The organism is Desulfosporosinus shakirovi, assembly GCF_020595055.1.
In the GTDB taxonomy this organism is placed as follows: domain Bacteria; phylum Bacillota; class Desulfitobacteriia; order Desulfitobacteriales; family Desulfitobacteriaceae; genus Desulfosporosinus; species Desulfosporosinus shakirovi.
Map to the genome: position 1 here is coordinate 1 of NZ_JAJDOO010000027.1, position 57671 is coordinate 57671.

The following is a 57671-nucleotide window of genomic DNA, read 5'->3' on the forward strand; positions in this document are numbered from 1 at the left end:
GTTAACTCACTATACTTCTCTCGGAGGTCCATGACAACTATTCTAACTCAGGGGGAGAGCCACCGATACGCTGAGTGAGACAGTGGCTCAGTACTAAGCGTATGGGCGGTGCTACCGCACCGAAATATTCATTCATATAAGAAGCACAATTTATTTTACATTTTCGCTAAAAACATTATGACCCCTCTAGAAAGTAATACTACCACTGAAATAATTGTCATTACGCGATTCTTTATTTTAAAGTAAAGTATTAAAGCCGAAATCGCAACAAATAGTAAAAGCACATCTACCCAACTTATACTTCCGCTCAATACAACGGAAAAATTCGTCATGAATTCACTATAAAGAATCAATACAACCCAAAAGAGACTTTGCAAAGCAAGTAGAACAATAATTAAGTTTAATAAAACCAATAGTTTTTTCTCCATATTCACTCACCTTCTAAAAACTTAAAGTAAATATAAGCACACTCTTGAATGCAAGAACAAGCGTCGCGAAAAAGAATCCTATTTTTTTCACGCTAACCTCCATTCCGCCGCTATCGCTGGCAGCACAAATAGTAATGAAAAATGGTTCGTGGCTTTCACCACTTGGCAATAATTGGTGTGAGGAGAAGATATACTACAAAGCACGGTGAGGTGAGTCATAGACTGTCTGACTGCCATTTACAATATGTTTGTTACTGGTGAAGTGTGGAATCCGTCCTTTGGTCCCCAAATCGCTTGGATATTTTTTCTTAGTACAAGTAGAACTGCCGTTTCAGCCAGTGCTGACTCTTTTCGCTGAAAGTTCCTTCTTGACGGGACAAATAGCCTCAATCCTTACAGGATTTATTCTTCCTCCCCACGGAGGAATTCCTCTTTTCCACTCAATACTTCAATCATAATCAATGCTCCTAGTCTAAATCCGCAGACAAACGATTCAGTAGCTTCCATTGAACTTGATTGAGAACGTAAATCCAATAGGGTTTCCAGCTGATTATACTCATCTTCAGAAAGCTTCTTTTTCCAGATTGCACGAATTTCTGATATTCTTTTATTTAATGGACGGTATTTGGGGTCTTTTGAAACAATCAGTTCACTGGGATATAAGTTGCCGTTATACAATTCTTCCAGAATAGATTTCATATTCCGCCTTCCCTCTTTCTATAATACTTCTGCAGTCACCTCAAGACAATTATAGTTTAGTAAATTGTCCACTATTGATTTTTAGCGATAATATCGCTAAGATTCTCTCGAGTGGCGAGGTGAGGTGGATGTACCCACCGGAATCTTAATCAAACTGGCCGAATTCCATAATACAAGTACAGATTATCTCTTGAACAGAACAAACAGAAAAAAGCCCTATCCGAAAGCGTAAATTAGTCAAAAAGAGCCTTCCATACTGAAGGCCCCTTTCTCAGGACAGCTCTGAGTTCTGAACCATATTACGCAAGAACTTCATAAGATCCTCCGAAAGATCTCCCCGACGCAGTGCGTATTCGATAATAGTTGCTTCCACAAAACCTAACTTATCCCCTACGTCATACCTTCGACCTTCGAATTCATAGGCATGGACATCCTGATACCGTCCCAGTTCCCGAGTAGTTTGGCTTTTTTGGGATTTTTGGTTATAATAAAGATGGAGGTGTCTCAAATGCAAACAACACAAGGAATCCGGAGATATCATAGTCGTCGTCCATTAACGGTTGATTTAACAATTAATTCAATTGTAGTTAACGGTAAAAAAACAAAATATTCCCAACGCGCAGGACAAGTTTTACGGACTAGATATTTAAAGAAGTTGGCTTATTCAAACAACCTTGAACAACTGAGAAAAAACCTCGAAGCGTTGATAGAAATTGATTGTAAAGAAGCTCAATTACCAACCCTTACTTTTCAATCCATTCAAGAGACATTACGTTTTGTTGGTTTTGAGAATAAAGAAATGTGGAACACAGGTAAGGTGGCTAAAAAGCTTGGAATATCAAACCAAACAGTGGTCAACTGGATACGCGCTGGTAGACTCAAAGGATTAAAATTGCCCTCTGGTCAATATAGAGTATACGCGGATCAATTTAGGACAACTGATGCTCAGGATGCTGAATTCGATGCATTTTTTGATGAGATGACTGAACGTCATAAAGATGTTTTGCCACTGAGCGATGATTGTCTGGAGGATCTATAAAATGGAACGGGTTCTTTTGGATACGAATATTCTCTGTGGGGCAATTCTGGGCAACGGTGTAAATAGAAAGTTACTACAACTTGCTAGAACTCAAACGTCTTTTAAACCAGTGATTAGTGAAGTTGTGATTGTTGAGTTCATAGCAAAGTGCAGATCTGGCCTAACTAAGAAGAAAATCGTAATTCCGGAAGATATAATTGATCGTTTTTTTACGTTTTGACCCCAATGCTTGAGCATGAAAATATTGAGCGTGTAGCGATTGGCCGGGAAATCTATGTTGATTATCTAACTTATTACAAGGCTTCGATTCAAGAATTCTTTTATGATATGTTTATAAAGAAAAAGGGTTGGGTTAGACCTGATTTGCTGGCAGCCATTACAGAAACAGGTAAGAAGATAGAGAATACGGATCCAGGAGATATCCACGTAATGTTTGCGGCAGTTGAGCATAACTGTGATCTTTTAGCCAACGTACAATGTAGATGATTTCCCCAATGTGTTTTGCGGCGTAGAGGTAGTACGACCGGATCGGTATTATGATTATCTCATAAGTATCGCCAATGACGAGTAATAAACTAAAATTGAAAAGGATGAATATTTCGGCGTTGCAGCTCCACCAGTAGGCCCTGTACTATACCACTATCTCGCTCAGAATGAGCCACCCTGTTGCTGGTTGAACCTGCCGCTGGAATTATCGCTTTGCGAATTTTACGCATCTACTCTTTCTCCTTTTAACAACTCTTAGACTGATTTTGGCACATATGTATATGTGTATTTTATTACAAGTACCATCGCCTTTTCTTTAAGCTCACTACTATAGGTTTTAATCCACTGCAGCATGAGGTGATTTAAACTCTACCTACATTATTACGGCTCGGAGAGACTCACTCACTCATTCATACAATTTCAACGCGACAGAATTGGTTTGAGCACTAATCAATTTACTTTACCTTATAATACTCCACATACCAATCCGCAAACCTCTGGAGCCCTTCTTCTATACTCGTACTAGGCTTAAACTCAAAATCCCTCTCCAAAGGTGAACTGTCACTATAGGTCGCCTTTACATCGCCCGGCTGCATAGGCAGGAACTCTTTCTTGGCGATAATCTCTCTCCCAACTGCCTTACTCAGTGCTTTTTCCAAGGCAGCAATATAATCCATCAATTGCTCTGGTTGATTGTTTCCAATATTGTACACTGCATATTGTATACCATTTAGGATGCTGTCCTTATCAACTTTCTTCGCCGGTGGATTACACAAGATCCGGGCCACGGATTCAACGATATCGTCGATATAGGTAAAATCTCTATAGCAGTCTCCAAAGTTAAACACGTTGATCGTCTCGCCCTTAAAGATCTTCTGAGTAAAACCAAAATAGGCCATGTCTGGCCTTCCCATCGGACCATAGACTGTGAAAAATCTTAAGCCTATCGTAGGAATGCCATACAACTGACTATAAGTATGCGCCATCAACTCATTTGACTTCTTGGTAGCAGCATAAAGAGAAACAGGATTGTCCACCTTATCATCGGTTGAGAACGGAACCTTCGTATTTGCGCCGTACACGGAACTAGAGGATGCATAGACTAAGTGATCGACCGGGTTATGACGACAGGCCTCTAAAATATTATAGAACCCGATAATATTACTCTCAATATAGGAATCTGGATTCTCAATACTGTAGCGAACACCAGCCTGCGCAGCCAAATTCATGATAATATTTGGCTTGTACTCCTCAAAGACCTTTGTGACCGCTTCCTTGTCAGCGATGTCCCCTTTGATGAAGGTATAGCGCTCATAGCCTCCTAGCAGCTTCAGTCTGCTAACCTTTAGATTCACATCATAGTAGTCGTTCATGTTATCGATTCCAACCACCCGACATCCTTGCTCCAACAGCTTCTTAGACAAGAAAAAACCAATGAATCCTGCGCCGCCAGTAATTAAATAAAGTTTACTCGGGTCTAATTCCTTATATCCTTCAATCATATTAATTAGTCTCCTTTTATTTGAGGTGTCTTAATATTAAAGTGGAAAGCTCGCAGCGGTAATTAATTCTGACCGTGGTTATGCCCTCCACTCATCATATACTATTGGGCGACAGTTACTTCCTACCTATAGAGTAATATTCCACGCCGCTTTCTCTCATCTCGTTCACATCATAGATATTCCGTCCATCATAAACAAGTGGGGTTCGCATCAGTTTCTTATAATCTTCCGGCATAACCGCTTTTATTTCTCCCCATTCGGTAAAAATAAAGCAGACGTTAGCGTTTTCAAGTGCTGCTTCAGCGCTCCTTACATAATATATATTCCCTTTGCCATACTCTCCTTCTCGCTCTGAACTTATCTGAGGGAATCTCCTCCTAAAGTTTTCGCTGCCGACCGGATCATAGGCATAAATCTCTGCACCTTGAGCTAATAATAAAGGTATATTATCTAGCGACGGAGCTTCTCTTAAATCATCGGTTCCAGGCTTAAAGGTTAACCCAAGCACGGCTACTTTTAGACCATTAAAGGTTATAAGCCTCTGACAGGCCTTCTTATATAAAAGGACTTTTTGATCGTCATTCACATCAATAGCAGCCTTAACGGTCCTTAGCTCATACCCATGCAGGGTCGCCAGGTAATTCAAGGCTTTCGTATCTTTCGGGAAGCAGCTGCCGCCATAACCGATACCGGCATTTAAAAATCGGCTGCCAATGCGGCTGTCATACCCCATCCCTCTAGCGACATCTTCAATATCCGCGCCAACCAGTTCACAAAGGTTAGCGATATCATTCATATAAGATATTTTCAGCGCAAGAAAATCGTTGGCAGCATATTTAATCATTTCCGCAGACCGTCTTGACACGGATACAATCGGTAATCCGAACGGCTCATAGATGGCCATCAGCGTATCCTCAGCTTTTATGCTATTGGTACCAATAATAATTCTTGCCGCTTCTAGCGTATCTCGCACTGCTGTGCCTTGAGCTAAAAACTCAGGATTCGAGGCGACTTGTACATTGACATCATTCACTAAAAAGTCCTGAATAAATTGCTCCACCTTGTCATTGGTGCCTACAGGGACTGTGGATTTTACCACAACAAGGCAGTCCTTTTCTACTGTTTCAGCGATCTGTTTTGCTACTGTTGCTATGTAAGACAAGTTGGCAGAGCCGTCAGGCTGTTCCGGAGTTCCAACGCCGATAAAGATTACGTCAGCGTTCTTGTAGGCTGATTTGTAGTCGGTAGTGTAAGTTAATCTATCTTTATTAAGATACATTAATTCCTCTAAATCTTGTTCGTAGATTGGGGAAATGCCTTGTTGCATCATTGTAACTTTATTCACATCAATATCCCCACAAGTAACATAATGTCCTCTGTGGGCCATGCATACGCCTGAGACTAAGCCAACATAGCCTGTCCCTGCTACTGCTATCTTAAGTGGGTGGGGTAGAGTCTTGGGGGTTTGGGTTTGTGGTGATAGTGTTTTAAATGTTATATTGTCCATAGCTGTTCTCCTTTTAGGATTGATTTAGTTTCGGGGAACACATAAAGTGGTTTAAGACATTCCGAGAGGTACCTGATCCCGAGTGAAGAGGCGATCGAACGTGAGACTCTTCACCAAGTAAAATTTGCTATACGCATGAGCCATTAAATTCATTGGACTTTCTAGTTGCGGCATATAAGCTATCTGGATGGATTAGATTTCCTAACAATGGTAATAACTATTTTCGCCCTTTAGTCATTTTTGCGGGACAACCAACATATACAGAGTTTTCTTCAACATTTGACAAGACTAAAGAGTGCGCCCCAATTATTGAACCTCTTCCAATTATTACATCTCCAATAATTGTTGAATTACAATATATAATGACATCGTTCATAATTTTGGGATACTTACAAGTGCCTTCATCTTTTCTTCCAATTGTAACATTTTGATATATAGTAACATTTTCCCCGATTGTACATTCTTCACCTATTACTATTCCCTGTGGATGCGGTAAGAAAAGACCTTTTCCTATGTTAATTTTACAGCTTATAGTACAATTATATTTTTTATAAATTCCGAATTCACACCACTGTCTAAGAAATTTTAATTTCCTTACAGCAAAATAATGACCTAACCTAATCAATACACATATTTTAGCGGCGGGTGAAGAAGGCCATAATAAGGCCTTTCCCATATATTTTAATTTTATTTTAAAGCTGTCCGTATCGGTATAATAATCCTGCATTAAATATTCTATTATCTTTAACATGCTATTCTCCTACTACACTTCTTCTGAATCATTTTAATAATGTTCATTATCTCGTTCTTGTTTCTAAGCATTACAAATATACAATTTGCAATCAGTAAAATGAACATAATAATCTGATTGCGTATTAAACTAAGTGTAATAACATAAACTGAAGGAATAATAATTGGTATCCATTTAATATTAAGTCCTGTCAATTTATATGCAAAAAAGGCTCTTGCAAGCATCATCACCAGTCCACCGGTTAATTGCCCAAAAATAATTCCATACAATCCAATGTAATTAAGCAGAATCAACGAACCCGAAACACTAACTACGGCCCCTAATATTGTTGTAGTAAAAATATAATTTGTTTTATCTGTCACTTGAAAAGCAGATCCAAAATTTGTGGCTACATTCGTAAAAACAGCATACAAAAGAAATAATGGGATAAGATAAACGGAAGTATAATAATCTGTATTTACTAAAAACAATTCAAATATTATTTGAATTAAAGGTATGGCTACTATAACTACCGAAAAGTAAAACTTGAATAGTTGCTGGATAATATATGTAAATTTTTTTGTATATTTATTTAAATCATCTGTATCATATGCCTCCTCAATTAATGCCATAGCAATGATAGATCCAAAGGTAGTAACTAACACTGCAAATTTATTTGCAAAAGAATATAATCCATTTGCAGAAGTTCCTAGAAAATTTGTTACAATTACTTTGCTCAATCCTGAAATTAACCAGAGCGAAATTATATTTAGCATCATTGGTGCCGAAAACTTTAGCATTTCTCTCAATAATCCGAAATCAAAATATTTGATACTAAAATAACCGCATAATTGTATTTTTATTTCAATTATCAATACAATGCACAATTGTGATATTGTATACGATAAATACAATCCAATTAGACCCATCTTCATCCAAACAACAAAAATTAGTACCAGAAGTAAACATATAATCGAACCAACAATACCAGAAATTACATAAATTATACTGTTTTGAACAGCTCTCGCTGAATATTGCCAGATCTGGGCTAACGCATAGGTAACTATCATAAAGACAATTAATCCAAAATAATTTACATTAAAATGACCAAGATTATAGAGACTAAATGTAAATCCTAAAGCCAAAATTAAAGTCGTAAACACATACAGCAACAATGTTGTAAAAACATTTCTGTGATTTATTTCTTTTTTAGAAATTGAAAATTTTAGAATAGCATCCCATATATCCAAGAATATAATTGGTGCCAAAATATTCATGATTGTTTGGGCGTAATCAAAACTTCCTAAATCGGATGGTGTGATGAAAAATGCATAAATAGGAATTAATAAAACCATTACAACTTTTGATGAAAAATTCCCCACAAAATACAATATTATCTTTTTAACTATAGTATTTGTTTTTATAGTTTCCACTTAGATCACCGTTTTCCAAAAATATTAACATAACAGTATAAACATGAATACAACAATACCGGGATCGAATAATTTGCAATTCCACCTGAAACTGATAATGCAAACACAACCGATAAATAAACGGGATATGACTTTAATTTGCTTTTGCAAAGATATAAATAGAGTACTTTACCAACAATCCCCATAATAAACATTCCTATAAAAATTCCAGCATAATTAAAGTTAATATATAACTCTCCAATTATAGTAGGTGTTACACCACCGCCGCGAAACGACATACCCAGCATCTCTTTTATCCATAAGGTAAAATCTAAATCAGGTCCAGGCATCAACATCTCGAAATTTATCAAATAAGTATATCCATGTTGAAATGGTATTTGAGATGGGAATTTACCAAATATATATGACAAGTTATAATTTCCATTTAAAAAAACAGAGTTAAGAGCATTTGTAATAGTTGTTATATTTTCGTCATCAGATAAACCAGTTCTCAACATCCCCAAAATTGCAGTACTTATAAGTACAATAATTCCATATTTAATAATTAATTCGGGCTGAACTTTTTCTGCAATAATCCTATAAATAACCATTTGAATTATTATAATAAATATAGGGCTTCGGCCACCCAAAGTTAATAATATAATGGATGATATTAATGTAAGTGCCCAAAACCAATACTTAACTTTCATTTTCTGGTGTAATTCTTCATAAAGCATTGGTATTGTTATCATAAGCATCCTAATTAGATAAAGGTAAGCGCCATTTCCTTGCTGTGACGAAATCCTATTGGATTCAAAATCATCAGACAATAACACGCCAATGTTTTCACGCAAATAAATCAACCATATTAAGAAAGAAATACCAATCAGAATTAATAATATATCTTTCTTTTTCATTACTGGAAGGTAAAGATGAGCATATTTTATTTTATTAAAAAAACAATTAGGGGCCATTGAATATCCACCTATAAAACAGGCGTAAGCACTTGATGTAACTAATAAATAATTAAAATTATACTCATAGGATAATGGTACTAATATAATTGGACCTAATGCAATAAATACAATATACGCACAAGCGAATATTACTGCTGGATTTATGAAATTAAATTTCGTTTTATAAAACAAGAATAATGTCGATCCCAATATTACCCAATAATACATAGTCAATCCGTATGTATTACTCATAGTAATGTTTCCATAAAAATTGTAAATACTATATAATAATAATGTAAATATACTAGTTATTATATAAGCTAAATTTTTCTTTTTTATAGTCATTATTACCTTCATCCCTCAAAACAATTAACTTCTAGAGAACCCTAAATTAAATAAATAAAAATATGCATTTAGAGCACCATACCAAACATATAATCTGAAGTATCGTATCTATTCCATAATGCTGAAACTAATTCGATTAATACATATTTTCTATTTTATGAAAATTTTATCATTTCTGAGCCTCAGGAATAAAACAGTTCTCACTCAGGCTGTACTTACCACCTTTAAGGAACTTATGCTTGATTACCCACAATCCAGGAAACCAAATGTATTTATGCATAGCAGGTGAAGCACTACCAATCATCCAGCAGTTTCTATCACACTTCTTTGTACATTCTCTGACTTGGTTGGCCTGATCGGAATTCCATAATTCATCCCAAGTATGCTCATGCAAGTTACCCATAACTGCTTTCTTCGCCATACCATTACAAGGAATAACATCGCAGAACGGATCAATAAAGAACGCACTGCTGGACATATCACAAGGTAGCAGTCTCTTATTACCATATATGTAATTGATTAGTCCATGATTGAAGTATGCTCTAAACCATTTCTTTGGAGAATTACTCTTAAGAAGTTCATTAATTAACTTCTCCAAATTCCGGGCTACATGGTACTTATTATTAATTTTGTTGTCAGTCTTTCTAAAGTAGAAGGAATTATGAAGCGTAGCTGTTGCGAACTCCATACCAAGTTCATTGGAAAGCTCATACAACGGAACAAGGTCTTCACAGTTCATATCCTGAACTGTCATACCAAAGCCGACATCTGGATGGCCCATTTCTACCAATATTATTAATGTATTGTATCCTCGATTGAAGCCATCCGGGATACCACGAATTGCGTCATTGGTCTTCTGCAGACCTTCAATACTGATACGAATACCAATCTTCGGAAACCTCTTGCAGAGGTCTATGATTCTATCAGTGAAATAACCATTTGTAGAAACCACAATTCGGTCTGATTTCTTGTAAAGTTCCTCTATAATTTCAGGAATGTCTTTACGGATGAAAGGCTCTCCGCCCGTAATATTTGTAAATGCCATTTCCGGCAATTTTTTAATATCCTCTAATGTGATTTCTTCACTGGGTTTAGAAGGATCTCTAAAACAGTCACACATATTACATCTAGCATTGCATCTATATGTAACAATTACTGTTCCCCAAAGTGTTCTTCTGGTCATAACGATTTCCTTTCTTTTCAAACAAATTTTATTCTATTTTTTACCGGCTTAATTTCTCACCAAGCTGCAGGTTCTTATTTCAATTTCTTGCTTTTCTTCATGCACTTCTTAGCTGTCAGTTCATTAAATATTTTCATCAAATCATTGAAATGCGTTTCTGGCGCAAATCTATCCAATAATCTGCTATAACTGTTAACGCCCATTTGAATGATCAGGTTATCATCATCCATTTTTTTCACAAGTTCAACAATATGGTTTGCGTTTTTAGGTTCAAACAAATACCCATTAAATCCGTTAACCACCAATTCAGGAAGACTTCCAATATCACTTGCAAGCACTGGCTTAGAGTATTGAAATGATTCAAGTGCTGTATTCGGAAGGTTATCATACCAAATCGAAGGAATGAATGTAAACCGTGCATTTTTAATAATGCCTTCCATCTCAGTTCCAGACTTAAATCCCACAAATTTAATGTTGGTTAAGCCTTTCTGGTTCACATATTCTTTCAGTCTCATGCCTTCCTCGGTTGTATCATCTCCCATTACAATCAACCGATATTCCTTCGGAAGTTTTTCATAGGCTCTTACTAAAGTATCCACACCTTTTTCCTCGGTAATTCTACCAAAATACAAGCCGTACTCGCCGATGATAGGGTCTCCAATCTCGCTCTTACTAATTGTAAATGTGGGTATGCAATTGATCTTCTTCTCATCAAAACCGTTTGCACCCAATTTCTTCTTTAAAAAGTTTGACGGAGTGATAAATGTATCAATGTTATCATATATCTTAATCAGTTTGTGAACCTTCATTGAGAAAACTCTGATTACTGATGCAAATAAGGAACCCTTGACACATCTGTTTTTCAAACATGAAATAAAGCCTTTTGTCAGACACTCTTCACAAATTTTCTGCTGATACATGAAATCAAATCTAGGACACAGAAGAAAATAATCAGACAAACGAAGAACAACCGGAAGTCCCATTTCCTTTGCGCCTCTTACAACACTTGGTGACAGTTTATTAACATAGTGGAGTATATACACCAAATCTGGCTTTGTAGTTACAATGATTTTCTTAATAGCTTTTTTAACTTCAAAAGAGTACACACTGCGACTTATCATTTGTATGATAACTTTTGGTGTCTTTTTGCATTCTTCAAAATATGTCGCATCCCTGCTGCCAATCGGCTCAACAAAATACTTTGAGAATTCGGTTTCTACATTTTTATTAGAATGGATGGAGAAAGGAACCACTTCATGCCCTTCTTCTTCCAGTTTCTTTTTTATATTAAACATATACTTTTCTGGACCGCCAGAAATGAAGTACCTGTAGTTTACTAGTAGTATTTTCATCACTTTACTCCTTATGATTTTATCTACTAAATATCACAAGCTCTAAAGCTAAGACCCAAAAAGATTATGAATTTAAATGAGCATATTAACTTTATAAAAATTGTGGTAGCAGGAGCAGGATACGACCACGCAGAGCAGATGACAGAATAATTACTTTAAGTGATTCGATTATCTCTTCTTCCTTTTCCTATAGAGCTCTACTGTTTTCTCCACAACTGCAGCCCAGTTAAACCTTCCACAGATGTACTCGCTAGCTTCCCTGCGGTATCCATTAACAACTGTGGGATTTTGAACTAACCATTCCAGCTTCCTCCTCAAATCCTCCAAAACGCTCTTTTTAAATGAACAAGCCTTATCTTCAACCACTTCTGTGTTCTCGGCAATGTCCGATACCAAACAGCAATTACCATAACTCATGGCTTCTAGTAACGATATAGGCATCCCTTCTATGTCACTGGGAAGAACGTACACATAAGCGTTGCTGTAGAGTTCTTCAAGTACTTCTCCCTGAACAAAATCAGTAAATACCACGCGTTCATCTTCTCTGGCCTTTCGTTTAATATCAGTCATGTACGCGTCTGTGTGGCTGCTTCCCCCGGCAACAACTAATTTTTTTATGGTATTAACCTCTCTAAATGCGTCTATTAAGTAATGAAGTCCTTTCTCCGGCACAATGCGCGCCAAGAATAATATGTACTCATCTTTTTGAATACCAAACTTCTCTCTGATAACTGCATCGCTCTTGATCCCAGGCTTCTCAATTCCATTTGGGATGAACTTAACCTCTCTGCCGTATGTATCCATAAAATACTGCTGGGCATTCTCGGAAAGTACGATCACTTCATCTGCATACTTAGCAGCAATTTTTTCACCAAATTTCAGATACTTAATAGCGAACCCACCCCACTTTGCTCTCTGCCAGTCTAAGCCATGAATCGTTGCAACTGTCCGAATACCAAACAGATGCGGAATCCAGAGCATGGCACAAGGACCCTCTGCATGATAGTGGATGCAATCATATCTGCCAAATAGCGCACTAAATGTTCCTAACATCGAGTAAACGAGCGCATTGAATTTTGCATTATGCAAGGTAGGTACAGTAATAATCCTGATACCCTTATACTCCTTCAGGTTTTTTCCATTGGACTTCCCATCGTAACCTCTACCGCTTACATGATGTCCTTTTCTGTTATAAACATGTACCGTGTGCCCTGCAGCGACTAGCCGGGTGGAGAGTTCTTCAACAGCTATTTCAATGCCACCCTCTCTGGACGGAATCCGTTTGTGGCCAATCATCGCTATCTTCATGACATGCGCCCCTTATATTACTTATCATTTATTTTCATAAATGTTGCAATTCTGACCTTTTCAAAACAGACCTTCTATATTATATAAAGAAGAAATAGTTCTTACTTTAAATTATTTAGATCACTTCACATATCATCTGGCTATTATTTACCTTAGGAGAAAACTAAACACATAGCCACAAGTTTTTACAAAACTATTTTCATAAATTAATTACAGCCTCACAAATCAGTTCATTGTGAAGCCGACCTTATTTTCATTCTTAAGGGATAGTTTCCATGAAATAATTCTTCTCTCAAGGAACCACATCATACTTCATCTGTAGAAACAACTTATAAAGTTAATCATTTTATTTGTTTAAACTTTATGAGCATATATAGCACAGAGTTCGAACCTATAAAGCAAGCCTACCCACTACAAGATAAACTTTCACAATGTTCCCCTAAAATTTGTCTCTTTAGCCACAGCTACTTATTGTATTGACTTGAAATTTAGTTTTCATATTCTTCCGCAATATCTAACAAATATCTGTTCCCGATCCGCCGCTAAAATAATACTTTCATTCCTTTACTCCTCGTATAATTAGCCTCTTCCTGTTATATACACACTGAATAAAAACTCAACTCTGTTTTACTGAGGCAATATTTCGAGACTCTAACTCGCACCCTTCCATATCAACACCACTGGCACCGTCTTCGCCAACATCTCCATATCCATCCACAACGACCACCGCTCAACATACTCAGCATCGATTTCCCCATCCACTCTTCAAAATCCACATCATTGCGTCCGCTAATCTGCCAGATACAGTTAATCCCTAGCCTCACCGCCAACCACTTCTGATGTTTCGGATCATACATATTAACCTGCTAGGCAACGGAGGGCGCGGCCCGACTAGACTCATATCTCCCACCAGCACATTCCACAATTACGGTAACTCGTCCAAACTCGTATTCCTTAAAAACCTTCCGACCGCGGTAACCCGAGGATTTTTCGTAATCTTAAACACCGGCCCACTCATCTGATTAAGGTGAGCTAACTTCGCCTTAAGCTCTTGCGCATTCACAACCATTGATCTAAATTTATACATTTTAAAAATACGCCCATTTAATCCAACCCGTTCTTGACCAAATAAAACCCGACTCTCAGACGAAACTTTAATAACTATCGCAATTGCCAACAAAATCGGACTTATTACTACGAGACCAATACCCGTAAGAACAACACCCATGCCCCTCTTGGCTAATTCCTGCAACAGAAAGTCTCGGACGACCATCATAAGCAACCATTGGGAGTCCACTAAAATCGATCGGTCTACTCCGAGCAACTTTAACACTGTCTCATCAAGGAATCGTTACTATTTTCCCATGTAGTAATTCGAGACAATCCTTAACCCGTTCATCTGATAATGGTGCCGCGATAACCATAAGATCTACTATTTTCATACCTATAACGGTTTCAAGATTAGAATAATCACCTAAGTATGTTATCTCCAGACCATTGCGTTCAGGGGCCAAGTAACGACCACTTTGTAATAAACTAAGGATTTTTATTGTCATAAGTATGCGCTCCAAGAATTAGCACATACACCCACCTAAACTTGATTCGTTTATTAATCCTAACTCGCCCCTCTCCTCCCCAACACCACCGACACCGTCCTAGCCAATATCTCCATATCCAACCACAGCGACCACCGATCCACATACTCAGCATCCATCTCCATCCACTGATCAAAGTCCACTTCATTTCGCCCACTAATCTGCCAAATGCACGTAATCCCCGGCCTCACCGCCAACCTCTTCCGGTGTTTGGGGTCATACAAATTCACTTCACTGGTCAAGGGTGGCCTGGGCCCCACTAAACTCATATCCCCTTTAAAGACATTAAATAACTGCGGAAGTTCATCAATACTTGTCTTTCGAATAAACCTCCCCACCGCTGTCACCCTAGGATCATTAGTAATCTTAAAGACAGGTCCACTCATTTCATTCAAATCAGCCAATCGTTCTTTAAGTTCCTCCGCATTGAAAACCATTGAGCGGAACTTGTACATTTCAAACGGCCTACCGTTTAAACCAACACGTTCCTGTGTGAATATCACGGGTCCCTTGGATGTCACTTTTATCACAAACCCAACCATCAAAAATACAGGGCTGAGAAGAATAAGACCAATGCCTGAGGAAATAACATCCATGACCCGTTTACCCACCTCATGCCAAGGCCGTCTTGGATAGCTGTCATACACAACCATTGATAGTCCCCCAAAATCCATAGGTCTGCTTCGGGAAACCTTCGTGACAATATCGTCAAGAAGGACGGCAACAGTTTTTCCCATGACATCTAGAATTTCAATCGATTCCTGAATACCCTTCTCAGTAATCAGCGCTGTTACAACCGTTAAATCAACAATATTCATACGAATAATGGATTCGAGATTCGAATAATCCCCTAAGTAAGGAATTGTAAGCCCATTTTTAGTGGGGGCAATGTAACCAATGACTTTATAACCCAGCTGTGGGTTATCCCTTACCTTTTGCAGATAAAGTTGGGCTGCGGTGCCTCCCCCCAGAATCAGTACGTAACGAGTATTGCGACCAACCTCTCGCCAGGCTTGTAGAATCAGCCGTGTCACAATATGCATCCCAATGGTTAAACACAAGGCAAAGGCACCAAAATAAAAAAAGAACCGATTGCGTAGCAAATTTGGATTATAGAGATTAATTAATATCATGCTCACTGCAAGTGAGAAAAAATGTGCTTTTAGCATTTGCCGGAGTTCACGCCACGCAGACATGAAACGGCGAGATTGATAAACCTTATAGACATTACTTCCGATGATCCACGTCAGAAGGTAGATTAGAAATATCACCAAGTACTCTGACCATGTTTCACCTGTCACTACATGTTTAATTTGATATAATTTCAAAGCAAATGAGAAGCCTATTGATATCAGAACAATGTCAACCAGCTCTGATATGATTTCAACGATCCCACGCTCCCTTAGCATTGTCCCACTTCCCTTTTCCTTCTTCCCCGTATAATATACTGATTTTAACTCTGATACTTATCCTGAATATTCATTCACTCATAGCCATTAATAGCAGCCTCCGCTAAGTCCGCCACCTGAAAGTAAGATTAATCTCATTGGCAAATCCTCTCTTGTTCTCAGTTAAGATATAGCAAATTCAAGATAATCTTAACAACAACACTCTTAGGTCTGCTTTCAGGACTATAGTCCTACAACCCTAGGCCCATTATCCTAAGAAAGGACTACTTATTTCCCAATTCGTTGTTAATATGGAAATTCCTGCAGACAAAATGCCAATTTTTCCTACAATATTACAATAATTCTATGTATTTCCGATTTATAGATGTCGCTTACTTGCACCAGTCACCTTATTACTCCCTTCAGCGTCTAACATAATCCATAATCTACCTTTCTTTCTCCTTCAACTTATTCGTAAAGAATCTTACTCGAGTTTAATTGATAGGATGCAAAGTTATTTTACAAAAGATGGGTAACATTTCTTCGTTCTTATGTTACAATAATGTAAATTACTTAATATTTATCAAATTTACCATAGTAATTTTTTACAGCAGAAGAGGTAGGACGATGTCTATTCTGAATGTTTTAATCGTTGACGATGACCCAAGTGTCTTAATCCTGTTGGATTCAGCCCTGAGCAAAAATGGTTATCAAGTTCATAAAGCCCCATCCGGTGAGGAAGCTCTGAGAATTTTAGAATCCTTAGACATTGACTTGGTGATCTTGGACGTCGTCTTACCGGGGATAGATGGCCTGACAACTCTTAAGGAAATACGGCATCATCCTATTAACGGAAAGGTTCCCGTGCTTATGCTTACGAGCAAAGATAGCGAAATCGATAATGTCATCGGTCTGGAATTAGGGGCGGATGATTATATCTCTAAACCAATTCGCTATCACGAGCTTATAGCACGCATAAAAGCCGTCCTGCGCAGAACAGACCAGAGTGCGCCCACCTCTTCCTCCAAGATATCATTTCGGAGTCTGGAGATGGACCTTGCTACTCGCAGTGTTACGCTGAACGGCCGAGAGCTTCAACTTTCCTTCAAGGAGTTTGAGCTCTTAGGTTATTTGGCTAAAAAGCCAGGCAGAGTCTTTACTCGCAATGAGATTTTAGATGCCATCTGGTCTGAAGATGTCTTCTGGGAAACCCGCACAGTGGATGTGCATATCCGCAGAATTCGCAAAAAAATTGAAGCGACAGGGCAAAGTTCTTGTCTGATTGAGACCGTTAGAAATGTGGGCTATCGGCTTCCAAGCTCTTTTTAAGGGTCTGAAGTTCCCCTACTAATGCAGAGATTAGGGCCTTAAGTTTATTGTACTGTTCTTGTAACTCTTGCCAATTTCCAGCCTGAGCCTCCCCTTCCAGTCTCTTAGCCCCCTCAAAAACCTTCATTGTGTAAAGACAGGACAAAGCGCTTGCCAATCTGTGAGCGCTTTTTTCTAATGGGTCAGAATCGCAAGCCTCCAGATCCGTCTGAATCTTCTCCAGCAAAGATTGATAATTTATTAGAAAGTCCTCGATAATGGACAGCATGACCGTCTTGCCAAATAGCTCTGCTTCCTGGCGGAAAACCTCGTAATCAATAAGCTCATCCCCCTGCTCTCCTCTGGGTTCGAGTTTATCCCCTCTAAGATGCTCTTGGCTTACTTCCCCTGAATGGCGAATCTTCTGCAGGATGTTCAGTAAATAGTCCTCCCGAATGGGTTTGGCCAGATAATAGTCACTCCCTTGGGCGAGGAGTCTTTCACGGTCTCCGAGAATAGCTGAAGCAGTGAGGGCAACGATAGGGATATGCTTACCCGTATTTTCTTCCAGGTTACGAATGATCTGAGTTGTCTCTACGCCCCCCATGACGGGCATATTCTTATCCAGCATAATACAGTCATAGTCTTCGAGTTTCAGGGCTTGTATTAGTTCGAGGCCATTATTGACAACGGTTACTTCACAGTTGTGATAGGCCAGAACGTGCTTGATATAGGTCTGATTGGCCAGGTTGTCTTCTGCGGCTATGATTTTTAATCCTTTTAAGTCGTCCTTCTTTTGATAATCGAACTTCAAGCTATCCTCTGTGACAGCGATCTCCTGCTGTGTTGCCCTCCCCAGGGGTAAGAGACAACGAAACTTGCTGCCTTGCCCTTCCCGGCTCTGGACTTCAATGTGCCCATCCATCAATTCCACCAAACGTTTGACGATCGTCAGGCCAAGCCCCGTACCGCCGTATTTTTTGGTGATACTGTTATCCCCCTGGGAGAAGCTTTCAAAAATGCTTTGCAGCTTTTCGGGTGATATGCCGATTCCCGTATCTTCTATGATAAATTCAACCTCAACCAGCATTTCATTGACGGCAAGACAAGTAGCGCTGAAATCCACCTTCCCTTGATGGGTAAATTTCAGGGCATTGTTTAAGAGATTATTGAGAATCTGGCTGATTCTTAAAGGATCTCCGCTTAGATATTCCGGAATTTCTGAACAAATCCTCGAAGTTAGGTGTATCCCCTTGCCACCGGCCTGTGATTCATAGCTTTCTAGGATTTGCCTGAGTAAGTCTTTTAGGTTAAAGGCTCTCTCCTCAATCACTAACCGATTGGATTCTATTCTGGAGATGTCCAGGATATCGTTGATAATTCCTAAGAGGGATTCTGCTGAGGATTGAATCATCCTGACATAATCCTCATTGTAGCGATGATTTTTTTTCAGGAGGCTGGTCATTCCCATAATCCCTTGAAGAGGGGTCCTGATCTCATGGCTTACATTAGCCACGAAGCGGGTTTTATTTTCATTGGCTTCTGCCAGCTTGTGATTGCTCTCGGCGAGGGCAATATTTTTTTTCGTCAATTCCTTGGTATGGTCTTCCAGAATGCTTTCCAGGTTCTGATATTGTCTGGCGTTTTCTATGGAGACTGCTATCTGGGAAGATAATAACTGTAAAAGGTGCAAGCGCTGCTTTGTGAAAATTCCCGGTGCCAGGTTATTTTCCAGGTAAAACAGGCCTATTACCTTATTCTTAATGATCACCGGCAGACAGAGAATGGATTTATCTTTCTGCGGGCCGTCTAAAGTGATGGTTTCTCCCGTTCTGACCACATAGCTGATCAACTTCACGGGCAGGTCAAACCTTGCTTGGTTCAGCCCTGTGGACTGCAATAATCTGACAGAGTTATCTTCGGCATTCCCCTCTGCTTCAATGGTTAATCTATCTTCATGATTCATGATTAAGACGACGGTTTGAGCGCCGGAGTTTTGAAGCATGATTTTGATCAGCAGCTTGAGCAGGTCCTCCAAGACTATTTCACTGGAAATCGCTTGCCCGATCTTAATAATGGTGGACAAATCTATATCCGGGATATCCTTGGGCAAGGGCGGATAAGACCCATTCTGAAGCAATTTGGGATAACGGGTCTGCAAATCATCCGCTTTAGCCTGAGCTCCCCACTCCAGATAGCACTCAAGGGCTTGCTGCAGATAGAATTTAGCCGACACCTCTCTCCCTCCGGAGAGATAAAACTCAGCCGCCAGTTCATTAGCCAGGGCTTCCTCTTGGATAAATTGGTGGGTTCTGCCATACTTAATAGCTAAATCGTAGTAGGTTGCGGCAGTATAGTCCTCTCGGTCCAGTCTGGCCTTTTCCGCTTTGAGGAGATAGAGCTTGTTGAGAATATTTTCCGGGGCCGACCGAGATAATTTTTCCAAGGCTCTGATGTTCTGCTTGATTTTTTTCCTGCTTTGATATCGTTTAGAGAAACTTAGTCTCTCATAATTGGCCGCAATCACTAATCCTCCGTAAAATTGAACTAAGGGCAGGCAGAAGGTCCCTAGGACACCGTCCAGATATTCTTCGACATAGGGCAGGTTTTCTAAGGCTCGCAGAGGGTGATGGAAATAGAAAGCCTGAATCAGGCGGTGAAAATAGATGTTGAAGACAATCGTCCGATCATTAGTCCTAGTATAGACCGGAAGCAGGACTCTATCATCAAAATAATCCCCCACTAAGGCACAGGGGTCCGGGGTTCTGCCGGCAAAATTCAAAGCAGTCTGGCGATAGAGTTGACAAAGGCGGAGAGAGGTTTCATGCCCTGTTTTGTGCATGGCATTCTGATGTTCCTGCATTTCTTCCTCGATGAGAGGGAGCTGCCGTCCGGAAAAATACGAATAGACAAAGTATTGCATGATGGAGTGACCGGCAGAAAGCAAATCTCCCGCAGCGAAACCGCTTATGTAGGTCCCGGGGAAATCTTCTAATGTCGCTCTGAGAGGGTCTTTGCTGTGTCTGATGACCATGTTGAACATCATGCGGATCTTGCTGTCAAACCGCTTAACCCCCAGTCTGTTCTGCAACTCCAGGGCTAGTTGTCCGAATTCATACCCTTTGTCTGCTTTTTTCAAGAGCATGTTGATAATGTAGCCATAACCGGAATAGGCCACGATGGTTTCTTCTGTAATCCCATATCTAAGGGAAATGCGCAAGGCTTTGAGGACGATTAAGATAATGGTGTTGTAAGAAGCAGAGTAGCTGCCGATCCCGGTGCTGTTGAGGATGCGCATAATGGTCATGTGCTTTTCATCGGTCATCTTGGGGAGATTTAGTAAGTCTTCCCTTTCCTTGCCCCGTAATGCCCAGAGGGTTTTTAGATATTCGAGGATGACATACCCTAAATGGGGCTTTTTAGGAAAGTGCACTCCTAATAAGTCCAGAATATCTTCTGCAATTGCCATGGCTTTTTCTAATTCGTTTGCCGCAGTATAGGTGGCGATCCTGATTTCTGAGATTCTCGCCAGATCCAGGCTGTCTTGACAGTGAACCATGGTCTCCGCTGCTACTTCTTCCATGCGTTGGAACTGTGTACAAACGTAGGCCATTTCTGCCAGCTCAATATGTAACTCCAACATAAGGGGGTAGTGAGTAATCCAAGCTTCTTCAAGGCATAATTCTTTGCCCAAGCTGAAATAGTCCAGAGCGCGTTCATAGGCTGAGGAGGCTTTAGCTTTTTTACCGGCTTTCAGATTCAGATTGGCGGCTAGGTAACGTTCAGTTGGATCGTCAATTAAGTTAAGGGCGATGTTCAAATGATCGACCAGTTCGAAGAGGCGGTTTTCCTGTTCTTGTTCTGTTAGCTTGGCAATGGACAGCTTGCCGATTCTATAGTGAATGATCGTTTTTGTCTCATCCTCCAGGAGTGAATAGGCGGCTTGCTGGACTCGGTCGTGCAAAAAAAAGTATTGAGCACCGTTATCTAGGATAAGTCCCGACTCGACAGCCTCTCTCAGGGTTCTCTCGATTGTGCTCAAGGGCTTTTCCGTCACCATCTCTAAGGTATAGGCGTCAAAGCTATTCCCGATACAGGCGGACAGTTTCAGGATTTCCACCGTGGGCAAAGGCAGCTTGCTGATCTTTGCCAGCATCAAGTCGACGACATTTTCCGTGACCTTGCAGCTCAAGATGGCCGGGAGATCCCAACCCCAGGCAGGCTGCAGGGTTTCCTGCTTCAGGAGTCCTTCTTCTTTCAGGAGGTATAAGAACTGAATCAGGAAAAAGGGATTTCCTTTCGTCTTTTCCTGACAAACTTGAGCCAGGGGCAGGGATTCCTCCCCCGGACGTTTTAAGGTGTTGGAGATCATTTCGTTGACATGGCCTAACTCCAGCGGCTTGATGTCAAGGACCCGGACCTTTAGGTCAGCATCTTTAAGGCGATGGAAGAGTAACTGAATAGGGTGGGTCGAATCTATCTCATTATCCCGGTAAGCTCCAATGATCATCAAAAATCCGGTCCGGGCCAAGACCAGCTGTTCGATCAGACGCAGGCTGAATAAATCTGCCCATTGCAGGTCGTCCAGAAACAGCACCAGGGGTTTTTCAGGGAGAGCGAAGAGTTGGATAAACTTGAGGAAAAGGTCATTGAACCTATTCTGGGCCTCTGTGGGGGCCAGGTTATCTACCGGTGGCTGAGGCCCGATGATCATGCCTGCTTCAGGGATCAGATCCACGATCAGTTGAGCATTGGGAGAAAGTGCACTAAGGATCTTTTCTTTCCAGTGACCCACTACTGCCTGGTTTTCTGAAAGTATTTCTTTCAGAGTAGCTTGGCAAGCTTGGATAAAGGCTAGGTAGGGGAGGTTGCTTTTGTACTGGTCGAATTTTCCTCCTGAAAAGATGCCCTTATTATCCCCCACATATTCCAAGAACTTGTTGACCACAGAGGTCTTTCCCACCCCGGAATAGCCCGCAAGGAAGATGAGTTCCTGACCGCCGTCCTTTATCCGTCCATAAACCTGCTTCAGAGTCTCCAACTCTGTATCCCGGCCATACAGTTTGTTTGGGATGGATAAACCTCTCTGCTTGTCGAATTGGGCGATTTCGAAGGGTTCGATCTCCTCGGATTGGTTTTCGACGTTGAGACCTTCGAGGCATTTCTCCAGATCCCGTCGCAGAGCAACCGCAGTTTGGTAGCGATCTTCCGGCTTTTTATGCATGAGCTTGTGGGTGATGTCGGACAAGACTGAGGGAATACTTGGGTTTAACCGGCTTAAGGGCAGGACTTCTCTGGCCAAATGGGCGTAAATCAGTTCCAGGGGATCATTGGCATTAAAGGGAGGTTGACCGCTGAGCATATGATAGAAAAGTATGCCCAGGGAATAGAGGTCCGTCCTGGAATCGACCTGCCGATTGATTCTGCCGGTCTGTTCAGGGGATAAGTAACGCAAGTCGGCAGGAGGGCAAGAGACCCCCGGACTGAAGTCTTTCAGTTTAACATAGCTTCTGTCGAAACTGACCATAATGCTGCCGGGACGGATGTTCTTGTAAATGATCTTCTTTCCGTGGAGAAGAGCTAACTCTTCAGAGATCTTGAGGCCGATCTTTAGAATACTCTGGATGTCTAAGGGCTTCCTTCTCATCAAATCTTCCAGCCGGAGGAAATATATTCCTGACAGATCCTTTACCACGTGGGCCGGAATTGTTTCAAGGTCTATCACAACGTTGTCCGTGAGGGTCCACCACCTTACTTAGCGTCAATACGCCTACTTTACTTGATGAGCATAGTCAACTTCATAGTCAGCCTATTAATGATAAAAGCAGTTTCTTGTTACCTTTTTCTGCTTGGTTTAATCAGAAAGATCCTGTCTTGACAAATTCTACCTGAGCCTGTCGTTTTCCTGCCCCGTTGACGAGCTAAAAGTCAAATGCACGAGAAATCCCATTCCGGGAATTCCTCGTGCATTAAAAGAAGCAGCTCCTTCAATATCCATTTAAAGTGGACCCTATGTCAAGGAAGATATGACTCAAAAGTACTGGCTGTTGTATCTTAATCGCTACAATAGCCAGTACTTTTAATTAAAAATCATATTGATTATATTCTGGCATTAACCGTTAAGTTTTAGCGATGTTTATGCCCTTTGTGCCTCTTCTTATGATCGTCAGTTCCATGATAGTAGTAGTAATAATAGTAGTCGCTGGTGTTCATGTCCGCTTTATTGAGAACTGCCCCCAGGATCTTAGCTCCTACTTTGTCTAATTGCTCCTTGGCAAGCTGGGCATACTCTTTGTTTACTTCACCGGCGGCCAAGACTAAGATCACTCCGTCAACTTCCTGGGCAAGAATGGCGGCATCTGTCACCGCAATGATGGGCGGGGTATCGATCAGGATCACATCAAATTCCTCACTGACTTCCTTGATCAAACGCTTCATCCGTTGGGACCCCACGAGTTCAGCCGGATTGGGGGGAATGGGACCCCCTGTAAGGACCTTGACCCCAGGTATTTCGGTTTCTTTGATAAAGTTGTGACTATCTTCTTGATCCTGGACCAAAAAACTTGAAAGTCCCTCAAAATTACCCAGTTGAAACAGTTTATGCTGAGTAGGATTACGCAAATCCGCATCGATAACCAGAACAGACTTGCCGGACTGAGCTATACTCACAGCCAGGTTGGCAACTGTGGTCGATTTCCCTTCTCGCGGCCCTGAACTTGTGATCATAATTTTTTTGGTTTTAGAATCCACACTTGTAAATTGTACATTCGTCCGGAGGGTCCTGTAAGCCTCAGAGATAGGTGATTTCGTTTCTTCGTGCGTGATTAGTGAAAATGCCAAGTAAACCTTCTCCTCTTACCCTTGTTTTCCTGCTTCAAAGCTTGGTATAACTCCTAATACGGGAATCCCTAAAATAGTCTCCACATCACTTGAGGTCTTGATGGTATTATCTAAGTACTCTAACAAAAAGACCAGTCCGAAGGCAGCCATTAAGCCGACAACATAGGCAATCAAGATATTTAATTTTTTATTGGGTTTAACCGGATCAGTGGGGAGGACTGCAGTATCTACGATACTGACACTGTCCACTTTTTTTATCTCAATGACCGCTTTGGCAAACTCACTCGCCATTGAATTGGCGATGTCAGTGGCTAGTTCAGGGTTAGTATTCATGACTTGTATTTCCAGAATTTCCGTGGTCTTTACCGGGCTGATAGTGATAAGTTTGTCCAGCTCTGCCACATTCATTGTCAAATCCAAGTGATTAATGACACTTTCTTCAACGGTACGGCTCTGGGCGATGGTGGCATAGGTTTTCGCAAGCTGTTGATTAGCTTGGAGGACACTATTGTCCAGCATTTGCACGGCTGCTTGGCCTGCCTCCGAAGCTTTCTTTCCCACGATCAACGTAGTGGAGGCCTGATATACGGGTTTTATAATAAAGAAACTAATGACCCCGCTGGTGAGAGCTGCGATGAGGGGCAGTACCAGGACGATGATCCAACGCTTTTTTAGCATTTCCCAATACTGTCGTAATTCTATTTCTTCTTCCATGGCTACCTCCAAATCAATCCAGCAAACTTGTCCGACATACTATATTCGCGATAGTTTTGATTTTTCCTTCAATTACTAAAAAATGATTCTTTTGTAACTTCTTTTAAAATAAACCTTAGACGGTAACCTAGTATTAGGATAACAAGTTAATATCTATTTATCTTGGAAAAATATAATAATTTCGGATAAGTTAAGAAGGATATTACCTACTCCAACGTCGAACCTTGTTGTCTGTAGGAAATCCCGTATGTTTAGGAGGAACTCGCTTTGATGATAAAACTAGCCAAGGGTGAATTACACATAATTTTAGCCGCCTGTATTTTAGCACTTTTGATTATCAGCCTATTCTGGGTCACCAATAGAGGAGGGACACCTGAATATACCTTAAAACCACCCGCACCGATTAACCGCACCCTAACCATGACGGAGACTTCAAACCCTGAGGATTCCGAGAAAACACCTGCGAATCCCCTTATCCTTGAGCAGAGCACCATCACCAACCATGGATTAGCTAAACTTTCCGGTCCCGCCGATGTTAAGGCCCTTGTCTTCGGAGGGGCTGTGGCTGAAAGCCAAGGGGCTACCCATAAGGAGGATTTGGGCTGGCACGCTTTAGTTTCAAAAGCTTTACTTGATAAATACCCGGGTAATTTTCAGTGGCTCTTTAAGACCACTGAAAATGCTACCATAAATGCCATCTCAGCTTATGCTCCTGAGGCGACACAAGACACGGACCTCATCATCCTCTGCTTAGGCAGAAACGATTGGGCCACAGTAACCACGGATGATTTTAAGCATAAGTACGAAGAACTGCTGGTAGAACTTAACGTCCGAAGCCCGGATGCCAACATTTTCTTAGTTGTGGAACCTCCCGTCAAAAACGTGGCTAATAATAATAAGTCTTTCCCTTATCGCCAGGTCATTATTGAGCTTGGGAAAAAACACCAACTTCCTGTTATTGACCAGTGGACAGCCTTTATTAACGATCCGACTCCTCTGGCAGGGCTGTTGGCAGATGGAGTTGATCCTAATGATAAGGGGTATCAGGTTTTTGCGGCTGAAGTAGTAGAGGCGTTTGAGAAATATTTGATGGGGGAGTGTTGAAAACCCTCTTTAATTGAGCTTTACGAGATAATTGTTCTTTTTAAAGAGCCGACCGCCATAGCAGTCGACTCTTTGCTCTTTGCTTTAACCTAATTTCCCAGGGGGAGCTAGATGGGGATAGTTATGAAATTGGCATTATTTAAAATTGATAGTCCAGGTATTATTGTTTTGATCCTTAAAAAGAATTTTCTTATTTCCAAGATTGCTTAATGTTGCATCTGCCCAAGTAGTACCCACTAGGGTTTCGATATCAGCTTTAATTTTGGCTTTGCCTGTAGTGGTAGTTGGGTCATTCCAATCACCGCCGTCAGGCTTTACTGATACTGGAATGACTCCGCCGGAATTGACCAGCAGATTATTTATTCCCATAGTACTTAACTTCGTTGACCCTTTGCCACTCTTTATTGTTGCGGTAATATCCCGGGTACTTTCATTGATTTTCATGGTAACCCACTCATTATTAGGCGGTGTGACAGATGAACTTAATTTGAGCGTTAGACTAACACTGCTTGTTGAATATCCCGATTTTGAGAGTGTACCATTAAATGTAACCGATGACCCAAATAAATCTCTTAAGGTACCTATGCTAACGTCTCCGTTTTTAATTGCCGGAAGAAGGTCTGACATGGTAATTGGATTGCTCACTGAAAATGTTTTGTTGTCAAAAGTAACTGTACTCGTACGCGGGGATACAAGACTGGTCAGCTTAAGGGTACTATCCTCAGGACTGGCTGTGATATCAATAGCACCCACCATTTGAGTACCAGCGAATCCGGTAAGATCGGCGGAGCCACTTGTTCCATTAACTGTGTCGTCTGCAATGCCATCATCTGCACCATCTAAGATAGAGAATTCTACAATTTCTGTCGATGTTGTACTACCCGATCCGCCACTACCGCCACTTCCGCCACTATTTCCACCTGTTGATGGAGTTCCTGGGGGCGTACTGGGAGTTGAGGTCGTATTCTTGCCATTAACTTTCCCACCACCGCTAACTAAAGTACCTGTTGAACCCGATTCTAGTTTGCCGATACTTGAGCTGCTGGGAATAGTAATGTCAACTTTGGCCTTGACCTTCATGCTTTCTACCACGGTATTGGCTGCTAAATCCAGTTTCCCTTGAGATTGTACTTCTACCGCTTTAAAGCTTCCCTCCAAGGTAACTTTTTGATCTGTATTTGCGGTGTTAACAACAACGGAGGGAACTACAGCGTCTTCTGCCGCTTTCAAGGTAACCTGACTTTCTACAACCACCGGCTCTGTGAAAGTTCCTCTTAGCTCAACAAGGGGATCCTGTCCGGGGGCACTGGTAATGGTAACCCTCCCCATGGAGCCGCCATTGGCATCTAAAATTGCGTAGGTCCGGACTACAGTATCCTCAATGGTAGTAGATCCTGTGGCCTCAACCCGAACATTACTGTCACTGTCAACCGTAAGTACGTCGGCAAGGGTATTTTTAATGTGGATACTGTCTGATGCACCGGAGAGGATGACAATGTTAGCAGCGGTTACTCCGTCTAAGGTGGCTGTTCCTTTTTCCCCGGGATCTACAAAGACTGTCCCTTTAACTGTCAGGTTGTTCAGGGTGATATTGTCTCCCTTAACATAGACGCTGTAATTGGCCTTGGCGTTTTGTAAGGTGATGTTATCTCCTGTAAGCAGGACGTTATCTGTCAATACTGCGGGAGTGGTCTTATCCGTCGAACCGACGGTTTCATCCTCTGTTGAATATGACACAGCTGAAGTCAGGGCGTTCATTCCTGCGGAAGGAACAACAAACTCACCGCCTACTGCGACCATATCATTGGTGGATAGGTTTAACTTGACAAAATCCTTGGTGACATTGTCTGGTTGTTGGTTAACTAGCACCAGGGGGGATCCACTTGCAGCGGCAAGAGGTACAACCGCCAGCGCATCCACTAAGGTTTCTCCGTTTGCCACATACACTTTGTCGTTCTTATATTGTCTCCCAAAGTCTTTTAAGATTTGGACGTTTGTATCATACTTTGTAAGCCCTGAGTATCTTTTTACCTTTCCTTTCAACTGCCCTTTGACCGCGTCCGATACGACTGCCGTTCCACCGACGACATAGGAATCTGTGACCTTATCATTAATGCTGTCCAGATAGGTTTTAACAGATACAGGAAGTTGCCCTTGGGTCGTAGTTAAGATGGGCATACCTTGGGCTGCAGCGATAGGCGCAACAGAAAGAGCATCTGCCGGGCTCAACCAACCGGCTGCAATCACAACCTTAGAAATATTGGCACCTTGATTGGCCATTTCCTTGGCTATGTTTACGGAGGTTTCATATTGATCATATCCACCGAGCTGTACCGGGGTAATACCCATAGCGATGATTTCATCAAGAACGGATTGTTTGATGACAGCTGTACCGCTGGTAATGTAGACTTTTTTAGGCTTGAGCCGAAGCAGCTCAGCTTTAGCTGAGGCATTTAAGGTTTGTCCGTTATCTGTTAATAGAATCGGAGCCTTCAATTCAGCTGCTAATGGGCCCGCTGCCAGGGCATCCACAAGGGAATAGCTCATTCCGGCTGAAAGAACAACGCTGTCGCTTGTTCCCGTCCAGCCTTTTTGGGCCATCAGGGCTGCTGTTGCATACTGGTCATATCCACCGATCCTAGTCACTGCATTTAGTACGTCCGGTGTTGCTGCCTGCGCAACAACCGGAGTTAAGGTTGCCGACAAGGCAACTGCAACTGCCATACATCCGTTTAACAACTTTTGTTTTGTTCTTTTCATGATTTGACCTCCTCATTTAATTCCGACTCTGGGTTTATCCTAGGTTTATTGGAGTTAGGATTGGTGCGGAACCGCTCTTATATTAATAATAATAACAATTAAGGTAAAATGTCCCTCACCTGTCAAAAGTTATTTGATTTACTTCGCTATTCCTCAAGATATTCCTGCAAGAAATATCCTTTTATTCATATTATTTTCACTTTTAGATATCCTTGAGGTGTTGTTAAATAAAAAGAAAGAACGGATTCACTTTAAATCCGTTCTTTCTTTATGACTCTAATGGTTATTCAACTGTTTTCAGATTATTACATATTTATAAGATAAAATGTTCCGCCAATAAATGATGCCAATACAACTGCCGCAAGTATAATATAGAAATTCTGCTTCTTGGGATTGAGCTTGTGCCAAGGTAAGCCCATAACTAGGTGCCCCTTTCTGTAAAACGACTCATAATGGTACTTTATTACAGAATACGACAATAATCAAGAACTTTGTTAGAACTGAAGTTCTTTGCTACATGTTATGTCCACAGGATTCACGCTTGAATGGGTTAAAGGTGATAAATTGACCGTTCACTAGAGAGAAATATATAAATCGGGACAACTTCAAACTCATAGCTTACATATTATGTTATAATTGTATTGCATGGGGGGTTCCGTGAAATACAGATAGAGGGTAACCCAAAGACAGGAAAAGCACCAGAACGCATAGAAGCCAAGGTCGAGGTCCTACAATTAGAGACTTCTCATTTGAGAATGATAAAATGAATGAGTCGTTGCAAGAAGTCTAAAAAATCTCCCAGACCCTTAATCAGGATGTGAGAGATTTTTTAGACTTCTATGTATATTGAGTTATACCCTCCCGCTCCCGTCACAGTTCGGACAAGGGGAAGTATAGCGTACCGAAAGGGTCTGACCCACTTTTTTACGAGTCATTTCCACAAGACCCAGCTGAGTAATCCCTAAAACCTGAGACTTCGTTTTATCCTGGGCACAGACTGTCTCCAGCTCATTAATAACTTGTTTCTGTGCCTCTTCGGTTATCATATCGATAAAATCAATAATGATAATTCCCCCCAGGTTTCTCAGCCTCAACTGACGGGCTATCTCACGGGCAGCCTCCAGGTTCGTATGGACTACTGTTTCCTCCAGGGAGTGTGTCCCTACATATTTTCCGGTATTCACATCAATTACGATCAAGGCCTCAGTTTGTTGGATGACTAAATAGCCTCCGCTCTTCAGCCACACTTTAGAACGCAGGGTTTTCCGAATTTCATCATCCACCCCGTACTTTTCAAAGAGGTCCTGTCCTGGGAGAACATAAATCTGCTTAGCGGCCGGGTGTTCAATCTCCCGTAAAGCTTTACGCAGTATTTGACCGACCTCATCATGATCAACGGTGATTTTTTCGACATCGTGATCAATCCAGTCCCGGATTAGGCGGGAAATAAGATCGACATCTTTGTGTACCAGACCGGGCACGGAAACATGCGGGATTTTCGGCACTAAGGATTGCCAAAATGCAACAAGTTTGATGATGTCATCCGCTATCTCGTCCCCATCTATCCCTTCAGCAAGAGTACGCACTATGACTCCCATACCCTCAGGCTTAGATGCAGCCGCCAAATCCCGCAGCCTTGCCCGTTCATTGTTATCTTGAATCTTCCGAGACACCCCAATATAGCTAACCTGGGGCAATAGCACCACATACCTCCCCGGCATGGTTATGTTAACACTGATCCGAGCACCTTTTGTACCCACCGGTTCTTTAGTAACCTGTACTAAAAGCTCTTGGCGAGGTTTAAGGACATTTTCGATTCGCTCCTGAACAACCTGCGAAGCCTTATCCTCCTCATCAAAGCGGGAGGGAACAGCATCTCCTACATACAGAAAGGCGTTCTTGTCCAAACCGATATCTACAAAAGCAGCCTGCATACCGGGAAGGACGTTCTCAACCCGCCCCCGATAAATATTCCCCACCAAATGAGAGGAACCGCCTTCATCCTCGAAAACTTCCATCAGTTCCCCTTGCTCAAAAACGGCTGCCCGTATCTTTTGAGATTGGTTTTGGCCCTTACCTATGGTTTGGCTTTGCAGAACGATTTCTTTACGCGTACGCTCACTTTTCATCGAATACACCTCCCAGCTTCGAAGCCAATGCAATCCCAGAACAACCCTATACCCAATGCAGAATAAATCCCCCGCACCGATTCAGAGGTGCCGCATGCCTAAAGCATGTCCCAAAATTCAGCTTGCAAAGCATCCCAAGCACCCCAAGCACCAGCTAACGCCCCTCCTATCACCCAGATCCGTCCCCAGCCCTGCGGCGCCGCTCAGCTTCGAAGCCAACTCCAAAACTTGCCCCAACTTACCCAGCTTACCCCAGCAGACCCCCAGAGCGAGGGTCGCGAGCACACGGCGAGAAACCTTTGCGAGAGTCGTAGTCAAACTCGGCTTTAATCCGCTTTCATCCAGCAGGGCGGAACACACGGACGTGTTCCGCCGGCCATGCGACACGGTCCCTTCTCGCCGTCCATGGCTACAGGGACACTTGGCCATCCTTGGCCTGCGGATGTCGCTTTGGCCGGGAACCCTGCCCGCTTGGATAGCCGGATTAAAGCCCTAGTTTGGCAGGACGAACGCACGGTTGAACAAGTGTGTTCGTGACCCCTCTCTCTCCCCCACCAAGGCTTCAAATCTCACCAAGCACGCTCATCAAGCCAACTCGATGGGCGAGCTCTTCCCGCCCTCATAGCTTACATGAACCCCCGTCCGGATAACCTGCAACTCACCCAACTCAATCGGCAAATTCTCAAGTTCTCTCAAACTGGCCAGTACTTCCTCCGGACGTACACTTCCTGAGTTCCCCATTTCAACTTCCAGGTCGAAGATAACCTCATCCCCTTGGATTTTAGCTTCCAACAGCTTAATCCAAGGTCGAATGTCCTTATCTGTCGGTCCCTTTTTAGAATAACGGGAATAAGTCACGTGTTCTCTTCCCAGCCAGCCGCTTACTGCTTCCTGCAAACGCTCCTCTTGAATCGGCAGAGCCATGGGCACACGTATCCGATAACTGGCGGCATTGAGCACTGCCATCAGGGATTTTGCTCCCTGATCCAAGGCACGCCCTTGCAGCAGGCGAATTCCGGGAGGTAATTGTTCCTGAACTCTCGCTAATACTTCTCCCAGATCCATCTCCTCTTGAAGCTCAACATCCACGTATTCCCGCTCGCCCTCTGTTCCAACCGCCAGGGCAAAACCAAAGGAAATTTTGGGACGAGGGTTAAACCCTTCTGAATAAGACATATGGATTCCGGCTCGTCGGATCGCACGTTCAAATACCCTCGTCAGGTCAAGGTGTGCGATATACCTTGCATCTTCAATTTTAGTATAGGCGATTCTTAGCCGCATGGCACTCACCCTTTCAACTCAATCTGAACCCCTCTGCTCGGGCAAACTCCGCACCCGGTACAATCCTCATATCGACAGTCAATCGTCTTTGCTTCCTGCAGCGCCCGATGGTGTTCTTCGGCCAAGAACTGTTTCGACACGCCGCTCCCTATATGCTCCCAAGGTAAGATGTCATCATAATCCATGGCTCGATTAGCGTAAAAATGAGGGTCGATTCCTAACTCTTTCAAGCCCTCCATCCACACATCGTATCGGAATTGATCTGACCAACCATCAAAACGACATCCGTGTTTAACTGCCCATTCCAGGAGTGGGGCCAATTTCCGGTCCCCTTTGGCAAAGACGGCTTCTAAATAACTTGTTGTCACATCATGATAGCTATATTTAATGCGGCGATCTCTCAATTTTTCTCTCAGATATCTCTGCTTGAGTTCCACAGAAGAGCCTGCTTCCTGGGGCTCCCATTGAAATGGAGTGTGGCTTTTGGGAACAAAGATACTTGTCGAGATCGTCACAGTGATATTTCGGCGTCCCAGCTTGGTCCCCAGATTAACAACTTTTTTCCCCAGATCAACTATTCCATCGATGTCTTCCTGAGTCTCCGTGGGTAATCCGACCATAAAGTAGAGCTTAATGGTGGACCATCCTTTTTTAAAAGCCGCCTCTGCAGCTTGTAAGAGGTTTTCCTCCTCGACTCCCTTGTTAATCACGTCGCGCAATCGTTGTGAACCGGCTTCCGGGGCAAATGTGATACCTGATTTACGAGCCTTCTGCACAGTTTCTGCTAAATCAACATCAAAAGAGTCTACTCTCAGGGACGGGAGGGATACTCCTACCCCTTCTGCTCCATGCTTCTCGAGGATGTTATGAATCACAGGCTGTATACAGGTGTAATCCCCGGTGGAAAGTGAGGTGAGAGCGATCTGATCATACCCTGTAGCGCGCACCAATTCCTCTGTTTGTTTGAGCAGAGTTTCCTGAGAACGTTCCCGAACAGGTCGGTAAATCATACCTGCCTGGCAAAAACGGCATCCCCGTGAGCAACCGCGCATCACCTCTAGCATCATTCGATCATGCACAATCTCTAAGTAGGGGACAACCGGATTTGTAGGGAAAAACGCTTGATCCAAATCGGCGACGATGGCCTTTTCCACTAACGCCGGAACACCCTCTTCAGCCACAATCTTCTCAATTCGACCGTCCTCTTTATACGTTACATGGTAGAACTCCGGAACGTATACCCCTTGGAGTTGGGCGACTTTCCGTAGAAAGTCCTGCCGGGAAACGGGGTCTTTCTTTTGTTCAGCCACCAGACGAAGCACTTCAGGCAATTGTTCTTCACTCTCTCCGATCAGGAAAAAGTCAATAAATCCAACCAAAGGTTCGGGGTTATAGGCGCAGGGTCCTCCGGCGATAATCCACGGATCCTCGAGTCCCCGGTCCTCCGCCCGCATAGGAATTCCTGCCATATCCAGCATGTTAAGGATATTCGTATAACTCATTTCATACTGAAGGGTGAAACCAACCACATCAAACTTCTTAAGGGGCTGAAATGATTCGAGAGCATAGAGGGGAATTTCCTTTTCTCGCAGCTCTTTTTCCATATCGATCCAAGGAGCAAAAACCCTTTCACAGAGAAATTCAGGAAATGAATTAACCAGGTGGTAGAGGATTCTGGTTCCTAAATGGGACATTCCCACTTCATAGACGTCCGGGAAAGCAAAGACCATCCGGACATCGGTTTTATCCCAATCTTTCTTAATTACGTTCCATTCAGATCCGATATATCGGCTAGGTTTTAAGACTTTAGGTAAAAAGCGTTCCACCTGCCGGCGTATCTCCGCCGCAGTATTATTACTCATGGTGTCAACGAGGCCTCCTTGTATCTATATTGTGAACTTAAATTATATCATATATAAGTTAAATTCCCTATAATTTCAAGGATTATCCTCTAATCTCGTTGGTTAGAGCTTTCCCACTGGAAAACGGATCCCCTCCCGCAGCATTCCTTCTACGATATCCGTCTCCGTAAGAATTTTCTCCATTCCGGCTTTTTCATCGGTAAGGGTAACCATGGTATAACGATCCGGGGTGAATTCTTCTACAATCCGCACCAATGGAGTTTCTCTCTGAACCGTCAGCCATAGACTGCGCATCAACCCTCTTCTCATTAATTCCTCTTTCTTGCGAGTTAATTGCCTAAGAAAGGTAATATGAGCGGCAGAAATCTCTTTGCTCCCTGCAAACCAAAAGAACCCTCCCAATATGAGATAGAAAAGCGGGCCTTCTGTGAATTTTCCGCTAACCCCTAAGACGATTCCATAAAGGGCAAAAACAACGCCCAGCCATCTTCCTGCCCCGGCTAAAAACTTTGTGGTCCGGACGAATCCGAAGCCTTCGACTAAGAGTGCTCGCACTACCCGCCCACCGTCCAAGGGTAAAACCGGGATCAAGTTAAAAGCGGCCAGCCACAGGTTATAGCGAACAAAATCTTCCGCCAGCTCTCCTGTCCACACTCCGTTCCAGCGTAAAGCCTGAGCGCCAAAGAGGAGGACAAGGTTAAACCCAGGACCAGCTAAAGCCATAAGGCTCTCTTCAAGTTTCCGTCCTTCGAAGAGGCCGTCACAATAAGCTGCTCCTCCGAAGGGAAACAGTTCAAGCCCTTCGACTTTAAAGCCGTAGGCTTTAGCCACCAAAAGATGGGCCAATTCATGCCCTACTACTAAGGCAAAGATGAGAAGAGCCTGGGCCGCTAAACCCAGGACTCCATAGAGTAACAATACTACCAGAAATGAGGGATGGATTCGGATGCTCACCCCAAATATTTTGAAAAGCTCCATTTTCTCGCACTCCCCCTTAGAACTGTATCAATAAGCTAAGATCATTCATTCATTCATTCATTTATCTAACCACCACTATACTTCCACCTTAAAGGGGAAAATGAGAGAGGACGGCTCCACTATTGGCCCTGGCCCTATATCCAGTACACACCTTGATATTTGTTCTGTATATGAAGCAGACTCCATCTAAGCGACTTTTCTTAATCCCTCTAATTCTTAGCCTCAGGAGGTACGAGATAAGGGATTGGATTAACGGGTTGATTATTTTTTCTTAGTTCAAAATGAAGCCATGGTTTTTTGAGAGGCGCGGAAAGACCAACAGTTCCTACCACCTGTCCCTTCTCAATGCGCTGACCTTCGTCAACCTTTATTTCGCCGAGATTTCCAAGCACCGTGGTCCACCCATCTCCAAAATCAATTTTAACTATTTTACCCAACTGAGGGTCTACCCCGACGATAGTTACAACCCCGCCGGCAGGCGTAATCACAGGAATTCCCAAGGCACTTCCCACGTCGAGTCCTTGATGGACTGAATCATCACTTCCCACGTCTCCAAATCCGGCCATGACCGGTCCGGAAATGGGAGGTAAGAATTTCCCTTTCATCTTCAGATCCACGGGGACACTTTCACTGGGCACCCCCCCCAAAGACAATGCTTCTTTCGCCATATTATTGAGAGCTGTGTAATAATTCCCTGAATCCATAGCACCCCGATAGATAGAATGGACAGCTAAGGAAACTTGATCTGAACTATTGGCACTAAAAAACACCATTAGGAACATCATGGCAGCTAAGAAGGTTCGCTTCTGGGTACCATTCCAATGGTTCAGGAAGTTTCCCCACTCTTTCTTGACAGGATTTCGATGACGAGTGTATTGGTTATTGCGTGGCGTGGATTTACCCCGCCCCTGTTCTTTGCCAACTTCCTGGATCGCCCGTTCCCATTCCCAATCATCCCAACGTTCAAAAGGATTCATCCGCTCCCCCCCTTTTCGTGGTTCGTGGTTCGATATTCGTAGTTCGTAGTTCGTAGTTCGCGGCTCCTAGTTCCTGGTTCGAACTTTGAATTCGATTCTGCGAATCGAAGAACATAATTGCATTTAGCTTTTAACTTAGGCTGGAGGTTTTAAGTACTATGCGAACTTTGTTCCCTTCGACTCGAAGGTCGAACTTTTGGAAACCTCGAACCTTAAACCCCGAACCTCAATTTTCTATTCTCTATACTCAATATTTGTGCCTAATGCCTCAACTATGGCTCGTACGCCCATTAATAGTCTATGAAATAGGCAAAAAAAATAGAACTGCGTGCAGTTCTATTTCGAGAGCCGAAGTTCGAGGTACGAGGTTGGAATTGTGATTTGGATTCTGCGAATCCAAGAACAGACTTGACCTTAGAATCAACTTAAACCTTAGACCGTGAACGTAGGTTAAAATCAGGCTGAGGCTTTAAATACTGTGCGAACTTTGTTCGCTTCTAATTCGAACCACGAACTACGAATATCGAACCACGATTATGGACCACGATCAAAACATCAGCCTGCGGTGCCTTAAGTTTACACTTAACAACAAGCCGATTGCGGCCATATTTGACCACATGGCACTGCCTCCGGCACTGATGAGAGGAAGGGGAATTCCTGTGACAGGCATGATTCCGGAGGTCATACCGACATTGACGAGAATATGAAAGGTAAACATCGAAACAACACCCGTACCTATCAACATTCCGTACATATCACGAGCTCTTATAGTAATATAGATGCTGCGCAAAAGAAAGATCAAAAAGAGGAACAGTAAAGTGATGGTTCCGATAAAGCCGAACTCTTCTCCGACCACAGAGAAAACGAAGTCTGTGTGGTGCTCCGGCAGAAAGTTCAACTGACCCTGGGTTCCCCCGCGGTATCCCTTTCCCCATAAACCACCTGACCCTATCGCCCAGAGAGATTGAAGAATGTGCCATCCGTCTCCTGACCGATCTGATGCCGGATCCATGAAGATAACCAGACGATTCAACTGATATTCCTGCAGCGGAAGCGGGAGCCCTTGAGCCCATTGTAACCACCCCGGCAAGTCCGTGGAGAAGTGGAGCCAAAGGACTATCCCCACTACTGCGGCTCCCCCCAATAACAAGCCTCCAAATTTCCAGGGGTTAGCTCCGGCAACGAACATCATACCGATAAATATGGCCACAAAAACTAAAGTCGTTCCTAAATCCGGTTGCTTAAAGATCAGGAGCATGGGGCCTAGCATAAATAAAAACGGCGGGATAAAATCCTTGATATCATTCAGCCTGCCCTTGCGCTTCGCTAAAAAATCTGCGAAGGTGAGAATAATAAAAATTTTGGCAAACTCTGAGGGCTGAATCCCTATGCTATCAGTAAAGTAAATCCAGCGGGTGGCACCCTTAGCTGTGTCTCCGAAAAAGATGACGATCAAGAGCAGCACTATATTAAAACCATATATCCACCAGCGAAAATATTGCCATTTCTGATAATCGATGACGGCAATAACCACTGCAATTACAATCCCCGTCACAATCCAGACAGTTTGGGTCTCCACATAGTGAAAAGGATCTGATTTTATCACATTGATTGAAGCTGTACTCAAGATCACGAGACTAGCTGCTAATAACAGAAATGTAAACAGAATGAATAACACGTCCAGATTTCTTAATGCTCGTCTATCCACGTGAAAAATCCCCTTAGGTTATTTGCTGAATCCTTGCTTGCTCATTATATCATATCCAAGGCGATGTTCGAAGTTCGAGATTAGTGGTTCATACATCTCTTATACCCGGAGCACTAAACTAATACTACGAAGTCTTTAGAATTGCCTTATATCCCCATAGTTGAAACTAGGGACCTTATGGCAGCAAGTTGAAAAGGGCATGACAATAACGTGTCATGCCCTTCTAGAAAAAAGGTTATTGCAAAATCCTTATTCTATTCGGCTAACTCTTTGGTTGCATAATCCCGCTTCATTTTCACGACTGGAATGTTGGCAACCAAGGCCACTTCCCGATCATCCTGACAGAGATTAAACTCAAGTGCAGCTTCGTCGATTTCCATGTAGTTTGAGATAACTTTAACTAAATCTTCTCTTAATTTGTTGAGCATGGCAGGCGAGATGCTGGCACGGTCATGCACTAAGACGAGCCGCAGACGTTCTTTTGCCACCGTCTTGCTCGAGGCGCTTTCCCTGCCTAGCATTCGGCTGATAAATTCTAACAAGGACAATTCCTCCTCTCAGTACCGAACGGTCAACCTATGCCAATGAGCCTCTTGAGTCTATCCATAATTCCTACGGGTACATCAAGGTTCATCAGTGGGATGTCTTCCCCCTCGATTCTCTTCGTAATCCGCCGGTAAGCCTCTCCAGCTTTTGATCCCATATCCATGACAGCGGGCTCACCACGGTTCGTAGAAACCACGATGCTCTCGTCTTCCGGAACCACACCAATGAGCTCGATAGCTAAAATATCTAAAATATCCGAGATATCCATCATATCTCCGCGTTTCACCATATCCGGGCGCAGACGGTTAATGATCAATTTCGGATTTCTCAGCTCCGCAGCTTCCAGTAAGCCGATAATTCGGTCTGCGTCGCGGACTGCACTGACTTCAGGAGTACAAACGACAACCGCTCGATCTGCACCGGCAATCGCATTGCGGAATCCTTGCTCAATTCCTGCCGGGCAGTCAATAATTGCATAATCAAATTCTGTTTTAAGCTCCTCAGCCAGTGCTTTCATCTGTTCAGGGTTAACGGCTGTTTTATCCTTTGTTTGTGCAGCGGGAAGCAAAAAGAGATTTGGAAAACGTTTATCTTTGATAAGCGCTTGTTTCAAGCGGCAATTCCCACTCGTTACATCCACCAGATCGTAAACAATACGATTTTCTAAACCCAAGACGACATCAAGGTTACGCAAACCGATATCTGTATCGACAAGAACGACTTTATGACCGTTACTGGCTAATCCTGTGCCGATATTTGCCGATGTGGTCGTCTTGCCTACGCCCCCTTTTCCGGAAGTTACTACGATTACCTCACCCATAGTTAGACCTGCCTTTCCCTATAGACTTATTCTCTCATTAACGGGCCTTGCCGCGCCAACCACTCATTCCGGCCGCTTCAACCATTAATTGATCATCTTTGATCCTAGCTATCTCCGGACCTCGTCCATCCGTTCCATCATCCGGTGCCCTAGTCACCAAATCTGCAATTCGTAATTGAGTAGGTGCCAAATGATAGGCGCTTACTGAGGCCTTCCGATCACCTGTCGCTCCGGCATGGGCAACTCCTCTAAGGGAACCCAGAACGACAATGTTACCGGTCGCTATAATTTCCGCCCCCGGGTTAACATCACCCAGCACAACAACATGCCCCTCATACTGCACACTTTTTCCGGAACGAAGCGTGCGTTCCATAAAGAGACAGTGTCCTTCCGACATCCCTTCCTCCCAGCGTGCATCTGGTACATAGGACCTGGCTTTGGGAAGGTAGACTTCTTCCGAGGTCATCCATCCGGCAAGTTCCAACCCGTTCTGTTTCAAAACGGTTGTCAAACCAGCGTGTTCATCCTCGGAAAACTCTCTTTTCCCAGCATAGCACCGAACGGTTGCTCCCTGGAGGAATTGGTCAGAGTTCTTCATAAGGTTATCGAGTTCATTCATTAGCAATTCAAAGTTCGCAACCGGATCTAAGTATAACACCAATCCGTCGCGGGTGCCCTTTAGTGCCACATGTTCTGTCCGTGTCAACCTGCACAATCCCCCATTGCTTGTCATAAATTCTACCGGTCATAAAGTATATTATTTCGGGTGGCATAAGTGCAACTAAGCAGGCGCCTTCGCAAAACTCGACGCCAAGCTGAGTTTTCTATAAATGCACTCCTATAAATTCTACAAGCCTGTCCAAATTCCCTTTATCCAAATGAAAAAAACGAGGATAAATTTCCTCGTTTTTCAGCCTCCATTCGTGTTCTTCCAACCAAAATATTTCATAAAAGCCGCCTTGGCGACGTAACCTGCTGTTTCTCCGCCGTGTCCTCCAAATTCAACAACCCCTGCGAAGGCAACCTGTGGATTATCATAAGGAGCAAAGGCCACAAAGACCCCGTTGTATATTTCTCCGGAAATCGTATCTTTCGATCCGATCTGGGCGGTTCCTGTTTTCCCTCCGCCTGTAAATTCCGGTACATCTGCGAAGAGCCAGTTGGCGGTTCCTTCTCCGGTCGTTACGCCACCCATCGCCTGTTTAACCTGATCTAAGATTTCAGGAGAAACGGAGACGGTATTGAGAACCTTAGGTTCAAATTGTTGAACCGTCTCCCCTGTACGCGAATCCAAGAGTTTATCCACTACAAAGGGGCGATAATGCTTGCCTCCGTTTACTATGGTTGCCACATAGTTAGCTAATTGCACAGGAGTGTAGGCGTTATACCCTTGCCCGATGGAATTGTTGTAACTGTCATAGGCTTGCCATTCAAGAGGTTCCAACGTTCGCAGTTTATACAAATCATTAATCTTTTTAATTTCAGCGTCTTTCTCTTTTTGCACCAGCTGTCTGTTTGTCTCCTCCGCAGCCTGCTCCAGTTTGGGAGCGTAATCGCTCTCAATCTTCGCCAGTGCTTCATCACGGGACTTAAGGGCATTTTCATGGATATTTGTAAAATAAGTTTTCTTCCATTCGGCTGAAGGGGAAATTCCTTTAGCTTCGCCGGGTAAATCAATCCCGCTTTCAATACCCAGACCGAATTCCCGGGCGACCTGTCCGATGGTTTCCGGATTAGAATCAAAAACTCGGCGACCCATGATTTCAAAGTAAATATTTGAGGATTTAGCCATGGCTCGATAAAGGTTGACAAGCCCGAAGTAATTGCCGCCCCATTCCTCAACCCCTTGTTGTTGAGCACCACGCCCCCCTAAAGAGGAGAGTCTGTCATCAATCTGCTCATAGGGCGTGGTTTGTTTCGATTGCAAAGCAGACATAGCTGTCACCATTTTAAAGGTGGATCCCGGTGGATATAAACCGGTCAAGGCCCGATTTAGGGAAGCTGCTTCTGAGGCGCGTTTAGGATCTTGGGGCCAATACTTATCAGCCATTTGATCGGATATGATGCCGATCAAGTCATTGGGATCCATTGCCGGACGAGAAGTCATGGCTAGGATCTTGCCGGTATTGACATCCATCACGACAGCTGCTCCCGCATGGGCAGCCGGGTTTTGCTTTTGAATATCCAGTATAACCTGATCCAGGGTATCATCCACGGTCTTTTGCAGGTCTGCATCAAGGGTCAGTTGAACCGTCTTTCCCGCTTCCGCTTCTTGGATGATCTGTTTAGAAACAGGACGGGCATTATTATCAACTTCAACTTGTTGAACCCCTTCCTTCCCTCGCAGCCAGAAGTCATAGGATTTTTCAACCCCCATTTTGCCGACCAGGTCCCCCTGTGCGTACTCAAAACCGACCTCCTGAGCATCTGTGTCTTTATTAAACTGAGCAATTTCCGGATCTGAAATCTCTCGAACATACCCTAGGAGCTGACCAAGTAAGGTTGTTTCGGGGTATGAACGAACAGGAATTGCATCCACACTTACGCCGGGAAGCTCCTCCTGGTGTTCTGCAATAACGGCCTGGAGCTCGGGGGAAATCTCATCGAGAATAATGACAGGGCGATAGCGTTCCCATTGGTGATTCTGAATATTGGCGAAAATATCTTCAGCAATTGACTCGACGGTTTGATTGGCATTGGGCCATTCCGGCTGAATGTAAAATGCTAATTGTTTGACAACATCTTTCCACTCATCCCCTTTTGCCTGTTGCAAATCCATCCAATTTAAGTGGACAACGAACTCAGGAATACTCGTTACCAAAAGCTTACCATTTCTGTCCACAATATCTCCCCTTGTAGGAGCCACCTTGACCAGCTTCATGACGTTGCCTTTGGCCATGGCAGAATAATAAGAACCTTGGGCAATCTGTAAGCGCCATAGGTTAAAGCTTAGAATTAAAAAAATAAGCACAACTACGGCGCTCAAGCCCCAGAGCCGATAGGTATAGGGTTTTCGTTCTCTATCATCCATTCAAAAAACTCCCCCCTTTATCGTGGTTCGATATTCGTTGTTCGAGTGTGAATTCGATTCTACGAATCGAAGAATCGGAATAGATGTTCGAGCTCAATCCTAATGTTAACAGGTTGGTGCTTAAGGATAAATTCGAAGCGCAGTTGTGGGAACAAGGGGATGATTCTCTTGCTTCCCCTTTGAAGGCCACTTTGCGTAAGGTCGGGGATGTTTTCGACTTACATTGAACTACCTAACTTGCGTCTAAACTTGCCTGATGAATTAAATCGTTCTGCGAACTTGTTCGCTTCAATTTCGAACCACGAACTACGAATATCAAACCACGATTTGGACTGCAATTTTTAGCGTTCATATTTCGGTCGATAACGCAGCCAGCCGCGAACGAAGGACTGATGAATCAAAGGATAGGTTAGGGGAACCATGATGGCGTTATACAAGGAAACCCCGATTACAAATCGGCCGATATCCCCCAGGGTCCAATGAAGTCCCGCGCCTAAACTCAAAAAAGCAACTAACATTTGTCCCACTGAGGTGACAATGAACACCGTAAAGGTCGTTAAAAGAAAATTTTCTCGATACCAGCGTTCTGCTAACCAATAGCTTAAAAAGGCGACCACCACGAGGGTGAGAGTATACATTCCAATGTAACGCCCCAAATAAAGATCTTCTAAGAAGCCCGCAACCAGACCCCAAATTAAACCTGAACGAAGTCTGTGATGCATGGCTATATAAATGGTTAAAAGCATGAGCAAATCCGGTTTGATCCCTGACCAAGACCAAAAGTGAAAAAGTGTGCCCGGTAAAATCAGGCTTAAGAGAAACATAACCGCAATCAAAACATAACGCACATTATCCACCAACCATTTTAACGATATATACCTCTTCTAAGGAGTCAAAGTCGATGAGTGGTTTAATATAAGCAGTCTTAAGCAAACCGGAAGGGTCTAATTGGATTTCCTTGACTTGCCCGATGGGAACATCTTTGGGGTAAACTCCCCCCAGGCCGGAGGTAAATACTAAGTCTCCTACGTTAATGCTGTCCTCTCTGCGAAAAAGCATTTGTAAATTCCCTTCCGCTGTCAGACGGGAGCCGCGCTGATAGTTCCCTTGCACAATGCCAAAGGTACTGTTGGCAGTGCTCCCACGCACCAACGCACTGACCTGCCCTTCCCCATCGAGGATTAACAAGACTTCAGACGTGGTCGACGTAACGGACACGATTTTTCCTATAAGCCCCAAGTCTCCAATAACTGGGGCATTGGCCACAATCCCATCCTGGCTTCCACGATTTAAGGTTAACGTCCGGTACCAAGTGGTCGGGTTGCGATTAACTACGGAAGCCCCAACCTTTTCAAACTTTTCCAGGGTTGGACTGCGAAACTGACCCTGATCAAGCTCATTATATCGCATCCCAGCCAAGATTTCTGTTTTCAGCTTAATATTATCTCCTGTAAGCCGGTCAACCTTCTTGAGCAGTTCTTCGTTTTGACGGGCTACCTCAGTGAAACTCCAAAACGCCCGGGTATTATTCTTTATCACATTCCCAATCTGAAGAATTGGTTGTTCTAAAGGGCTTAAAACACGTTGCATGACTCCCCCAACAGGGTTAGGAAAATCACTTCCCATTCCCGTAAACCGAATCGCTATCAGCACCCCTAATAAGAGAAAGAAAACGAGAACCGCAATTCCCGTTATATTGACTCGCTTTTTCCTCACCACAAATCCTCCCCGCTCTTTTTAGCTCTTTTGCGAGGCGGCAATTCTACGAAGGATTTCTGCATGTTCCAATACATTTCCTGTCCCTATAGCGACACAGGACAATGGGTCCTCCGCTATGTGCACCGCAATACCTGTTTCCTCTGAAATAAGTCGATCCAGGTTGCGCAGTAACGAGCCGCCACCTGCCATCATAATGCCACGATCCATAATGTCGGATGATAATTCCGGCGGAGTCTTTTCCAAACAGGATTTAACCGCATCCACAATTGCCATTACCGGTTCTTGTAAGGCTTCTTGGATTTCTTCCGAGGTTACATCAATGGTCTTAGGAAGTCCCGTCAATAGGTCCCGTCCACGTACAGTGTACATTCCTTTTTCGGCTTTGTAAGCATATCCAATTTCAAATTTGAGGGTTTCAGCCGTGCGATAACCGATCATTAAATTATAGCGTCGTTTAATATGAGCGATGATGGCATCGTCCATTTCATCTCCCGCTACACGAATTGACCGGCTTGTCACGATTCCGCCTAAGGAAATCACAGCAACTTCTGTTGTCCCTCCGCCAATATCGACGATCATGTTTCCTGTCGGCTCACTGACGGGGAGTCCTGCCCCAATCGCAGCCGCCATGGGCTCTTCTAAAATTATCGGATCTTTTGCACCTGCCGCCATAGCTGCCTCTTTCACTGCCCGTTCTTCAACGGGGGTAACTCCGGAAGGTACGCAGATAACAACCCGCGGGCGAATATATGGGTGTTCTGTCCCTAAAGCTCGGCTGATAAAATATTTGAGCATTTTCTGTGTGACATTGAAATCAGAGATGACTCCATCTTTCAAGGGACGAATTGCTACAATATTACTTGGAGTCCGCCCGATCATTTCCTTAGCTTTATCCCCCACAGCCATAGGGGTTTTTGTAGTGATATCCATTGCCACAACGGAGGGTTCCCGTACAACAATCCCTTTTCCCTTCACATGAACCACAGTATTTGCGGTTCCTAAGTCTATTCCTAAATCCCTGCTAAAATAGTTGAAAAACGCCATGGTTTTGTTAAGCTCCTTCCAAATTTCAGGTTCGATATATTCGTTGCTCGTTATTCTTTATCAATTCCGGGACTCCCGCTTCTTCAAGTGGGCGTTCCTTATTCTACCTCGTTGACGAAAGCCTCCACCGGCGTACATGATTCGTAACAAATACCTGACCGGGCATTCATTAAAAGCCAGAAAGTCTATTCCTGTTCTTCGATTCGCAGAATCGAATTCACATTCGAACCACGAAAATCGAACCACGAACCACGACTACAGGATTCCGCGTTCCTTCAAGCTGATAAAACGATTATCTCCGATAATCACGTGATCTAAAACTTCAATCCCGAGAATCTTCCCTCCATCTGACAGGCGACGAGTTACCTCAATGTCTTCCTGACTGGGGGTTGGATCCCCACTGGGATGGTTGTGCAATAAAATAATGGCGTTAGAATTTCGCCGTATTGCTTCTTTAAAACATTCCCGCGGGTGTACCAGGGATGAATTGAGGGAACCTACTGAGACCGGGCTGATCCCTAAAACATGATTCTTTGTCGATAGAGAGACAACTCGAAAATGCTCACGATCAAGGAAGCGCATTTCTTCCATAACTATATGGGCCACATCCTGAGGAGAGTTGACTACCGGTCTGGACATGGGATCCACGGAAACTGAACGACGCCCTAATTCCAAGGCAGCCTTCACCTCTGCGGATTTGGCCTTACCTAAGCCATGTATTTGGGCTAACTCATGAACAGTCAGCTTTCCTAACCCCGAAAGTCCGCCCACACATACCAAGATGCGTTCCGCTAAAGTCAAGACATTTTCTCCCTTGATACCGGTCCGTAAAAGAATAGCCAAAACTTCGTGATTCGATAAGGCTTCAGGACCTAATTGATAAAGTCGCTCACGGGGCAGAAGTTCCTCCGGTAAATCCTTCAGACGCCGATAATCCATTATCCACCTCACGTGAAGCGATGTTTGTCTGCTCGATCCCCCACGCCCTAAGCTGTTCCGAGAGATATTCCATGGGTAAGCCAATAACGTTTGTCAAGGACCCTTGAATGGATGTGACAAATTTTTTAGCTTCCCCCTGAATCCCATAAGCTCCTGCTTTATCCATCGGTTCTCCGGTAGCAACATATTCCTTTATTTCATCCGCTCCAAGTGGGCGAAAGTTTACAATGGTTTCCACCACATCCGCAACAATTTTCCCCGATCCGGAGATTAATGCTACGCCGGTTAGAACAACGTGAGTACGGCCGCTTAACCTTTGCAGAATTTCCTCTGCTTCCAAGGGTGAAGCTGGTTTCCCTAAAATGATGGAGTCCAGCACTACCATGGTATCCGCTCCCAATACAAGGTCCGATTTGTCTCCGCCAAGCTCTAACCACTCTGCTAAACCCGCTTCAGCCTTGCGTACTGCCAACTGTCTGACCCCTATCTCCGGAGGAATCCCTTCCGCTAATTCTTCTGAAACAGAAGCCTTAACCCTTTCAAAAACGTACCCTCTCTCACGAAGCAATGACGCCCTGCGAGGAGATGAAGAAGCAAGCACGAGCATGTTACACCTTCCTTGACAGCAAATAACCTCCCACAGCTCCCAAAAGGGTTGCGATTGTAATACTTATACGACAACCAAAAGAGAGCGAGAGAAAAAAGAAATCCACATATGTATGAGAGGGTATATCGATGACAGCCGGCCGTAAAAACGGAGCAAGAATACCGTATTTTTCCAAACCAAAACCAACTAAAGTCCCCAGGGCCGCTCCAATCATAATAAGCAAGACGGTTCTTCCTGCCCCTGAGGAATTTCGTCCAACCGCCATAATTCTTTCCCCTTCCGTACACAGCAAGTCTGTAAAAACCAAGATTGACTCCTAAAAAGCCTTCATATAAGTGTAGCATCTTCACCATGACTAAGCAAGTTCGACAGGGTTCTTCTTCACTATATAAAACATGAAAGAAACAGCCCTAATTCAATGAATAGCGGGTTTAATTTTGAGATGCATATCCGATATTGTCAGTGAAATTGCTGTGTATTTACCTAGTTACTCCATATGAAAATCACGGATGTTTTTCATATCCAGAAACTTAATTCAATAATGAGATATCTGGAAGTAAAATTCCAATCTCTCTATATAGTTTTATTTAAACGGTTAGGACGAGTGAATAGGTTGCCATTGAAACTCATGTTATAATTACGGCATGAGTTAATTTATGATTTAATACATATTTTATTAGAATTGTGTAATTCATTGATGCAATTCTTAAGGAAAGGAATTTAATAATATGATTAAAGAAATTAAAATGCGCAGAAGTATAAGGAAATATACTGATGAACCGGTTGAAGATGAAAAAATAATTGAGTTACTGGAGAGTGCAAGGCTGGCTCCTTCCGGTGACAATACACAACCGTGGCATTTTATTGTCGTTAAATCAGAATTGATTAGACATCAGTTAGCTAAAGTATCTAATAACCAAAAATGGATGCTCACAGCGCCGATTTTCATCGTGTGTGTTGCTGATATACGTTCTAGAATAGCTGAAGGCGCGGATCTATTGTTAAATGAAAATAGTCCCCTGGCAGAACTCAAGCAGATAATCAGGGATACCTCAATTTCCATAGGACATATACTGCTTGAAGCTGAAAACTTAGGACTAGGTACTTGTTGGGTTGCATGGTTTATCCAAGAAGAAATCAGACCCGTTTTAAATATTCCTGCTGATAAATATGTCATTGGCATTATCACTCTTGGTTATGCCGATGAAACACCGAAAGCACGACCCCGAAAAAAACTCGAAGACCTCATACATTATGAAAATTGGTAAAAAAGTACAAAGAGTCGTAGTCTTGTAGTCTCCAATTAACCCTGCGTTATGTCACTGATCGTACAAGTCAACGAGGGGCTGATGCACTACGAACTTTGTTCGTTTGCATCAGCCCCTTTTCCTAGTTAACGTTTTTTCAATTCCGAGACTCCCACTTCTTCAAGTAAGGGGTTCCATTTTGGAGTTGAATCCTTAATTCAACAGACAAAATCGCAAGTTTTTAGCACGTTATTAGCCTATGAATCAGCAATTTATTAGCAGGAAAATAGCCACGACTTGGCAGTCAAACTCAAAGTTTAGGTGTCACCCTCTATAAAATTCAATCCCATAGATTCGCAAGCTAACCCAGTTTTTTTGTTATGCCCTCAATTTTCATTTGAGATCGTTCCTGTATTTACAAACAAATGCCTGTTATGCTTTTGGAGGTGTTCCTTCAGCGTTTGATACAACTGCATCGATTTGGACTAAAGCATCTTTAGGTAAAGCTGATACGCCAACTGTTCTTCGTGCAGGAACACCGCTTGGGAAGAACGTTGTGTAAACTTCGTCTACAGCATTAATATCTGCGATATTTTTAAGGAAGATATTTACTTTAACCACATCGTCCATAACGTGGTCGAGACTTTCTACAATTGCCTTGATATTTTTTAAGCACTGTCCAGCCTGCTCTTTTACACCACCAGCTGCCATTTCACCGGTTTTGGGGTTTAGAGGTAATTGAGCTGAAAGATGATTGTAATGAGAAAAAGCTACAGTTTGTGTAGATAGAGAACTTTTTGGTGCATTTTCCGTATTGTTTGCTTCTATGATGAGTCCATGCCTGTCTTCAGCAGCTTGTGGGGGTGTACCATCTCCGTGTGACACCACTGCTTCAATTTGTACCAAAGCATCCATAGGTAAAGCTGAAGCTGCAACTGTTGTCCGTGCAGGGACATAGGCTGCGGCCCTGGCGATAGCCGAGTCTGGGAAAAATGTTGTATAAACTTCGTTTACGGCTTCAATATCCGAGAGGTTTTTGAGGAAGATATTAATTTTAACAATATCGTCAAAAGGAACGTCCATACTTTCTAAAATTGCCTTGATATTCTTTAAGCACTGTCCAGCCTGCTCTTTTACACCACCGGCCACCACTCTACCAGATTTTGGATCGATAGGTAATTGAGCTGAAAGATGATTGTAATGAGAAAAAGCTACAGCTTGCGTGGATAGAGGACATGTTGGCGCATTAGCCGTGTTATTTGTAAGCTTTATGAGGTCGCCTGCTTGTGGTGCGTTTGGAATTGTACCTTCACCGTGTGAAACAAGTGCTTCAATTTGCACTAAAGCATCCATAGGCAAAGCTGCAACTGCGACATTCGTCCGTGTAGGAACATAGCCTGGGAAGAATGTTTTATAAACTTCGTCTACAGCATCAATATCTTTGATATTCTTAACGAACACAGTGATTCTAACAACATCGCTCATAACATGGTCGATGCTGTCTACAATTGCTTTGATATTTTTTAAGCACTGTTCAGCCTGCTCTTTTGCACCACCGGCTACCAACTTGCCGGATTTTGGATCAATGGGTAATTGAGCTGAAAGATGATTGTAATGAGAGAAAGCTACAGTTTGTGAATATGGACCGATACCTTTTGGAGCATTTTCCGTATTTCTAGCTAATACTGCGTTATAGTTGCTCATGATAGTATTCCCCTTTATGATAAATTTTTCAATGGATATATTTGTGTATGTTTTAAGTTACTATCGGCTTGCCAATATCACATACTACAGACCTATCCATCCAAACATGCGCTTACATTACTGATCCTAACTGTATTAGTGTACTTATTTATCAATAAATATGTATAAATGAACTGGTATTATTTTGTTCGAGCAATATAACGGGTTCCGATTGGTGAGTTCAAAACTACGAATCACGGTTATAATCGCTAATCACGGGTATAAAATTCAACATGAATTCTATACAAATTGAGTGCAAAAACTTCAAAGAGAAAGCCCAGGAAAATAATTATCTCTGGGCTTCCTCTTTTGCATTAAGCTCGATTAAATTCGATAGGCATTCCGTGCTCATTCCGTAATCATCCGTCAATGCACTCAATATTTTTTCTACTTCTTTAAACCCTATTATCTTAACTTCATCTGGCATTATTTTCACCGCTCGAAATTTGAACTTGTAAAAGTTAATGTCCTAAATCCTACAAGTGTGCATCAACATAAAGATTAAGCATATTCCATATTATAGCATCTATTTAAAGAGAATGTCTTTAAATTTTAATCCTTAGTTCTATTTTGGCAGACCCGCTCATTGCCGAGCAAGGCGACGCCACTCTGCCTATCTCAACAGCTCTACCCCCGCTATTCCTGGTCTGGTCATCTCATATGGGTTTAAAATCAAATCAAGTTCCTCTTTCGATAGAATCCCTTTTTCTAAGACGATTTCCGAGACCGGCCGCCCATAAAGAATGGCCTCTTTGGCTATGATTGAAGCCACTTCATATCCCACATGGGGGTTAATTGCCGTAACCAGTCCGACACTGTTTTCCACCATTGCCCTGCAACGTTCTACATTTGCGGTAATACCTGCCACACAGCGTTCTCTGAAGACACGGGTCACATTGCGCAAAATGTCCAGGGATTGGAGTAAATTAAAAACAACGACAGGCTCCATAACATTGAGCTCAAGTTGGCCGGCCCCACAGGCTAAACCGATGGTAAAGTCGTTCCCTTGAACCTGAAAAGCTACCTGATTCACCACTTCAGCGATTACCGGATTAACCTTTCCTGGCATGATGGAAGAGCCCGGTTGCATGGGCGGTAAATTCAATTCATTTAACCCGGTTCGTGGACCGGAGGCCATCAGACGCAGGTCATTGGCTATTTTTGAAAGGTTCACCGCTAAAGTTCTTAAAGATCCGGAAACTTCCATGAATGCATCTGTGTTCTGAGTAGCATCCACCAGATCCTCGGCAAGACGCAAAGGCAGACTTGTCCATCCTTGCATCAGCTCTGTCACTTTCTCAATATAGCGAGGATCAGCATTTAACCCGGTGCCAACTGCCGTTGCTCCCATATTTATAACTTCAAGAGATCGAATGGCTTCTTTAATTCTCTTAATATCCCGCCCTAACATGTGCGCATAGGCTGCAAACTCCTGTCCTAAGCGAATAGGAACAGCGTCTTGAAGATGAGTTCTCCCCATTTTAATGACACCGTCAAACTCTTGGGCCTTATCTTCAAAGGATTGGCGCAAACTGTCTAAGACTTGGAGCAAATCATGGGCCACATTTAAGCAAGCAATACGAATTGCCGTGGGAAAAACATCATTGGTACTTTGAGCCATATTTACATGAGTATTGGGGTGAACTTTGAAATACTCACCCTTTTTCCCGCCTAAAATCTCGATGGCCCGATTAGCAATGACTTCATTAGCGTTCATATTCATAGACGTTCCAGCCCCGCCCTGAATCACATCCACCACAAATTGCTCGTGAAACTTTCCATCGATCAATTCCTTAGAAGCTTCAACAATAGCCTTACCAATCCCAGGACTCAAAGCCCCAATATGCATATTCGCTTCAGCCGCCGCACCTTTAACCATGCCAATAGCACGGATCAATTCTCCATGGGGGGGATATCCGGTAATAGGGAAATTCTCCGTGGCACGGAGTGTTTGAATACCATAATACACGTCATCCGGGACATCATGAATTCCAATCAAATCCTTTTCTTGCCGCATATCTCATATCTCCCCTACAATTTTTGTCTTTCCCAGCCCAAGAGGGTCGCGTTCACACGCAGCGACGCCTCTGCGCCAGTCGTAGCCAAACTCGGCTTTAATCCGCTTCCATCCAGCAGGGCGGAACACACGGACGTGTTCCGCCGGCCATGCGACAGGGTCCCTTCTCGCCATCCTGCAAGAAGGCTAATTCGTGCGAAGACAGTGTCTTCGGGCTACAGGGACACTTGGCCATCCATGGCCGGCGGACGTCGCACTGGCCGGGAACCCTGCTCTCATGCATCCGGATTAAAGCCCTAGTTTGGCACGACGAGCGCACGGCCAAGCAAGTGTTGACGCGACCCTCTCACGACCAGCAAGTATAACTCAACTCTCCTTCGACGTTCCAAAGACCCCTGCGACCCGACCTACTTCCCACTCCATATCGTCCAATTAATCGCATCCAGCAACGCCTGAGCACTGGCCCTCAAAATATTCTTAGAAACCCCGATAGTCCCCCACACTTCATTCTCCAGGCGAGTATCTATTATTACACGCACGATAGCTTCCGTTCCGTGGGAACCGTCCAGCACTCTTACCTTATAGTTCACTAACTCGCTTTTGCCTAAGATGGGGAAGAACTTAGCCAAGGCCTGCCGCAAAGCTGTGTCTAAGGCATTGACCGGTCCGTTTCCTTCTGAGGCAATTTGTACAGTTTCCTCACCCACTTTAACCTTGACTACGGCGACAGAATCAAGTTCTCCTCGCAAAGGATCACTCCAAACATGATAATCTAAGACTTCAAACATAGGAGTACTTAACTTACCAAGTGTACGTAAAAGTAATAGATCCAGACTCCCTTCCGCAGCTTCAAATTGGAATCCATTATGCTCTAACTCCTTGATCTCATTCATGGCAATCTCAACTCGCGGATCGTCCTTGCGCATTTCAGGCTCGAAGCGACGCAGACGTTCCAAGATATTAGCTTTCCCCGCTTGGTCAGAAATTAAAATACGTCGTTCGTTTCCGACGTCAGCCGGGTCCATGTGTTCAAAGGTTCGCTGGTTTTTCAATATGGCATCCACGTGCATTCCTGCCTTATGAGCAAAGGCACTTCTCCCCACAAAGGGCTGTTTCTCATCAAAAGGTGCATTCGTAAGCTCCGCAACATAACGTGAGAAGGAAGTGATTTTTAATAAAGCAGCATCAGAAACCACATCATAGTCTCCTTTGATCTGTAATAAGGGAATAAGGGTACTTAAATTAGCATTGCCACACCGTTCTCCAAATCCATTCCAAGTTCCTTGAATTTGAGTCACTCCAGCTTCCACTGCCATCAGCGAATTGGCCACTGCAAGACCTCGGTCATTGTGAACATGAATGCCCAGTTCCTGGGGCGAAAAATCCTTCTTGACTGCTTGAACCCCAAGACTGATTTCCCCCGGCAGACTTCCTCCGTTTGTATCACATAAAACAATGGTCTTCGCCCCACCATCAAGTGCGGCTGAAATACACTTCAATGCATAATCAGGGTTTTCCTTAAAACCGTCAAAGAAATGCTCTGCGTCAAAAAAGACGTCTCGTCCTTGCTGAAGCAAAAAGGAAACTGATTCTCGAATGATGCGGAGGTTTTCCTCCGGTGTTGTCCGTAAAACGTCCCGAACATGTAAATCCCAGGTTTTCCCGAAGATCGCAATGGTCTTGGCCCCTGAAGCCAGAAGTTTAAGCAAAATCTCACTCTTTTCGGGAGACTCCATAACCTTGCACGTACTGCCAAAGGCTACGATACTTGTCAGAGGGGATTGTAGGTTTCCACATTGCTGGAAAAACTCTTCATCCCGCGGGTTAGCACCGGGCCATCCTGCTTCCACATAAAGATTTCCCATATCCTCGATTCGTTTTATATAACTAAGTTTATCTTGGGTGGAAAAATGAATTCCTTCCCCCTGAGCACCATCTCTCAAGGTTGTATCATAAATTGTAATTTTTCTCTTCGTCTGATCTTGATTCATTGTTCTCCCCCTCTATTCTCCGGCACAACCGCGGCTATAAAGAATAATACTCAAAAGCCCCATAACGAGTTCCTAAGAACTTGCCACGGGGCTTTTTTCCCACACGGTGTAGCTGGTATCTTTCCAACCTGTATCGCTCGGTCCAGACCCTTTCAGCGGAACCCTAGATACACTTCTTATTGTGCTATTATACGACAGGTTCACGTTGATATACAACAGTACAATTAATTAATAGCACCTTTGTCCGCAGACATTAAAGGTCAATACTTCAAGGTTTACCGCCAGGTCAACATTACGCAGTTCAATCTCCGGAGGAACATTTAATACCACAGGAGCAAAATTAAGAATGGCAGCCACTCCGGATTTAATTAATTGATCAACGATTTCTTGCGCAAACTCTGAAGGTACAGCTACAATCCCGATTTGGGTACGATTTTGCCTTACGACAGTTTCTAACTGGTCGATAGGCAGAACTTTCACGCCTTCAACAACGGTTCCGACCTTTTTGGGATCTGCGTCGAAAATACTTGTGATGATAAAGCCACGGTCTCTGAACCCTTTATATGTACTCAACGCCAAGCCTAAGTTTCCGACCCCAACCAAGGTTACACTCCAATCTGCACTTAACCCAAGAATCCGCATAATATGTTGGCGGAGATCTTTAACATTATAACCAACGCCTCTTGTTCCAAACTCCCCAAAGTAGGCTAAGTCTTTCCGCACTTGTGCAGGACTAACGCCGACTCCATCAGCAATTTCCCCCGAGGATGTGGTTATAATTCCTTTGCGATCGACGTCAGTTAAATGACGTGAGTAAACTGAAAGCCGAATAATTGTTGCCTCTGGAATTTTTAGCGTTTTCAATAAGTTCCCCCATTTCTCATTGGAATTTTGCCTTAATTGCGTATGTTAATTATAGCACTATCAAGGAAAAACGCAATTTGATTCTTTGGTCTTTTTACCATTAAGTTAAATATATGGATACCCCTTTACCTATTATTTACCAGAAAACTTATTAATAACCCTCTGAGACTCAAAAAATAGCGATAAACCGATAACTTCTTGCTCTTTTGGTTTATTTTCAGTTCGTATTTGATTATATAACTGATGAAGACCTTCTAAGTCTTTAGGCGGATGTTTACCGGCTTGAGTCATCCATAGTTGCTCTTCCTTAGCCAGCAGTTGTTGATTAAACCCTTTTTCAAGGATTGAGTGAACATTTTTTAATAGTTCTGCCGTCAATTGAGCGCCATTTCCAGCCACACGAAAGGACCGTTCAGGCAACTGAATTTGTTTGGGAATCGTCGAAAAACCCTTTTCCTCTAAGAGTTGCCGTAATTCCTTAAGTTCATTTGCAGAATGTCTCAAACCAATTCCCACCATCCAAGGATTAGCGCTTATTACCTCAGCCTTAAATCCCATTACCGTTAGTTGGTCTTTGAGCAACTGGGCATTATGTTCTTGTTGAAAAAGCCCCGCTTGACAGGTCCAAAACCTTATCTCAGGTAAGACTAATATTGTTTCTTGATCGGTTTGGTCAAGAGTTTGGTCCTGCTTTACGCTTACCGTATGTTCACGACTTGATTGACCTATGAGCTCCAAATAAATTTTGCCGATTCCCCAAGTCAATAAAGCCAAGGCCATAATTCCTAAAATCAAGACCAGGCCAACGCGCAACCGATCCACAATCTTCATTTCTATTCCCCTTCCACTGCTGCATAAAGGACAACTTCTCTACGGGAAGATATGTAGCAGATGGCAGAAATAGACCCGTCCTCTACAAAACTTGCCTGGCGATAAGCGCCAGCCATAATGGACAAATTTAACGAAAATATACTTTCTGAAAATGAAACAAAGGTCTCGGTACAACGACCAAAACCTTTAGGTTTAGCTTAGGTTTTTAATTTTCAGAAAGGCATATAGTTAGTAATCTATAAATAATATCTTTATAAAGCTTAATCTCTTAAAGGATCTTTGAAAGTACGTAGTAACAAAGAGCTGCAAGGAGTGAGGTTGTCGGAATTGTTACAACCCAAGCTACAAGCATTTGTTGCGCCACGCCCCAGCGGACTGCAGAAACTCGTTTGGCACTTCCAACCCCCATGATAGAACCGGAAACAACATGAGTGGTAGAAACCGGGAGGTGAAGACCCGGGAGTACTGTAGCTGTCCAAATAACGATTGAGGAAGTTAAATCTGCGGCAAATCCATTGATAGGCTCCAGCTTAAAGATCTTTCCGCCCATGGTACGGATAATTTTCCATCCACCGGCAGCAGTTCCGGCGGCCATTGCTAAAGCACAAGCGAATTTTACCCAAAGTGGGGGGGCAAGTACTGATTGCGACTGCAACCCTGCCGCGATAAGAGCCATGGTGATAATCCCCATGGATTTCTGAGCGTCATTGGACCCATGGTTAAAAGCCAGCAAGCCTGCAGAGACAATCTGCATCTTTTTAAAGCCGTGATTTAGTTTAGACGGTGAAAAATTGCCAAAAAAATAAGCCAGTGACTTCATGATAATAAAACCCAAACCTATCCCAATCAAGGGAGAAATAATTAGAGCCGCTAAGATCTTGCCTAAGCCTTGCCAGTGCAAAACACTAAACCCTACCTTGGCAACAGCTGCTCCGGCCATTCCGCCAATCAAAGCGTGTGACGAGCTGCTTGGAATCCCAAAATACCAGGTAAGCAGGTTCCAGGCAATGGCACTTAACAAAGCTGCAATAACCACTTCTTGTGTCACATACTTCGGAGACACAATATCTTTGACGATGGTTTGGGCAACTCCGGTGCTATAGAGAGCTCCGATAAGATTTAAGGTGGCTGCGAGCATTACCGCACGCTTTGGAGAAAGAGCCCTTGTCGAAACACTCGTAGCAATAGCATTGGCTGTATCGTGAAATCCATTGATGTAGTCAAAAGCTAAGGCTAAAAATACTACGATGACCAACATCATACCAAGACTAGTCATATTTCAAGACCACACTTTTGAGAAGATCGGCAATTGACTCACAGTGATCCAGGGTTGATTCAATATGCTCCAGAATTTCCTTCCATTTGATGATCTCGATAGGGTCTTTTTCATATTCGAAGAGACGGGCTACTTCTTCGCGATAGAGTTTGTCCCCCGCACTTTCTAAGTGATAGATCTCTTCGGCGGCAGCTAAAATATTGGATTTCTTAGAATGCAGGTTTCCTAAGAAAGAGAAGGCTGACTGAATTTGCTCTGCTGCCAATTCTACTAAGTGCACAAGCTCCATGGCACCCAGTGAAGGTTTACCCGTGCGATAGAGAAGCATCCTTTCCACTGTTCCTTCAGCAAAATCGACGATATCATCAAGGACTTGCGCCAACTTATAGATATCTTCCCGATCCAGCGGGGTTATAAAGGTACAATTCAAACGTTCTAAGATTTGAGTAGTGACGTTGTCCGCTTCGTTCTCGAACCGGTGCATTTGAGCAGCATCTTCGACAGAAACACAATCTTGTTGCATAATACCATAAAGTCTTTTAAGTGATTTAGTGATAATTTCAGTACTTTCCGAAAAAAGCGCAAAAAATTTATCCTCTTTAGGAGACAACTTAAACATAAAATACCCCCAGCCTCAAATTCTCAAAGCAACCGGAAATCTGCGCAGTTTAAAAGTCGAAATTTCATTGTTTTTCAACAAAACTGTGTATATCTTTCGACAGTAAGCTCATCCCACGGAGTATTATATCAAATACCAAAACTTTTGTGTTAAGTTTATGTTAAGTTTTTAACAAAGGATTAACCCAGAGTATATTCCCATGACGAGGCCGCTCATCCTCTTAATAGCTAAGCATAAGCGGCTCTAAGACTCCCGCCTGAATTCAGCCCTTCAGATGGAGTTAAAACTCCATCTGAAGTAAGTTTACCCTAATTTAACTTTTTCGATTAACGCTTGACGAGCGTCTGCCAACATGTAGATTGAGCCTGTAACGCAAAGCATGTCGTTTTCCCCCAGACATGTGAGGGCAAAAACAGCCGCTTCCTTAGGGTCTTCGATGCAGGTTACCGATCGGCCAAATTGTTCCGCTAAACTCCCCAGGGCTTTCCAGTCCCCTGCGCGAGGAGAATTTGGCCGGGTGACAATGATTTCATCCGCCAGAGGCACGAGCATTTTGACGACCTTTTCTCGTTCCTTGTCCGCTAACATTCCCAAGCAAAGGATAAGTCGATCCCGTGTATAAAGCGGAATTGCTTGCGCCAAAGCTTGTGCTCCATCAACATTATGCGCCCCATCAAGGAGGATTTTAGGCTTTAAGGAAAGCAATTCTAAGCGGCCGATCCATTCAACTTCACGTAACCCGGCATAGATGGCCTCTCTGGGAATATTTACTCCATAGTCGCTTTG

49 protein-coding genes and 2 pseudogenes (1 of these 51 running past the window's edge) are annotated in these 57671 nt (G+C 43.2%); 7 read left to right on the forward strand and 44 right to left on the reverse strand.

Annotated elements, in window-relative coordinates:
* Window positions 1-155: 155 nt before the first annotated feature.
* From LJE72_RS18855 to LJE72_RS18870, 3 genes and pseudogenes are all read right to left on the reverse strand, one after another.
* A complete protein-coding gene (locus LJE72_RS18855; protein WP_229249545.1) occupies window positions 156-428 on the reverse strand; it encodes a hypothetical protein in 273 nt (90 codons plus the stop codon).
* 402 nt (window positions 429-830) lie between these two features.
* The gene (locus LJE72_RS18860) at window positions 831-1127 is read right to left on the reverse strand and encodes a DUF6809 family protein (RefSeq protein ID WP_229249546.1); all 297 of its coding nucleotides are present in this window, start codon (window positions 1125-1127) and stop codon (window positions 831-833) included.
* A gap of 271 nt (window positions 1128-1398) precedes the next feature.
* A pseudogene (locus LJE72_RS18870) lies at window positions 1399-1581 on the reverse strand (UTP--glucose-1-phosphate uridylyltransferase); the annotation flags it as partial.
* A 54-nt stretch (window positions 1582-1635) separates the two neighbouring features.
* Between LJE72_RS18870 and LJE72_RS18875 the strand changes: the two are divergent.
* From LJE72_RS18875 to LJE72_RS18885, 3 genes are read left to right on the forward strand one after another with little or no spacing between them, the layout of a single operon-like run.
* Entirely contained in the window at window positions 1636-2166 is a 531-nt protein-coding gene (locus LJE72_RS18875; RefSeq protein ID WP_229249547.1) for a helix-turn-helix domain-containing protein, read from the forward strand.
* A gap of 1 nt (window position 2167) precedes the next feature.
* Window positions 2168-2386: a PIN domain-containing protein gene (locus LJE72_RS18880; RefSeq protein WP_229249548.1), complete on the forward strand. Its 219-nt coding sequence runs from the start codon at window positions 2168-2170 to the stop codon at window positions 2384-2386.
* A gap of 5 nt (window positions 2387-2391) precedes the next feature.
* Complete coding sequence (locus LJE72_RS18885) at window positions 2392-2652, forward strand: hypothetical protein (protein WP_229249549.1); 261 nt, start codon at window positions 2392-2394, stop codon at window positions 2650-2652.
* An 89-nt stretch (window positions 2653-2741) separates the two neighbouring features.
* Here the strand turns inward: LJE72_RS18885 and LJE72_RS18890 are convergent, their stop codons facing one another.
* From LJE72_RS18890 to LJE72_RS18945, 12 genes and pseudogenes are all read right to left on the reverse strand, one after another.
* Window positions 2742-2882 carry a hypothetical protein gene (locus LJE72_RS18890; protein ID WP_229249550.1) on the reverse strand — a complete coding sequence of 47 codons (141 nt, stop codon included), beginning with the start codon at window positions 2880-2882 and terminating at the stop codon, window positions 2742-2744.
* A 225-nt stretch (window positions 2883-3107) separates the two neighbouring features.
* Complete coding sequence (locus LJE72_RS18895; RefSeq protein WP_229249551.1) at window positions 3108-4154, reverse strand: SDR family NAD(P)-dependent oxidoreductase; 1047 nt, start codon at window positions 4152-4154, stop codon at window positions 3108-3110.
* 115 nt (window positions 4155-4269) lie between these two features.
* Window positions 4270-5661 (reverse strand): UDP-glucose dehydrogenase family protein, encoded by a 1392-nt coding sequence (locus LJE72_RS18900; protein WP_282437928.1) that lies wholly within the window; start codon window positions 5659-5661, stop codon window positions 4270-4272.
* A 217-nt stretch (window positions 5662-5878) separates the two neighbouring features.
* Window positions 5879-6412 carry a serine O-acetyltransferase gene (locus tag LJE72_RS18905; RefSeq protein ID WP_229249552.1) on the reverse strand — a complete coding sequence of 178 codons (534 nt, stop codon included), beginning with the start codon at window positions 6410-6412 and terminating at the stop codon, window positions 5879-5881.
* The gene (locus LJE72_RS18910; protein WP_229249553.1) at window positions 6406-7824 is read right to left on the reverse strand and encodes an oligosaccharide flippase family protein; all 1419 of its coding nucleotides are present in this window, start codon (window positions 7822-7824) and stop codon (window positions 6406-6408) included. Before LJE72_RS18910 ends, LJE72_RS18905 begins: the two co-directional genes overlap by 7 nt.
* A 5-nt stretch (window positions 7825-7829) precedes the next feature.
* Complete coding sequence (locus LJE72_RS18915) at window positions 7830-9104, reverse strand: O-antigen polymerase (protein ID WP_229249554.1); 1275 nt, start codon at window positions 9102-9104, stop codon at window positions 7830-7832.
* Window positions 9105-9273: 169 nt separating this feature from the next.
* Complete coding sequence (locus LJE72_RS18920; protein WP_229249555.1) at window positions 9274-10287, reverse strand: radical SAM protein; 1014 nt, start codon at window positions 10285-10287, stop codon at window positions 9274-9276.
* A 74-nt stretch (window positions 10288-10361) separates the two neighbouring features.
* Window positions 10362-11639 (reverse strand): glycosyltransferase, encoded by a 1278-nt coding sequence (locus LJE72_RS18925; protein WP_229249556.1) that lies wholly within the window; start codon window positions 11637-11639, stop codon window positions 10362-10364.
* A gap of 168 nt (window positions 11640-11807) precedes the next feature.
* Complete coding sequence (locus LJE72_RS18930) at window positions 11808-12947, reverse strand: glycosyltransferase family 4 protein (RefSeq protein WP_229249557.1); 1140 nt, start codon at window positions 12945-12947, stop codon at window positions 11808-11810.
* Between the two features lie 820 nt (window positions 12948-13767).
* Window positions 13768-14223: pseudogene (locus tag LJE72_RS18935) on the reverse strand (sugar transferase).
* Between the two features lie 64 nt (window positions 14224-14287).
* Window positions 14288-14503, reverse strand: a complete 216-nt coding sequence (locus LJE72_RS18940) for a hypothetical protein (protein ID WP_229249558.1) — start codon at window positions 14501-14503, stop codon at window positions 14288-14290.
* 59 nt (window positions 14504-14562) lie between these two features.
* On the reverse strand, window positions 14563-15951 hold the full coding sequence (locus tag LJE72_RS18945) for a sugar transferase (RefSeq protein ID WP_229249559.1): 1389 nt from the start codon (window positions 15949-15951) through the stop codon (window positions 14563-14565).
* A 606-nt stretch (window positions 15952-16557) separates the two neighbouring features.
* Between LJE72_RS18945 and LJE72_RS18950 the strand changes: the two genes are divergently transcribed.
* Complete coding sequence (locus LJE72_RS18950; protein WP_229249560.1) at window positions 16558-17259, forward strand: response regulator transcription factor; 702 nt, start codon at window positions 16558-16560, stop codon at window positions 17257-17259.
* On the opposite strand, the gene LJE72_RS18955 is transcribed toward LJE72_RS18950, so the two are convergent.
* The 3 genes from LJE72_RS18955 to LJE72_RS18965 all read right to left on the reverse strand — a co-directional run bounded on the left by LJE72_RS18955 (window position 17222) and on the right by LJE72_RS18965 (window position 24792).
* On the reverse strand, window positions 17222-22885 hold the full coding sequence (locus tag LJE72_RS18955; RefSeq protein ID WP_229249561.1) for an AAA family ATPase: 5664 nt from the start codon (window positions 22883-22885) through the stop codon (window positions 17222-17224). The two genes, LJE72_RS18950 and LJE72_RS18955, sit on opposite strands and share 38 nt — an antisense overlap.
* 479 nt (window positions 22886-23364) lie before the next feature.
* Window positions 23365-24078 (reverse strand): CpsD/CapB family tyrosine-protein kinase, encoded by a 714-nt coding sequence (locus tag LJE72_RS18960; protein ID WP_229249562.1) that lies wholly within the window; start codon window positions 24076-24078, stop codon window positions 23365-23367.
* A gap of 15 nt (window positions 24079-24093) precedes the next feature.
* Window positions 24094-24792 carry a YveK family protein gene (locus LJE72_RS18965; protein WP_229249563.1) on the reverse strand — a complete coding sequence of 233 codons (699 nt, stop codon included), beginning with the start codon at window positions 24790-24792 and terminating at the stop codon, window positions 24094-24096.
* 270 nt (window positions 24793-25062) lie between these two features.
* Here LJE72_RS18965 and LJE72_RS18970 point away from each other — a divergent pair, with 270 nt between their 5' ends.
* Window positions 25063-25896: an SGNH/GDSL hydrolase family protein gene (locus LJE72_RS18970; RefSeq protein WP_229249598.1), complete on the forward strand. Its 834-nt coding sequence runs from the start codon at window positions 25063-25065 to the stop codon at window positions 25894-25896.
* 135 nt (window positions 25897-26031) lie between these two features.
* Here LJE72_RS18970 and LJE72_RS18975 read toward each other — a convergent pair whose 3' ends face one another.
* Entirely contained in the window at window positions 26032-28656 is a 2625-nt protein-coding gene (locus LJE72_RS18975; RefSeq protein WP_229249564.1) for a cell wall-binding repeat-containing protein, read from the reverse strand.
* An 851-nt stretch (window positions 28657-29507) separates the two neighbouring features.
* Complete coding sequence (locus LJE72_RS18980) at window positions 29508-30785, reverse strand: Rne/Rng family ribonuclease (protein WP_229249565.1); 1278 nt, start codon at window positions 30783-30785, stop codon at window positions 29508-29510.
* A 378-nt stretch (window positions 30786-31163) separates the two neighbouring features.
* Here LJE72_RS18980 and LJE72_RS18985 point away from each other — a divergent pair, with 378 nt between their 5' ends.
* Window positions 31164-31322, forward strand: a complete 159-nt coding sequence (locus tag LJE72_RS18985) for a hypothetical protein (protein WP_229249566.1) — start codon at window positions 31164-31166, stop codon at window positions 31320-31322.
* A gap of 48 nt (window positions 31323-31370) precedes the next feature.
* Here LJE72_RS18985 and LJE72_RS18990 read toward each other — a convergent pair whose 3' ends face one another.
* The 15 genes from LJE72_RS18990 to LJE72_RS19060 all read right to left on the reverse strand — a co-directional run bounded on the left by LJE72_RS18990 (window position 31371) and on the right by LJE72_RS19060 (window position 46562).
* Window positions 31371-32066, reverse strand: coding sequence for a TIGR03936 family radical SAM-associated protein (locus tag LJE72_RS18990; RefSeq protein WP_248286458.1), 696 nt, complete (start codon window positions 32064-32066; stop codon window positions 31371-31373).
* 5 nt (window positions 32067-32071) lie between these two features.
* Window positions 32072-33928 (reverse strand): TIGR03960 family B12-binding radical SAM protein, encoded by a 1857-nt coding sequence (locus LJE72_RS18995; protein ID WP_229249568.1) that lies wholly within the window; start codon window positions 33926-33928, stop codon window positions 32072-32074.
* Window positions 33929-34030: 102 nt separating this feature from the next.
* Window positions 34031-34906 (reverse strand): M50 family metallopeptidase, encoded by an 876-nt coding sequence (locus LJE72_RS19000; RefSeq protein ID WP_229249569.1) that lies wholly within the window; start codon window positions 34904-34906, stop codon window positions 34031-34033.
* A 209-nt stretch (window positions 34907-35115) separates the two neighbouring features.
* Window positions 35116-35883: a murein hydrolase activator EnvC family protein gene (locus tag LJE72_RS19005; protein WP_229249570.1), complete on the reverse strand. Its 768-nt coding sequence runs from the start codon at window positions 35881-35883 to the stop codon at window positions 35116-35118.
* A gap of 547 nt (window positions 35884-36430) precedes the next feature.
* Window positions 36431-37591, reverse strand: a complete 1161-nt coding sequence (gene rodA, locus LJE72_RS19010; protein ID WP_229249571.1) for a rod shape-determining protein RodA — start codon at window positions 37589-37591, stop codon at window positions 36431-36433.
* A gap of 254 nt (window positions 37592-37845) precedes the next feature.
* The gene (minE, locus tag LJE72_RS19015; RefSeq protein WP_229249599.1) at window positions 37846-38133 is read right to left on the reverse strand and encodes a cell division topological specificity factor MinE; all 288 of its coding nucleotides are present in this window, start codon (window positions 38131-38133) and stop codon (window positions 37846-37848) included.
* A gap of 29 nt (window positions 38134-38162) precedes the next feature.
* The gene (gene minD, locus LJE72_RS19020; protein ID WP_229249572.1) at window positions 38163-38957 is read right to left on the reverse strand and encodes a septum site-determining protein MinD; all 795 of its coding nucleotides are present in this window, start codon (window positions 38955-38957) and stop codon (window positions 38163-38165) included.
* 37 nt (window positions 38958-38994) lie between these two features.
* Window positions 38995-39663, reverse strand: coding sequence for a septum site-determining protein MinC (minC, locus tag LJE72_RS19025; RefSeq protein ID WP_229249573.1), 669 nt, complete (start codon window positions 39661-39663; stop codon window positions 38995-38997).
* 204 nt (window positions 39664-39867) lie between these two features.
* Entirely contained in the window at window positions 39868-41988 is a 2121-nt protein-coding gene (gene mrdA, locus LJE72_RS19030; protein WP_229249574.1) for a penicillin-binding protein 2, read from the reverse strand.
* A 341-nt stretch (window positions 41989-42329) separates the two neighbouring features.
* A complete protein-coding gene (gene mreD, locus LJE72_RS19035; RefSeq protein WP_229249575.1) occupies window positions 42330-42836 on the reverse strand; it encodes a rod shape-determining protein MreD in 507 nt (168 codons plus the stop codon).
* A 1-nt stretch (window position 42837) separates the two neighbouring features.
* A complete protein-coding gene (gene mreC / locus LJE72_RS19040; RefSeq protein WP_229249576.1) occupies window positions 42838-43704 on the reverse strand; it encodes a rod shape-determining protein MreC in 867 nt (288 codons plus the stop codon).
* Between the two features lie 21 nt (window positions 43705-43725).
* A complete protein-coding gene (locus LJE72_RS19045; protein ID WP_229249577.1) occupies window positions 43726-44751 on the reverse strand; it encodes a rod shape-determining protein in 1026 nt (341 codons plus the stop codon).
* A gap of 255 nt (window positions 44752-45006) precedes the next feature.
* Window positions 45007-45690 (reverse strand): RadC family protein, encoded by a 684-nt coding sequence (gene radC / locus LJE72_RS19050; protein WP_073028061.1) that lies wholly within the window; start codon window positions 45688-45690, stop codon window positions 45007-45009.
* Window positions 45641-46297, reverse strand: coding sequence for a Maf family protein (locus tag LJE72_RS19055; protein WP_229249578.1), 657 nt, complete (start codon window positions 46295-46297; stop codon window positions 45641-45643). The genes radC and LJE72_RS19055 overlap by 50 nt, the downstream gene beginning before the upstream one ends.
* A gap of 1 nt (window position 46298) precedes the next feature.
* Window positions 46299-46562, reverse strand: coding sequence for a DUF4321 domain-containing protein (locus LJE72_RS19060; protein ID WP_073028211.1), 264 nt, complete (start codon window positions 46560-46562; stop codon window positions 46299-46301).
* A gap of 463 nt (window positions 46563-47025) precedes the next feature.
* On the opposite strand from LJE72_RS19060, the gene LJE72_RS19065 reads away from it, so the two are divergent.
* Window positions 47026-47565 carry a nitroreductase family protein gene (locus tag LJE72_RS19065; RefSeq protein WP_229249579.1) on the forward strand — a complete coding sequence of 180 codons (540 nt, stop codon included), beginning with the start codon at window positions 47026-47028 and terminating at the stop codon, window positions 47563-47565.
* Between the two features lie 411 nt (window positions 47566-47976).
* On the opposite strand, the gene LJE72_RS19070 is transcribed toward LJE72_RS19065, so the two are convergent.
* The 9 genes from LJE72_RS19070 to LJE72_RS19110 all read right to left on the reverse strand — a co-directional run.
* A complete protein-coding gene (locus tag LJE72_RS19070) occupies window positions 47977-49248 on the reverse strand; it encodes a RidA family protein (RefSeq protein WP_229249580.1) in 1272 nt (423 codons plus the stop codon).
* A 328-nt stretch (window positions 49249-49576) separates the two neighbouring features.
* Window positions 49577-49714 (reverse strand): hypothetical protein, encoded by a 138-nt coding sequence (locus LJE72_RS19075; protein ID WP_229249581.1) that lies wholly within the window; start codon window positions 49712-49714, stop codon window positions 49577-49579.
* A 186-nt stretch (window positions 49715-49900) separates the two neighbouring features.
* Window positions 49901-51304: an aspartate ammonia-lyase gene (aspA, locus tag LJE72_RS19080; protein WP_229249582.1), complete on the reverse strand. Its 1404-nt coding sequence runs from the start codon at window positions 51302-51304 to the stop codon at window positions 49901-49903.
* A gap of 407 nt (window positions 51305-51711) precedes the next feature.
* Window positions 51712-53295: a citramalate synthase gene (gene cimA, locus LJE72_RS19085; RefSeq protein WP_229249583.1), complete on the reverse strand. Its 1584-nt coding sequence runs from the start codon at window positions 53293-53295 to the stop codon at window positions 51712-51714.
* 228 nt (window positions 53296-53523) lie between these two features.
* The gene (locus LJE72_RS19090; RefSeq protein WP_229249584.1) at window positions 53524-54159 is read right to left on the reverse strand and encodes a redox-sensing transcriptional repressor Rex; all 636 of its coding nucleotides are present in this window, start codon (window positions 54157-54159) and stop codon (window positions 53524-53526) included.
* 132 nt (window positions 54160-54291) lie between these two features.
* Complete coding sequence (locus LJE72_RS19095; RefSeq protein WP_229249585.1) at window positions 54292-54990, reverse strand: SPOR domain-containing protein; 699 nt, start codon at window positions 54988-54990, stop codon at window positions 54292-54294.
* A 268-nt stretch (window positions 54991-55258) separates the two neighbouring features.
* Window positions 55259-56266, reverse strand: coding sequence for an inorganic phosphate transporter (locus LJE72_RS19100; RefSeq protein ID WP_229249586.1), 1008 nt, complete (start codon window positions 56264-56266; stop codon window positions 55259-55261).
* Entirely contained in the window at window positions 56259-56885 is a 627-nt protein-coding gene (locus tag LJE72_RS19105; protein WP_229249587.1) for a DUF47 domain-containing protein, read from the reverse strand. The genes LJE72_RS19100 and LJE72_RS19105 overlap by 8 nt, the downstream gene beginning before the upstream one ends.
* A gap of 303 nt (window positions 56886-57188) precedes the next feature.
* On the reverse strand, window positions 57189-57671 hold the end of the coding sequence (locus LJE72_RS19110) for a bifunctional folylpolyglutamate synthase/dihydrofolate synthase (RefSeq protein ID WP_229249588.1). It continues 843 nt past the right edge of the window; 483 of the gene's 1326 nt are visible here — the last part of the coding sequence; its start codon lies beyond the right edge, outside the window; the stop codon is at window positions 57189-57191.

What these genes read in the sequence shown, in the direction of transcription:
- radC (WP_073028061.1), bottom strand. Translation starts at nt 45,690, where the DNA reads ATGGATTATCGGCGTCTGAAGGATTTACCGGAGGAACTTCTGCCCCGT.
- LJE72_RS18925 (WP_229249556.1), bottom strand. Translation starts at nt 11,639, where the DNA reads ATGAAAATACTACTAGTAAACTACAGGTACTTCATTTCTGGCGGTCCA.
- LJE72_RS18975 (WP_229249564.1), bottom strand. Translation starts at nt 28,656, where the DNA reads ATGAAAAGAACAAAACAAAAGTTGTTAAACGGATGTATGGCAGTTGCA.
- LJE72_RS18930 (WP_229249557.1), bottom strand. Translation starts at nt 12,947, where the DNA reads ATGAAGATAGCGATGATTGGCCACAAACGGATTCCGTCCAGAGAGGGT.
- minD (WP_229249572.1), bottom strand. Translation starts at nt 38,957, where the DNA reads ATGGGTGAGGTAATCGTAGTAACTTCCGGAAAAGGGGGCGTAGGCAAG.
- aspA (WP_229249582.1), bottom strand. Translation starts at nt 51,304, where the DNA reads ATGCGGCAAGAAAAGGATTTGATTGGAATTCATGATGTCCCGGATGAC.
- LJE72_RS19060 (WP_073028211.1), bottom strand. Translation starts at nt 46,562, where the DNA reads ATGGCGGTTGGACGAAATTCCTCAGGGGCAGGAAGAACCGTCTTGCTT.
- mrdA (WP_229249574.1), bottom strand. Translation starts at nt 41,988, where the DNA reads ATGGATGATAGAGAACGAAAACCCTATACCTATCGGCTCTGGGGCTTG.
- LJE72_RS18855 (WP_229249545.1), bottom strand. Translation starts at nt 428, where the DNA reads ATGGAGAAAAAACTATTGGTTTTATTAAACTTAATTATTGTTCTACTT.
- LJE72_RS18905 (WP_229249552.1), bottom strand. Translation starts at nt 6,412, where the DNA reads ATGTTAAAGATAATAGAATATTTAATGCAGGATTATTATACCGATACG.
- LJE72_RS18945 (WP_229249559.1), bottom strand. Translation starts at nt 15,951, where the DNA reads ATGCTAAGGGAGCGTGGGATCGTTGAAATCATATCAGAGCTGGTTGAC.
- LJE72_RS18860 (WP_229249546.1), bottom strand. Translation starts at nt 1,127, where the DNA reads ATGAAATCTATTCTGGAAGAATTGTATAACGGCAACTTATATCCCAGT.
- LJE72_RS19070 (WP_229249580.1), bottom strand. Translation starts at nt 49,248, where the DNA reads ATGAGCAACTATAACGCAGTATTAGCTAGAAATACGGAAAATGCTCCA.
- LJE72_RS18965 (WP_229249563.1), bottom strand. Translation starts at nt 24,792, where the DNA reads ATGGAAGAAGAAATAGAATTACGACAGTATTGGGAAATGCTAAAAAAG.
- LJE72_RS18990 (WP_248286458.1), bottom strand. Translation starts at nt 32,066, where the DNA reads ATGCGGCTAAGAATCGCCTATACTAAAATTGAAGATGCAAGGTATATC.
- LJE72_RS18880 (WP_229249548.1), top strand. Translation starts at nt 2,168, where the DNA reads ATGGAACGGGTTCTTTTGGATACGAATATTCTCTGTGGGGCAATTCTG.
- LJE72_RS18920 (WP_229249555.1), bottom strand. Translation starts at nt 10,287, where the DNA reads ATGACCAGAAGAACACTTTGGGGAACAGTAATTGTTACATATAGATGC.
- LJE72_RS19095 (WP_229249585.1), bottom strand. Translation starts at nt 54,990, where the DNA reads ATGAAGATTGTGGATCGGTTGCGCGTTGGCCTGGTCTTGATTTTAGGA.
- LJE72_RS19045 (WP_229249577.1), bottom strand. Translation starts at nt 44,751, where the DNA reads ATGGCGTTTTTCAACTATTTTAGCAGGGATTTAGGAATAGACTTAGGA.
- LJE72_RS18885 (WP_229249549.1), top strand. Translation starts at nt 2,392, where the DNA reads ATGCTTGAGCATGAAAATATTGAGCGTGTAGCGATTGGCCGGGAAATC.
- LJE72_RS19065 (WP_229249579.1), top strand. Translation starts at nt 47,026, where the DNA reads ATGATTAAAGAAATTAAAATGCGCAGAAGTATAAGGAAATATACTGAT.
- LJE72_RS18995 (WP_229249568.1), bottom strand. Translation starts at nt 33,928, where the DNA reads ATGAGTAATAATACTGCGGCGGAGATACGCCGGCAGGTGGAACGCTTT.
- LJE72_RS19000 (WP_229249569.1), bottom strand. Translation starts at nt 34,906, where the DNA reads ATGGAGCTTTTCAAAATATTTGGGGTGAGCATCCGAATCCATCCCTCA.
- LJE72_RS18940 (WP_229249558.1), bottom strand. Translation starts at nt 14,503, where the DNA reads ATGACAATAAAAATCCTTAGTTTATTACAAAGTGGTCGTTACTTGGCC.
- LJE72_RS18915 (WP_229249554.1), bottom strand. Translation starts at nt 9,104, where the DNA reads ATGACTATAAAAAAGAAAAATTTAGCTTATATAATAACTAGTATATTT.
- LJE72_RS19055 (WP_229249578.1), bottom strand. Translation starts at nt 46,297, where the DNA reads ATGCTCGTGCTTGCTTCTTCATCTCCTCGCAGGGCGTCATTGCTTCGT.
- LJE72_RS18970 (WP_229249598.1), top strand. Translation starts at nt 25,063, where the DNA reads ATGATAAAACTAGCCAAGGGTGAATTACACATAATTTTAGCCGCCTGT.
- LJE72_RS18890 (WP_229249550.1), bottom strand. Translation starts at nt 2,882, where the DNA reads ATGCGTAAAATTCGCAAAGCGATAATTCCAGCGGCAGGTTCAACCAGC.
- LJE72_RS18985 (WP_229249566.1), top strand. Translation starts at nt 31,164, where the DNA reads ATGCGACACGGTCCCTTCTCGCCGTCCATGGCTACAGGGACACTTGGC.
- LJE72_RS19100 (WP_229249586.1), bottom strand. Translation starts at nt 56,266, where the DNA reads ATGACTAGTCTTGGTATGATGTTGGTCATCGTAGTATTTTTAGCCTTA.
- cimA (WP_229249583.1), bottom strand. Translation starts at nt 53,295, where the DNA reads ATGAATCAAGATCAGACGAAGAGAAAAATTACAATTTATGATACAACC.
- LJE72_RS18895 (WP_229249551.1), bottom strand. Translation starts at nt 4,154, where the DNA reads ATGATTGAAGGATATAAGGAATTAGACCCGAGTAAACTTTATTTAATT.
- LJE72_RS19105 (WP_229249587.1), bottom strand. Translation starts at nt 56,885, where the DNA reads ATGTTTAAGTTGTCTCCTAAAGAGGATAAATTTTTTGCGCTTTTTTCG.
- LJE72_RS18980 (WP_229249565.1), bottom strand. Translation starts at nt 30,785, where the DNA reads ATGAAAAGTGAGCGTACGCGTAAAGAAATCGTTCTGCAAAGCCAAACC.
- LJE72_RS19075 (WP_229249581.1), bottom strand. Translation starts at nt 49,714, where the DNA reads ATGCCAGATGAAGTTAAGATAATAGGGTTTAAAGAAGTAGAAAAAATA.
- LJE72_RS18955 (WP_229249561.1), bottom strand. Translation starts at nt 22,885, where the DNA reads ATGAGAAGGAAGCCCTTAGACATCCAGAGTATTCTAAAGATCGGCCTC.
- LJE72_RS18875 (WP_229249547.1), top strand. Translation starts at nt 1,636, where the DNA reads ATGCAAACAACACAAGGAATCCGGAGATATCATAGTCGTCGTCCATTA.
- LJE72_RS18900 (WP_282437928.1), bottom strand. Translation starts at nt 5,661, where the DNA reads ATGGACAATATAACATTTAAAACACTATCACCACAAACCCAAACCCCC.
- LJE72_RS18950 (WP_229249560.1), top strand. Translation starts at nt 16,558, where the DNA reads ATGTCTATTCTGAATGTTTTAATCGTTGACGATGACCCAAGTGTCTTA.
- LJE72_RS19005 (WP_229249570.1), bottom strand. Translation starts at nt 35,883, where the DNA reads ATGAATCCTTTTGAACGTTGGGATGATTGGGAATGGGAACGGGCGATC.